At 34.7% G+C, this 57671-nt stretch carries 64 protein-coding genes and 2 riboswitches (1 of these 66 only partly in view); of the genes, 51 read left to right on the forward strand and 13 right to left on the reverse strand.

All coding sequences use genetic code 11. The annotated features are described in order from the left end of the window. The first annotated feature begins 120 nt into the window (after positions 1-120). The 6 genes from D2K60_RS05335 (at position 121) to D2K60_RS05360 (ending at position 5785) form a co-directional block, all read left to right on the forward strand. Positions 121-1581, forward strand: a complete 1461-nt coding sequence (locus tag D2K60_RS05335; protein WP_117168936.1) for a SulP family inorganic anion transporter — start codon at positions 121-123, stop codon at positions 1579-1581. A gap of 30 nt (positions 1582-1611) precedes the next feature. After that, the gene (locus tag D2K60_RS05340; protein ID WP_338048349.1) at positions 1612-2037 is read left to right on the forward strand and encodes a universal stress protein; all 426 of its coding nucleotides are present in this window, start codon (positions 1612-1614) and stop codon (positions 2035-2037) included. Positions 2038-2155: 118 nt separating this feature from the next. After that, positions 2156-3019, forward strand: coding sequence for a DMT family transporter (locus D2K60_RS05345; protein ID WP_338048356.1), 864 nt, complete (start codon positions 2156-2158; stop codon positions 3017-3019). Between the two features lie 83 nt (positions 3020-3102). Beyond that, positions 3103-3876, forward strand: a complete 774-nt coding sequence (gene aroD / locus D2K60_RS05350) for a type I 3-dehydroquinate dehydratase (RefSeq protein WP_117168939.1) — start codon at positions 3103-3105, stop codon at positions 3874-3876. Positions 3877-4117: 241 nt separating this feature from the next. Next, complete coding sequence (locus D2K60_RS05355) at positions 4118-5362, forward strand: coiled-coil domain-containing protein (RefSeq protein WP_117168940.1); 1245 nt, start codon at positions 4118-4120, stop codon at positions 5360-5362. 111 nt (positions 5363-5473) lie between these two features. Further along, complete coding sequence (locus tag D2K60_RS05360; protein ID WP_117168941.1) at positions 5474-5785, forward strand: hypothetical protein; 312 nt, start codon at positions 5474-5476, stop codon at positions 5783-5785. Positions 5786-5831: 46 nt separating this feature from the next. Here D2K60_RS05360 and D2K60_RS05365 read toward each other — a convergent pair whose 3' ends face one another. Next, on the reverse strand, positions 5832-6260 hold the full coding sequence (locus D2K60_RS05365) for a BrxA/BrxB family bacilliredoxin (protein WP_117168942.1): 429 nt from the start codon (positions 6258-6260) through the stop codon (positions 5832-5834). A gap of 201 nt (positions 6261-6461) precedes the next feature. On the opposite strand from D2K60_RS05365, the gene D2K60_RS05370 reads away from it, so the two are divergent. From D2K60_RS05370 to D2K60_RS05415, 10 genes are all read left to right on the forward strand, one after another. Then, positions 6462-7412, forward strand: coding sequence for an ABC transporter permease (locus tag D2K60_RS05370; RefSeq protein ID WP_117168943.1), 951 nt, complete (start codon positions 6462-6464; stop codon positions 7410-7412). Next, positions 7405-8352, forward strand: a complete 948-nt coding sequence (locus D2K60_RS05375; RefSeq protein WP_117168944.1) for an iron chelate uptake ABC transporter family permease subunit — start codon at positions 7405-7407, stop codon at positions 8350-8352. The genes D2K60_RS05370 and D2K60_RS05375 overlap by 8 nt, the downstream gene beginning before the upstream one ends. Beyond that, entirely contained in the window at positions 8346-9104 is a 759-nt protein-coding gene (locus D2K60_RS05380) for an iron ABC transporter ATP-binding protein (protein WP_117168945.1), read from the forward strand. The genes D2K60_RS05375 and D2K60_RS05380 overlap by 7 nt, the downstream gene beginning before the upstream one ends. A 193-nt stretch (positions 9105-9297) precedes the next feature. Beyond that, positions 9298-10275: a siderophore ABC transporter substrate-binding protein gene (locus tag D2K60_RS05385; RefSeq protein ID WP_117168946.1), complete on the forward strand. Its 978-nt coding sequence runs from the start codon at positions 9298-9300 to the stop codon at positions 10273-10275. A 184-nt stretch (positions 10276-10459) separates the two neighbouring features. Further along, the gene (locus D2K60_RS05390) at positions 10460-10924 is read left to right on the forward strand and encodes a chemotaxis protein CheX (RefSeq protein WP_117168947.1); all 465 of its coding nucleotides are present in this window, start codon (positions 10460-10462) and stop codon (positions 10922-10924) included. Between the two features lie 201 nt (positions 10925-11125). Next, a complete protein-coding gene (locus tag D2K60_RS05395; protein ID WP_117168948.1) occupies positions 11126-11593 on the forward strand; it encodes a chemotaxis protein CheW in 468 nt (155 codons plus the stop codon). A gap of 24 nt (positions 11594-11617) precedes the next feature. Further along, entirely contained in the window at positions 11618-11974 is a 357-nt protein-coding gene (locus tag D2K60_RS05400) for a response regulator (protein ID WP_117168949.1), read from the forward strand. Positions 11975-12109: 135 nt separating this feature from the next. Continuing rightward, a complete protein-coding gene (locus D2K60_RS05405) occupies positions 12110-13342 on the forward strand; it encodes a methyl-accepting chemotaxis protein (protein ID WP_117168950.1) in 1233 nt (410 codons plus the stop codon). A gap of 113 nt (positions 13343-13455) precedes the next feature. After that, positions 13456-14613, forward strand: coding sequence for an acyl-CoA dehydrogenase family protein (locus tag D2K60_RS05410; RefSeq protein WP_117168951.1), 1158 nt, complete (start codon positions 13456-13458; stop codon positions 14611-14613). Between the two features lie 98 nt (positions 14614-14711). Continuing rightward, positions 14712-15629: a M14 family metallopeptidase gene (locus tag D2K60_RS05415; RefSeq protein WP_117168952.1), complete on the forward strand. Its 918-nt coding sequence runs from the start codon at positions 14712-14714 to the stop codon at positions 15627-15629. Position 15630: 1 nt separating this feature from the next. Here the strand turns inward: D2K60_RS05415 and D2K60_RS05420 are convergent, their stop codons facing one another. Then, positions 15631-16776 carry a glycosyltransferase family 4 protein gene (locus D2K60_RS05420; RefSeq protein ID WP_117168953.1) on the reverse strand — a complete coding sequence of 382 codons (1146 nt, stop codon included), beginning with the start codon at positions 16774-16776 and terminating at the stop codon, positions 15631-15633. Between the two features lie 159 nt (positions 16777-16935). Next, positions 16936-16997: riboswitch (Fluoride riboswitch) on the forward strand. 62 nt (positions 16998-17059) lie between these two features. Between D2K60_RS05420 and D2K60_RS05425 the strand changes: the two genes are divergently transcribed. Both D2K60_RS05425 and D2K60_RS05430 read left to right on the forward strand, forming a co-directional pair. Next, on the forward strand, positions 17060-18334 hold the full coding sequence (locus tag D2K60_RS05425; protein ID WP_205418585.1) for a voltage-gated chloride channel family protein: 1275 nt from the start codon (positions 17060-17062) through the stop codon (positions 18332-18334). Between the two features lie 106 nt (positions 18335-18440). After that, positions 18441-18860: a universal stress protein gene (locus D2K60_RS05430; protein ID WP_117168955.1), complete on the forward strand. Its 420-nt coding sequence runs from the start codon at positions 18441-18443 to the stop codon at positions 18858-18860. A gap of 603 nt (positions 18861-19463) precedes the next feature. Here D2K60_RS05430 and D2K60_RS05435 read toward each other — a convergent pair. The 6 genes from D2K60_RS05435 to D2K60_RS05460 form a co-directional block, all read right to left on the reverse strand. Further along, complete coding sequence (locus D2K60_RS05435) at positions 19464-19913, reverse strand: GtrA family protein (RefSeq protein ID WP_117168956.1); 450 nt, start codon at positions 19911-19913, stop codon at positions 19464-19466. Positions 19914-20153: 240 nt separating this feature from the next. Continuing rightward, positions 20154-20561 carry a Fur family transcriptional regulator gene (locus D2K60_RS05440; protein WP_117168957.1) on the reverse strand — a complete coding sequence of 136 codons (408 nt, stop codon included), beginning with the start codon at positions 20559-20561 and terminating at the stop codon, positions 20154-20156. Beyond that, positions 20558-21412, reverse strand: coding sequence for a metal ABC transporter permease (locus D2K60_RS05445; RefSeq protein ID WP_117168958.1), 855 nt, complete (start codon positions 21410-21412; stop codon positions 20558-20560). The genes D2K60_RS05440 and D2K60_RS05445 overlap by 4 nt, the downstream gene beginning before the upstream one ends. 21 nt (positions 21413-21433) lie before the next feature. Further along, positions 21434-22189: a metal ABC transporter ATP-binding protein gene (locus D2K60_RS05450; RefSeq protein ID WP_205418576.1), complete on the reverse strand. Its 756-nt coding sequence runs from the start codon at positions 22187-22189 to the stop codon at positions 21434-21436. 167 nt (positions 22190-22356) lie between these two features. Then, the gene (locus D2K60_RS05455; protein ID WP_117168959.1) at positions 22357-22677 is read right to left on the reverse strand and encodes a spore coat protein; all 321 of its coding nucleotides are present in this window, start codon (positions 22675-22677) and stop codon (positions 22357-22359) included. 18 nt (positions 22678-22695) lie between these two features. After that, complete coding sequence (locus tag D2K60_RS05460; protein WP_420818804.1) at positions 22696-23004, reverse strand: hypothetical protein; 309 nt, start codon at positions 23002-23004, stop codon at positions 22696-22698. 162 nt (positions 23005-23166) lie between these two features. Here D2K60_RS05460 and D2K60_RS05465 point away from each other — a divergent pair, with 162 nt between their 5' ends. The 4 genes from D2K60_RS05465 (at position 23167) to D2K60_RS05480 (ending at position 24745) form a co-directional block, all read left to right on the forward strand. Then, the gene (locus tag D2K60_RS05465) at positions 23167-23523 is read left to right on the forward strand and encodes an arsenate reductase family protein (RefSeq protein ID WP_117168961.1); all 357 of its coding nucleotides are present in this window, start codon (positions 23167-23169) and stop codon (positions 23521-23523) included. Positions 23524-23558: 35 nt separating this feature from the next. Then, complete coding sequence (gene gcvH / locus D2K60_RS05470) at positions 23559-23945, forward strand: glycine cleavage system protein GcvH (RefSeq protein WP_117168962.1); 387 nt, start codon at positions 23559-23561, stop codon at positions 23943-23945. Between the two features lie 130 nt (positions 23946-24075). Continuing rightward, complete coding sequence (locus tag D2K60_RS05475) at positions 24076-24432, forward strand: toprim domain-containing protein (protein ID WP_117168963.1); 357 nt, start codon at positions 24076-24078, stop codon at positions 24430-24432. A 10-nt stretch (positions 24433-24442) separates the two neighbouring features. Then, positions 24443-24745 (forward strand): thioredoxin family protein, encoded by a 303-nt coding sequence (locus D2K60_RS05480; RefSeq protein ID WP_117168964.1) that lies wholly within the window; start codon positions 24443-24445, stop codon positions 24743-24745. A 5-nt stretch (positions 24746-24750) separates the two neighbouring features. Here the strand turns inward: D2K60_RS05480 and D2K60_RS05485 are convergent, their stop codons facing one another. Next, positions 24751-25170, reverse strand: a complete 420-nt coding sequence (locus D2K60_RS05485) for a TlpA family protein disulfide reductase (RefSeq protein WP_117168965.1) — start codon at positions 25168-25170, stop codon at positions 24751-24753. A gap of 123 nt (positions 25171-25293) precedes the next feature. Continuing rightward, a riboswitch (SAM riboswitch) is annotated at positions 25294-25407 on the forward strand. A gap of 91 nt (positions 25408-25498) precedes the next feature. On the opposite strand from D2K60_RS05485, the gene D2K60_RS05490 reads away from it, so the two are divergent. The 16 genes from D2K60_RS05490 (at position 25499) to D2K60_RS05565 (ending at position 42376) form a co-directional block, all read left to right on the forward strand. Then, on the forward strand, positions 25499-26527 hold the full coding sequence (locus D2K60_RS05490) for a methionine ABC transporter ATP-binding protein (RefSeq protein ID WP_117168966.1): 1029 nt from the start codon (positions 25499-25501) through the stop codon (positions 26525-26527). Next, entirely contained in the window at positions 26517-27185 is a 669-nt protein-coding gene (locus D2K60_RS05495) for a methionine ABC transporter permease (protein WP_117168967.1), read from the forward strand. The genes D2K60_RS05490 and D2K60_RS05495 overlap by 11 nt, the downstream gene beginning before the upstream one ends. Positions 27186-27247: 62 nt before the next feature. Then, a complete protein-coding gene (locus D2K60_RS05500; RefSeq protein WP_117168968.1) occupies positions 27248-28069 on the forward strand; it encodes a MetQ/NlpA family ABC transporter substrate-binding protein in 822 nt (273 codons plus the stop codon). A 185-nt stretch (positions 28070-28254) separates the two neighbouring features. Next, complete coding sequence (locus tag D2K60_RS05505; protein WP_117168969.1) at positions 28255-28440, forward strand: YuzK family famiily protein; 186 nt, start codon at positions 28255-28257, stop codon at positions 28438-28440. Between the two features lie 262 nt (positions 28441-28702). After that, a complete protein-coding gene (sufC, locus tag D2K60_RS05510; protein ID WP_117168970.1) occupies positions 28703-29488 on the forward strand; it encodes a Fe-S cluster assembly ATPase SufC in 786 nt (261 codons plus the stop codon). A gap of 17 nt (positions 29489-29505) precedes the next feature. Beyond that, positions 29506-30813 carry a Fe-S cluster assembly protein SufD gene (gene sufD, locus D2K60_RS05515; RefSeq protein WP_117168971.1) on the forward strand — a complete coding sequence of 436 codons (1308 nt, stop codon included), beginning with the start codon at positions 29506-29508 and terminating at the stop codon, positions 30811-30813. Next, entirely contained in the window at positions 30813-32033 is a 1221-nt protein-coding gene (locus D2K60_RS05520) for a cysteine desulfurase (RefSeq protein ID WP_117168972.1), read from the forward strand. Before sufD ends, D2K60_RS05520 begins: the two co-directional genes overlap by 1 nt. Beyond that, positions 32023-32466, forward strand: a complete 444-nt coding sequence (gene sufU, locus D2K60_RS05525) for a Fe-S cluster assembly sulfur transfer protein SufU (protein ID WP_117168973.1) — start codon at positions 32023-32025, stop codon at positions 32464-32466. The genes D2K60_RS05520 and sufU overlap by 11 nt, the downstream gene beginning before the upstream one ends. A 69-nt stretch (positions 32467-32535) precedes the next feature. Next, positions 32536-33933 (forward strand): Fe-S cluster assembly protein SufB, encoded by a 1398-nt coding sequence (gene sufB / locus D2K60_RS05530; protein WP_117168974.1) that lies wholly within the window; start codon positions 32536-32538, stop codon positions 33931-33933. 147 nt (positions 33934-34080) lie between these two features. Continuing rightward, a complete protein-coding gene (locus D2K60_RS05535; RefSeq protein ID WP_117168975.1) occupies positions 34081-34899 on the forward strand; it encodes a sulfite exporter TauE/SafE family protein in 819 nt (272 codons plus the stop codon). Positions 34900-34911: 12 nt separating this feature from the next. Continuing rightward, positions 34912-36303: a bifunctional metallophosphatase/5'-nucleotidase gene (locus tag D2K60_RS05540; protein ID WP_117168976.1), complete on the forward strand. Its 1392-nt coding sequence runs from the start codon at positions 34912-34914 to the stop codon at positions 36301-36303. A 96-nt stretch (positions 36304-36399) separates the two neighbouring features. Further along, on the forward strand, positions 36400-37479 hold the full coding sequence (locus tag D2K60_RS05545) for an HD-GYP domain-containing protein (protein WP_117168977.1): 1080 nt from the start codon (positions 36400-36402) through the stop codon (positions 37477-37479). A gap of 59 nt (positions 37480-37538) precedes the next feature. Continuing rightward, positions 37539-38321: a sporulation protein YunB gene (gene yunB / locus D2K60_RS05550; RefSeq protein WP_240335245.1), complete on the forward strand. Its 783-nt coding sequence runs from the start codon at positions 37539-37541 to the stop codon at positions 38319-38321. 202 nt (positions 38322-38523) lie between these two features. Then, on the forward strand, positions 38524-40080 hold the full coding sequence (locus D2K60_RS05555) for a Na+/H+ antiporter NhaC family protein (RefSeq protein ID WP_117168978.1): 1557 nt from the start codon (positions 38524-38526) through the stop codon (positions 40078-40080). A 695-nt stretch (positions 40081-40775) separates the two neighbouring features. After that, on the forward strand, positions 40776-42245 hold the full coding sequence (locus tag D2K60_RS05560; RefSeq protein WP_117168979.1) for a sodium-dependent transporter: 1470 nt from the start codon (positions 40776-40778) through the stop codon (positions 42243-42245). Positions 42246-42277: 32 nt separating this feature from the next. Next, positions 42278-42376, forward strand: a complete 99-nt coding sequence (locus D2K60_RS05565) for a methionine/alanine import family NSS transporter small subunit (protein ID WP_117168980.1) — start codon at positions 42278-42280, stop codon at positions 42374-42376. Positions 42377-42414: 38 nt separating this feature from the next. On the opposite strand, the gene D2K60_RS05570 is transcribed toward D2K60_RS05565, so the two are convergent. Next, positions 42415-43377: a M23 family metallopeptidase gene (locus D2K60_RS05570; protein ID WP_117168981.1), complete on the reverse strand. Its 963-nt coding sequence runs from the start codon at positions 43375-43377 to the stop codon at positions 42415-42417. Positions 43378-43604: 227 nt separating this feature from the next. Between D2K60_RS05570 and D2K60_RS05575 the strand changes: the two genes are divergently transcribed. The 8 genes from D2K60_RS05575 (at position 43605) to mobB (ending at position 49853) form a co-directional block, all read left to right on the forward strand. Beyond that, positions 43605-43880 carry a YutD family protein gene (locus tag D2K60_RS05575; protein ID WP_117168982.1) on the forward strand — a complete coding sequence of 92 codons (276 nt, stop codon included), beginning with the start codon at positions 43605-43607 and terminating at the stop codon, positions 43878-43880. Positions 43881-44000: 120 nt separating this feature from the next. Further along, positions 44001-45017: a GTP 3',8-cyclase MoaA gene (gene moaA / locus D2K60_RS05580; protein WP_117168983.1), complete on the forward strand. Its 1017-nt coding sequence runs from the start codon at positions 44001-44003 to the stop codon at positions 45015-45017. A gap of 34 nt (positions 45018-45051) precedes the next feature. Then, entirely contained in the window at positions 45052-46062 is a 1011-nt protein-coding gene (locus tag D2K60_RS05585; RefSeq protein ID WP_117168984.1) for a MoeB/ThiF family adenylyltransferase, read from the forward strand. 13 nt (positions 46063-46075) lie between these two features. Next, positions 46076-47362 (forward strand): molybdopterin molybdotransferase MoeA, encoded by a 1287-nt coding sequence (locus D2K60_RS05590; RefSeq protein WP_117168985.1) that lies wholly within the window; start codon positions 46076-46078, stop codon positions 47360-47362. Beyond that, positions 47359-47835: a molybdenum cofactor biosynthesis protein MoaE gene (locus tag D2K60_RS05595; RefSeq protein WP_117168986.1), complete on the forward strand. Its 477-nt coding sequence runs from the start codon at positions 47359-47361 to the stop codon at positions 47833-47835. Before D2K60_RS05590 ends, D2K60_RS05595 begins: the two co-directional genes overlap by 4 nt. Beyond that, positions 47832-48062 carry a MoaD/ThiS family protein gene (locus D2K60_RS05600; RefSeq protein WP_117168987.1) on the forward strand — a complete coding sequence of 77 codons (231 nt, stop codon included), beginning with the start codon at positions 47832-47834 and terminating at the stop codon, positions 48060-48062. Before D2K60_RS05595 ends, D2K60_RS05600 begins: the two co-directional genes overlap by 4 nt. A gap of 5 nt (positions 48063-48067) precedes the next feature. Beyond that, positions 48068-49336 carry a molybdopterin molybdotransferase MoeA gene (locus tag D2K60_RS05605; RefSeq protein ID WP_117168988.1) on the forward strand — a complete coding sequence of 423 codons (1269 nt, stop codon included), beginning with the start codon at positions 48068-48070 and terminating at the stop codon, positions 49334-49336. Between the two features lie 19 nt (positions 49337-49355). Then, on the forward strand, positions 49356-49853 hold the full coding sequence (gene mobB / locus D2K60_RS05610) for a molybdopterin-guanine dinucleotide biosynthesis protein B (protein WP_162880708.1): 498 nt from the start codon (positions 49356-49358) through the stop codon (positions 49851-49853). 8 nt (positions 49854-49861) lie between these two features. Here the strand turns inward: mobB and D2K60_RS05615 are convergent, their stop codons facing one another. Further along, the gene (locus D2K60_RS05615; RefSeq protein WP_117168990.1) at positions 49862-50563 is read right to left on the reverse strand and encodes a Crp/Fnr family transcriptional regulator; all 702 of its coding nucleotides are present in this window, start codon (positions 50561-50563) and stop codon (positions 49862-49864) included. Positions 50564-50691: 128 nt separating this feature from the next. Between D2K60_RS05615 and mobA the strand changes: the two genes are divergently transcribed. Then, on the forward strand, positions 50692-51288 hold the full coding sequence (gene mobA / locus D2K60_RS05620; RefSeq protein ID WP_117168991.1) for a molybdenum cofactor guanylyltransferase: 597 nt from the start codon (positions 50692-50694) through the stop codon (positions 51286-51288). A gap of 94 nt (positions 51289-51382) precedes the next feature. Here the strand turns inward: mobA and ilvB are convergent, their stop codons facing one another. After that, on the reverse strand, positions 51383-53083 hold the full coding sequence (gene ilvB, locus D2K60_RS05625) for a biosynthetic-type acetolactate synthase large subunit (RefSeq protein ID WP_117168992.1): 1701 nt from the start codon (positions 53081-53083) through the stop codon (positions 51383-51385). A 177-nt stretch (positions 53084-53260) separates the two neighbouring features. On the opposite strand from ilvB, the gene D2K60_RS05630 reads away from it, so the two are divergent. The 4 genes from D2K60_RS05630 to D2K60_RS05645 all read left to right on the forward strand — a co-directional run bounded on the left by D2K60_RS05630 (position 53261) and on the right by D2K60_RS05645 (position 57186). Next, positions 53261-54013: a class I SAM-dependent methyltransferase gene (locus D2K60_RS05630; protein WP_117168993.1), complete on the forward strand. Its 753-nt coding sequence runs from the start codon at positions 53261-53263 to the stop codon at positions 54011-54013. A gap of 133 nt (positions 54014-54146) precedes the next feature. Continuing rightward, positions 54147-54368, forward strand: coding sequence for a heavy-metal-associated domain-containing protein (locus tag D2K60_RS05635; protein WP_117168994.1), 222 nt, complete (start codon positions 54147-54149; stop codon positions 54366-54368). A gap of 201 nt (positions 54369-54569) precedes the next feature. After that, the gene (locus D2K60_RS05640; RefSeq protein WP_117168995.1) at positions 54570-56441 is read left to right on the forward strand and encodes a heavy metal translocating P-type ATPase; all 1872 of its coding nucleotides are present in this window, start codon (positions 54570-54572) and stop codon (positions 56439-56441) included. 55 nt (positions 56442-56496) lie between these two features. Further along, the gene (locus D2K60_RS05645) at positions 56497-57186 is read left to right on the forward strand and encodes a Crp/Fnr family transcriptional regulator (RefSeq protein ID WP_117168996.1); all 690 of its coding nucleotides are present in this window, start codon (positions 56497-56499) and stop codon (positions 57184-57186) included. 30 nt (positions 57187-57216) lie between these two features. Here the strand turns inward: D2K60_RS05645 and D2K60_RS05650 are convergent, their stop codons facing one another. After that, a protein-coding gene (locus D2K60_RS05650) for a phosphatidylglycerophosphatase A family protein (protein WP_117168997.1) crosses the window boundary here: on the reverse strand, positions 57217-57671 show its 3' portion. It continues 55 nt past the right edge of the window; the window shows 455 of its 510 coding nt (coding positions 56-510); its start codon lies off the right edge, out of view; its stop codon occupies positions 57217-57219.

Consider the following 57671-nt stretch of genomic DNA (forward strand, 5'->3'; position numbering starts at 1 on the left):
AATGTATGCGCTTTATTGTGGTTTTGATCATTTTAAAGAATATGATATGATTCATTTTGTTCAAAACGAATCGGATTTTTAAAGATCGGACAAAATATAAAAAATAAAAGAGGTGTAAAATTGAACATTCAAAAAATTAAACAAGAATGGTTTGGTAACATAAGAGGTGATGTGTTAGCAGGTATTGTTGTTGCGTTAGCACTTATACCAGAGGCAATCGCCTTCTCCATTATTGCTGGTGTGGATCCAATGGTTGGACTTTATGCTGCCTTTTGTATTTCAGTAATAATTGCATTTATTGGTGGACGCCCAGGAATGATTTCTGGTGCTACTGGTGCAATGGCATTACTAATGATTACACTAGTGGTTGATCACGGTTTACAATATTTATTTGCTGCTACAATTTTAACAGGGTTGTTACAAATTTTATTTGGTGTTTTCAAACTAGCACGTTTTATAAAGTTTGTGCCACGATCTGTTATGGTTGGGTTTGTTAATGCACTTGCTATTATGATTTTTACCGCGCAGTTTCAACATTTTGAAGGTGAAAGTTGGATTATGTACGCGCTTGTTGCAGTTACCTTAGCTATTATTTATTTATTCCCAAGAATTACAAGGGCAGTACCTTCAACGCTTGTGGCAATTATTGCTGTAACAGTATTTGTTGTCTTTACCAATGTTGATATTAGAGCAGTAGGTGATTTAGGAAATCTAACACGTCAATTACCAGTTTTCTTAATCCCAGATATCTCGCTTAATTTTGAAACGTTAATGATTATATTCCCTTATTCATTATCACTTGCAATTGTCGGGTTACTCGAGTCATTACTAACTGCTAATATCGTAGATGACATGACAGATACACCAAGTAATAAAAATAAAGAAAGTCGTGGACAAGGAATTGCTAATATCGTAACAGGATTTTTTGGTGGAATGGCAGGTTGTGCAATGATTGGACAGTCTGTTATTAATGTGAAATCAGGTGGAAGTGGTAGATTATCTTCCTTCGTTGCTGGCGTATTTTTAATGTTCTTGATTATTGTTTTAGGTGGAGTTGTTGTTCAAATCCCAATGGCAGCTTTAGCAGGTGTTATGATCATGGTCTCTATTAGCACATTTGATTGGTCTTCTTTAGGAAATATTCATAAAATACCGAGAACAGATGCTATAGTGATGATCGTAACGGTTGGTACAGTAGTATTTACACATGATTTATCTAAAGGTGTTTTGGCTGGAGTCGCTTTAAGTGCCATATTCTTTGCTGCAAAAATTTCTAAAGTAAAAGTCAAGAAAATTATTGAAGTAGAAGAATCGAAGCATGTGTATAAAATTTATGGACAAATCTTTTTTGCTTCTGTAAATGATCTAATCGAAAAGTTTGATTATACGGATAATATAGAAGAGGTAGAAATCGATTTATCTAACGCACACTTGTGGGATGACTCAGCAATAGGCGCTTTAGATAAGATTGAGACGAAATTTGAACAAAACCATATTAAAGTAATTTATTCAGGTTTGAACGAAGAAAGCCAATCACTGAAAAAGAAAATTGGTGGCTTATCAAAAGCTTCTGGACATTAAAAGATTATCTAACAAATTAAACGTGAAGAGGTGGCTATATTGTTTTCAAAACTATTACTTGCTACAGATGGTTCAGAGCATTCTATTCGTTCGGCTGATTGCGCGGTTGAACTTGCGCAAAAGTTTCATGCAAAAGTAGATGTTGTCTATGTAATTGATGAGAAAAAATCAAAATCAGATGTTCTCCAACATGTTGATAAGTTTGATTTAAAAATAGAAAGACAAGAGAAGATAAAGCCTGTATTAGCACTTTTAGATAAAGCGAATATTACGTATGAGGTTCATTTTACACATGGAGAACCAGCGCCATGTATCATCGATTTTGCTGAAAAAAATGAGTCTGATTGCGTCATCGTCGGAAGTAGAGGACGTAATAAAGTACAAACAATGATTCTAGGTAGTGTTAGCCATAAAGTCGCAAAGCATGCGGCTTGCCCAGTGTTAATCATTAAATAAAACAAGCTATTCTTTTTTAAACAAGCGAACAGCTTGTTTTTTTTTGTGAACTTGTTAGGCTTATTAAGGATGAAACAGAAAAATAGTCAGGAGGGGTTATATTTCTTATATATCACTTATTTTTGTGGTCATATTCTTTGCAGGTAATATTCTGATTGGCAAAGCAATTAATGATTTGGCACCGTTCACAATAGCATTTTTTCGGTTATTTGTAGCATTTTTAGTTGTTTTACCAGTTGGTTTTAAATCAGCTTGGAAAAACAGAGAACTTTTTTGGAAGTATAAAAAACCTTTCAGCATTATGAGTTTGACTGGTGTAACATTTTTTAATACATTTATTTATGCTTCGTTACAATTCACGACAGCGTCTAATGTGTCAGTTTTAGAGACTGTTATTCCAGTGGTCACGATTTTATTAAGTGCTTGGCTGTTAAAAGAAAGATTAAAAAAAATACAATGGTTTGGTGTAGTTTTATCTGTTTTTGGTGCGCTATGGGTTGTATTAAATGGAGAGATCATGCAACTAACTGCGATTAATTGGAACATTGGTGATTTCATTATGGTAGGCGCCATCATGTGTTGGGCTGTATATTCCATCTACGTAAAAAAATATATACATTTGTTTCCTACACTCGCAGGAATACTAGTGATGACAAGTATTTCTCTTATCGTGCTTTTTCCGATAGTTTTGCTTGAATGGTTTTTCTTAGGTATACCAGATATATTTCAAGGTGAGTATGTCATTAGTATATTATATTTAGGTGTATTCCCAAGTTTTATTGCCTTATTGTTATATAATGGTGCCGTACAAAAATTGGGTGCATCTAAAGCGTCTTTATTTCTAAATTTCTTACCAGTTGTTACAATAATCGGCGCCTCTATTTGGTTAGGCGAATCGGTTACAATGACACAAGTATATGGTGCATTACTCGTAATTTTAGGTGTTATTATTACCACACAACTAAAGCAGAGAACTAATTAATAGAAAAAAGAAGGACATAGCTTCTTTCAAACAAAAATTATTGCTATAATATGATTACTTTCATAAAAAGGGACGGGAAGCATTTGAAAAAAGAAATCTATCTTAAAGGTGTAACAATTGGTTCAGGGCGCCCAAAAATTTGTGTGTCTTTAGTAGGGAATTCAATGGAAAGATTGATTGAGGAAGCAAAAGGATTGCGCTCACTTGAAATAGATCTAGTAGAGTGGCGTGTTGATTTTTTTGAAGATAATAGTAATGTGAAACTAGTAAAAGAAGCACTTGAAGAAATCCGTCACATTCTTCCAGATATACCATTAATCTTTACTTTTCGTACAGAACGTGAAGGTGGAGAAAAGCAATTAAAAATAGTTGATTATTTTCAATTAAATAAAGAAATAATGGAAACAGATAATATAGATTTAATAGACATTGAGCTTTTTACAGATAAAGAAAAAAGAAAAACACTCATAGAATGTGCACATGCAAATCATTTAGCTGTAATTGTATCGAATCATGACTTTGATAAAACCCCTTCAAAGGATGAAATTATCTCACGCCTATGTCTTGCAGAAGAAATCAATGGGGATATAGCGAAGATTGCCGTAATGCCATGTAGTGCTAAAGATGTTATAACATTGTTAGATGCAACAGAAACAATGTATCGGACGTATGCAAAAGGACCAATCATTACGATGTCAATGGGAAGTATGGGTGTTGTTAGTCGTATAGCAGGGGAGATCTTTGGTTCAGCAGTCACATTTGCTGCCGCCAAGCAAGTGTCTGCTCCTGGCCAAATTGCTGTTACAGAATTAGACCAAATATTAAAAAGATTAAAGCAAACAAAAAAAGAGATCTAGTAGATCTCTTTTTTTGTTTCTATTAATTATGAATCTAGTAAAAATAACGCAAATTGAAATATAATTGTAATATTAATATAACATTCCTGTTATTTCTAAATGTTATACTGACGTTGCTGGAAAAATTACGAGGTCATTGAAAGTCATTAAAACTCTATATATACCTATAACCTACATAGAAGATTATTAAACATAAAAGTTACTAAAAATAAACTAAGAATAGAAAGAGAGTGTGAAATTAGTGAATAATAAAAAAGTCTTAGCTGGTATGACATTAACACTTGGATTAATAATTTCTTTTCCATTACAACAGGAAACGGTTTATGCTGAAACACAAGGTGAGATTGAAGACAATCGTGCGGAAATTCAATCTGAATTAGAAGAAAAGAAACAAGATTTAAAAGATGTGCAAGCGGAATTAATAGATTTAAATGAAGATATTGCTCGTGTTGATGGTGTAATAGTAGAAAATGAAATTAAAATTAAAGAAACAGAAGCTGAGTTAGAAGCAAAGCAAGAAGAGTTAGAGATAAAAGAACAAGAAGTGAAAAATTTAGAAGATGATATTGCAATACGTTTTGAAATTTTGAAAGATCGCGCATCATCTTTACAAAAGTCTGGTGGTTCTGTTGGTTATTTGGAAGTGATCTTTGGTTCAGAAAGTTTCACGGATTTTATTGATCGTGTTTCCTTAGTAAATAAAATCACAAAAGCAGATAGCAACTTAATCGATCAGTTCGAAGCGGATAAAGAAGAACTAGAGGTACAAAAAGTTCAAGTTGAAGAAGAGTTAGCAGAATTATCTGCTATGCAAGATGAATTGAAATTAATGCAAGCACAGATTTTAGAACAAAAAGAAGAAAATGAATCAAAAAAAGAAGCTTTAAAAGAAAAAGAGAATGCAAGCCAATCTATGATTAATGAATTAGAACTAGAAGATAGTGAACTAGCACGATTAGAGGAAGAAGCTAGAGTACAAGTAGAAGAAGCAAACAATGAAACAATTGAACAGTACGCAGCGACAACAAGTACTTCTGGTAATGCAAGTTCGTCTGAAGCGACAGCTAAAACGACTTCAAAAGCAACTATTAACCCTAGTGGAAATGCAAGTAGCATCATGTCTGCTGGTTATAAATACATTGGGAATTCTGCTTATAAATTTGGTGGAGGACGTAATTCTTCTGATATAGCAAATGGATTATTTGATTGTTCCGGATTTGTATCATGGGCATTTGGCCAAGGTGGAATAAGTGTACCAGCTAGTACAAGTGGATTAAGTGGTGTTGGCCAAAAAGTTTCAACGAGTGACATGCAACCTGGAGATCTTGTGTTTTTCAATACATACAAGACAAACGGACATGTTGGAATATATCTAGGCGGTAATAAATTCATCGGTTCACAGTCTTCTACAGGTGTTGCGGTTGCTAATATGGGCAGCGGATACTGGGCAGACACTTTTAGTGGACTTGTTCGTAGAGTTAACTAATACATGTATTAAAAGAGTTCGATGTAACGTTAATCACCTTACATCGAACTCTTTTTTCTTATCTTAGAGTTTAACATTATGCTAAGATAGATAAAAGAAAGGAGAACTAATTTGATAGAAAGTTCATTTGATACTACAACAATGAAAAATATAGAAGTGAAAAAAGCTGCAGAGTTTAGTGGGTTTCATGTTTATTTTACGATAGATGATCAATGTTTCCAATTGTTAATGGGGGCTGGTGATCGTTTGTTTATTATTAATATCAAACATGTATTTGAAGAAAAAGCAGTCTGTAAACTTTGTTCAAAGAAAATACTACCAATGCCGATTGGTCATCAGTGGTGTAAATTTTTACAAGAACGAAAAGAAGTTTTGCTTCCATTTTTTAAAAATGAGGTTGAACTTTACCAGAATTCAAAATAAAAAGCCATGAAGCACACAGCGTGCATTTCATGGCTTTTTTACGTTTTTAACGATGTGTCTGATAAGCTTTTGTTAGATTATTTGAAATCGATTCTAACTCAAAACCTTCAATTTCTTCCCTTGGAATAAAATGAGCAACTTTTCCATCCTTCATTAAAGCAATAGATGGAGAAGATGGTTGGATACCTTCAAAGTATTCACGCATTTTTTCTGTTGCTTCTTTATCTTGTCCTGCAAAAACGGTGACTAAATGGTCAGGTGTTACACCATTTGACAAGGCATCTATCACAGCAGGTCTAGCTAGTCCGGCGGCACAACCACAAACAGAGTTTACCACTACTAGACTAGTACCTTTTGCAGTTGTTACAAATGTATCTACTTCCTCTGGAGTGGCAAGTTCTGTAAAGCCGGCAGATGTTAATTCACTTCGCATCGGCTGCGTAATTTCTTTCATATATTCTTCATATGCATTCATCCTATGCACTCCTCATTAAAAATTTATGTGTCTTAGTTTCTATTTTAGCATATATAAAGGAAATCCAAAAATCAGAATAACAATTAAAGGATAAAAAGGTGAAAAAGTTATTGACAGAATAGTGTAACATGATAAGATAGTAAGTATCCTAATTGATAATGAATATCATTATTGTTTAACTCTTCTGTAAAGGAATTTTTTATGAAAAAAAGATATTTGATTATTCTACTAGTTATCTTATCTATTCTATCCGTATTTATTGGAGTAGTTGATTTGACTCCAACCGATTTGTTTCATTTAACAGAAAGTCAATCACAGATAATATGGATCAGTCGATTTCCCCGATTAATCAGTATTATTATTGCAGGAGTTAGCATGAGTATTTGTGGTCTAATCATGCAACAGTTAAGTCGGAATAAATTTGTTTCACCAACAACTGCAGGTACAATGGATTCCGCAAGATTTGGAATTTTAGTTGCTATGTTGTTATTTTCAACTGCGTCACCTATTCAAAAAATGCTTGTCGCGTTTGTTTTCGCATTAGCAGGAACATTTATATTTATGAAAATTTTAGATAAAGTGAAGTTTAAAGATCCGATATTTATTCCTTTAGTTGGATTGATGTTTGGTAGTGTGATAAGTTCAATCACGACATTTTTTGCTTATAAAAACGATTTAATCCAAAATATGTCTTCGTGGTTACAAGGGAATTTCGCGCTAATCATACAAGGAAGTTATGAAATGCTCTACATAAGTATCCCTTTGGTTATTCTCGCCTATTTGTATGCAAATCGTTTTACAATAGCAGGAATGGGTGAAGACTTTTCAACGAATCTAGGAATGAATCATAAGAAAATTGTGAATATCGGACTCGTAATTGTAGCATTAATGACATCCGTTGTTATTATAACGGTTGGAATGATTCCGTTTTTAGGTTTAATCGTACCGAATATTGTAACGATATACAAAGGTGACAATTTAAAGAATAGCTTACCACATACTGCTTTATTAGGAGCCATTTTTGTTTTAGCATGTGACATTATAGGAAGAACGCTTATTTTTCCATATGAAATTGCGATTGGTGTAACTGTGGGTGTTATTGGTAGTGGTCTATTTCTTTATCTGGTAATGAGGAGAAAGGTTTATGAGTAATAGAACTAAAATGATTCTTTTAGCTATAGGTGCAGTGCTGCTTGTGCTCATCTACATATTCATTGGTATAACAGGAAATTGGGATTATATTTTACCTAGAAGGGCAACTAGGGTTCTTGCTATTGTAATGACAGGTGCAGTGATTGCTTTGTCGACTATTATATTTCAAACGATCACAAATAACCGAATATTAACAACTAGTCTAATCGGTTTAGATTCGTTGTATCTGTTAATTCAAACCTTTATTATTTTTGTTTATGGATCGACTAGTATTACTGCTTTAGATAAGAATTTAAATTTCTTTATCGCAATTGGATTTATGATCGCCTTTGCCCTGTTTCTTTTTAATGTTCTATTTAAAAAGGGGCGTAATATTTACCTTCTACTATTAATAGGTTTAATATTTGGTACGTTTTTTCAAAGTTTATCATCATTTATGCAAGTATTAATTGATCCGAACGAATTCTTTATTGTGCAAAATAAAATGTTTGCAAGTTTTAATAATGTTGATACCGATTTATTATATTTATCGATTGGTATACTCTTTATTACGTGCCTTTATCTCGCTAAATATGTTAAATATCTAGACGTTTTATCTCTTGGCAAAGAACACGCGATTAATTTAGGTTTAGACTATGATCATATAGTCAAACGACTGATGATTGTGATTGCAATTCTAGTGTCAGTAGCAACCGCACTTGTCGGTCCAATTATGTTCTTAGGTATCTTAGTTGCGAATGTTGCGAAAGAAATGTTTAAAACATACCGACATACATACCTCATCCCGGCTTCAATTTTGATTAGCATTATTGCATTAGTTGGAGGGCAGTTAGTAGTTGATAGAATCTTTACATTCTCTACAACACTAAGTGTAATCATTAATTTTATAGGTGGAACCTATTTTCTATATCTTATATTAAAGGAGAATAAAACATGGTAGAAATAAAGGAAGTTGCAAAAAAGTATGGCGATTCGTTTGTTGTTGATCATGTTTCTATGAATATCCCTAAAGGGAAAATCACCTCCTTTATTGGTCCAAATGGGGCAGGGAAAAGTACACTCTTATCAATGATGAGCCGTCTAATTGCGAAAGATCATGGTGAAGTCTTAGTTGATGATGAAGAAATTTCGCTGACGAAAAATAATGAGTTAGCAAAAAAAATATCTATATTAAAACAATCTAATCATATAACTGTTCGCTTAACTGTCAGAGAACTAGTGAGCTTTGGCCGTTTTCCTTACTCACAGGGAAGATTGACGAAGGAAGATACAGTTATGATAGATGAATCAATCGCTTATATGGAATTAGAAACGATGGAAAATAAATTCATTGATGAATTAAGTGGTGGGCAGCAGCAACGTGCATACATTGCCATGATTATTGCCCAAGACACTGATTATATATTATTAGATGAACCTTTAAATAACCTTGATATGAAACATTCCGTTCAAATTATGAAGGTATTACGAAGATTAGCAGATGAATTAGGTAAAACCGTTATTATAGTCATACATGATGTTAATTTTGCTTCCGTTTACTCAGATTATATAGTTGCCTTAAAAGACGGAAAAGTCGTTAAACAAGGTGCTAAAAATGAAATTATTAACCAAAGTGTTTTAAAAGAGGTTTATGACATGGATATTCAAATCCAAGATATTGATCAATGTCGTATCTGCCTTTATTTTGCGTGAGTAGTGACGGCCACGCAATCTTAGCTAATATGTTTTAAATCATGGTGAATCTGCTTCTGTAAAACTGTGAATCTGGAATTCTATTAGGATGGCTGGGCCCATGTAATAAGCATATCTTAATAGGAAAACAATCACACATATTCAGACGGACTATCACCTGTTTAAATAAATTTTAGGATATAGGAGTGAAAAAATGAAAAAACTTGCATTGTTATTACTTATGTTGCTATTCGCAATAGTTGCAGTAGCTTGTGGTTCAGAGAGCGATGAAGCAGCAGCGACAGATGATATAGAAGAAGAACAAACAGACGAAGAGGTAGAAGAAGTTGAAGCGCCAACTGAAATAGAAGTAGAACATGAACTTGGTACGACAACTGTCCCTGTAAATCCAGAAAAAGTTGTTGTATTTGATTTTGGTACATTAGATAGTCTTGACAAGTTAGGTGTAGATGTCGCTGCAGTGGCACAAGAGAACTTGCCATCTTATCTATCGAGCTATGAAGATAGTGCTTATGAAAATGCTGGTACACTATTTGAACCAGATTTTGAGAAACTAGCTGAAATTGATCCAGATTTAATTATCATTTCTGGTCGTACAGCAGAAGCATATGATGATTTAACTGAATTAGCTCCAACGATTCACATGGGTGTAGATACTACGCGTTATATGGAGTCTTTTGAAGAGAATGTTACATTATTAGGTGAAATTTTCACAAAACAAGAAGAAGCAAGTACTGCATTAGAAGAAATTGAAACAACAATAGCAGATTTAAAGGAGTCAATTCCAACAGATAAGACAGGACTTATTGTTTTAACGAATGATGGAAGTCTTAGCGCATACGGACCTGGTTCACGTTTTGGATTAATTCATGATGTGTTTGGTATCACACCAGCGGATGAAGAAATTGAAAGTTCAACACATGGTCAAAATGTAAGTTTTGAGTATGTTTCTGAAACAAATCCTGATTATATCTTTGCTGTAGATCGAAACAAAGTAACTGGTGGAGATTACACCGCTGAAAGTTCACTAGACAATGAGTTAGTAAATGGAACAAATGCCGCGCAAGAAGATCACATTGTTCTTCTAAGCCCTGATTATTGGTATCTTTCAGGTGGCGGTCTAATCTCTGTAGCTGAAATGGTTAATGAAATTGCAGCAGGAGTAGAATAATAAATAAGTAGATTACTCGTAAAAGAGGTGGTTAATATAGCCACCTCTTTTATTTTTAAATTTTATAGGAAAAAGTACTTAATTATTTGGTGGTTTATGTCGAAAATAGAAGTAGTGCTAAAAAACTAAAGATATAAAAAGAATAAAAGCATTTTGTACAGTAAGAAAGAGGGAGGAAGATCTAGTGACAACAGAGAGTAAAAACATCAATGAAATGATTAAAGAGTTGTACAATGGTACGATTCATACGGTGAAAAAGGTTATACCAATGGAGCCTGGAATGGGTTCTCCACAATTGATAGCTCCACCATTAGTTGTGAAATTCGGTGTATTAATTGGCTTTACCGGAGATTTAAAAGGGGAATTATTATTACAAGCTAGCCAGGAATTGTTTAATGAGATTGGTGAAGCAATGTTTGGTATGTCATTATCTGAAGAGATGCTTGATTCATTTGTAGGAGAATTAGGAAATATGGTTGCAGGAAGTCTATCTACATACCTAGCAGAGATTCAAATTCAAACGGATATTACACATCCAACGGTATTAAATGGTAGCACGAAATTAACTGGTTTTAAACGCGCATTACTAGTTAAAGTAGACTATGGTCAAGGAAAAGAATTGGAGGCTATTATACTATTAAATCAGTAGTATGAAATAGCCCTCATTATATTTACAAAAGTAGCTTAACTAATATTGATTTAAATGTATAAAACAGGTATTCTGATATTATCTTTTATTTTGAAATTACAAGATGAAGTGTATTTATAGGATCATTCGTTACATTGGTTATCATACTATTATTATTTTATACTAGTGAATGACATATTTTGTATATAAAGGAGAAAGCAAATGAGTACTGAAAAGTATATTATCTTTCAATTAAACGGTCAAGAATATGGCGCTAGCATTCAACAGATTATTTCAATTGAGCGTCTGCAAGATGTTGTTGCACTTCCTCAGGTGTCAGATTTTATTGAGGGTATCACGAAAATGCGTGGAGAGGTTATTCCTGTCATTGATCTTAAGACGCGAATGAATATGGATAGAACAGATGAAACGGAACAATCAAGAATGTTAGTTTCCAAAGTTAATGAAGGTGGCGTCCATGTTGGTTTCGTAGTAGATGCCGCATCAGACGTAATAGACATTGATCAATCTATTATTGAAGATGCACCAACAACAATTAAAGGTGTAAATGCGAATTTTTTACATGGAGTGGCAAAATTGGATGATCGATTGTTATTGTTAATCGATTTAGAATACGTTCTAAATTATGAGGAAATAATTGAATTAAAACAAGTTGTTGAAGAGAAATAAGAATGAATGATGGGGGAAATCGGTATGGCTAGAATTTTAGTAACGGATGATGCTGCATTTATGCGCATGCAACTAAAAAATATATTCACTTCATTAGGACACGAAGTCGTAGGTGAAGCAGAGAACGGAAGAATGGCTATAGATCTTTATAATGAATTAAAGCCTGATCTTGTGTCAATGGACATTACAATGCCTGAAATGAATGGTGTTGAAGCACTTAAAGAAATTAAAAAGAACTACCCAGATGCTACAGTTGTTATGTGTTCTGCAATGGGACAACAGCAGATGGTGTTAGAAGCAATTCAATCAGGTGCAAAAGATTTTATTGTAAAACCATTTGATCAGGATCGTATTCAACAAGCCTTAGCTAAAATCTTTTAAAGAAATTTAAAAACGTAAAAGTAAATCTTTTACGTTTTTCTTTTTACATGTTAAGAAATAAATGTAATACTTTTTAAAATTGTGCCGATATATAAAAGGAAAGATTAAAATAATGGTAAGGGGTGTCATCCAATCATGAAAATTAGATTAAGTTTATTTGTGAGTTTTTTACTAGTTATTTTATTACATACTGCACTTTTCGGCTATAGCATATTTGCTTTAGTAAAAGTGGACGCGTTCTCATTTCCAATAATTGTTGCTTTTGCAGTTGTTGTGATCGTAAGTTTTGCAATTGCTCATTTTTCTAGCTTAAGAATTGTGAAACAATTGAAACAAACAAGAGAAAGATTAGAAATTTTGGCGAGCGATAAGGTAGAAGAGTTACCTGAAACAAATATGAAAAATGAAGAGTTTATTCAATTAAATGAGGAAATTGATCTTGTCATTGATAAGACAAAAAATGCAGTAAAATTTATTTCAACAATAACAGATCACTTGAATAAACAAAGTAGTACATTACATCAATATACAGATGATTTGGAAAAGGATAGTAGTTATATTACTACTACGATGCAAGAAATATCAAGCGGTGCGGAAGAACAAGCAAATTCTGCTTCATCTTTAACTGAAACGATGCAGAAATTCTCTAATACAATTATGAGTGTTGTGTTAAATGGAGAGAACATTAAAGAAGAGTCTAAATCTATGTTATCAATCACGGATGAGGGTAGCCAATTGATGCATCAATCGGTTGATAAAATGTCGGTTATTGATGATACGATTAAGCAATCATTAGATAAAGTAAGAGGCCTTGATGCAATGACATTAAAAATAACAAAAGTAGTAACCGTAATTAAAGAAGTTGCAGAACAAACGAATCTACTAGCGTTAAATGCAGCAATTGAAGCGGCACGTGCAGGTGAGCATGGAAAGGGATTCGCAGTTGTAGCAGATGAGGTAAGAAAACTTGCGGAACAAGTAAGTCTATCCGTTACAGATATTACAGAGACAACAAGTGGAATTCAATATGAGTCTAAAGAAGCTGTAGAAGCATTAGAGCGGGGGTATCAAGCTGTTAATGAAGGGTCATCACAAATTCAAACGACAGGCTCTACTTTCGATAAGTTAAATGTTATTATTACAAACATTGGTAAAGAGATTGAGGATGTTTCAAATAACTTATATGATGTACTTGATAATACCAAGGTAATTAATGACTCGATTACTAATATTGCAAGTGTATCAGAAGAATCAGCAGCAGGTATACAAGAAGCAGAATCAGCATCAGAACGTTTGAGTGGATCTGTCGAAAATATTCGTATCGGACAAGAAGAATTAGAAACAGGCATTAGAAAGTTGAATATTTAGTATGTAAAGAGGGGAGGAGGTAGCTGAATAAAAGCTAACCGCTCTTCTTTTTTTTGTAAAAAAGTAAAGGGTAGCATAAAATAATAGTATTAGCAGATATGGAGGAGATTAAAATGGATTTATTTAAAACGTTCATAAAGAATGAGAGACAAGAGGCGTTGGTAGAAAAAGCAGCTCAAATAGCTGAAAAGGTTGAAAAAAGAGTTGAAATTGCTGAAGAAACGGCATCAATGCCAATTGAAAATGTCGCAGATTTAAGAGCGGCGAATTATTTGTCCCTTACATTACCTAAAAGCTATGGTGGAAAGGCGTTATCATTATATGAATTCTTATTAATTCAAGAAAGATTAGCTGCTGGAGATGGTGCTACTGCTTTATCGGTTGGATGGCATTTAGGGATTGTCAAAGAATTAAGTGAGGATCATTTATGGCCTGATGCTATCTATCAACCATTTGCAAAGGAACTTGCTGAAAAGCAATTGTTAGTAAATCGTTTAGCAACAGAACCAGCAACAGGAAGTCCAACACGTGGAGGAATTCCGGAAACGCGAGCAAAACGATCAAATAATTCCTACTTATTAAATGGAAGAAAAACGTTTGCATCAATGGCTAGTGTATTAGACTATTATATTATCACTGCATATGTTGAGGATAAAGAGGCAGTCGGTTCATTTCTTATTGCAAAAGACACGCCAGGAATTAGTATAGAACATACTTGGGATACACTTGGCATGCGAGGAACAGGTAGTGATGATGTTATTTTAAAAGATGTTTCTGTTACAGATAATATGCTTGTTGAATTAAATCAAAAAGGTGAAAAACGTACACCAAAGGGGTGGCTCTTACATATTCCGGCATGTTATCTAGGTATCGCAATTGCTGCGCGTAACGATGCAATTGCATTTGCTAAGAATTTTCAACCAAATAGCTTAAAAACACCGATTTCAGAAGTGCCTCATATTCAACAAAAGATTGGTGAAATGGATCTGAAACTTATGCAAGCACGCTACTTTATGTATAGTATTGCAGAGCGATGGGATAACAATCCTGATGAAAGAGGACAATTGGGTGCGGAACTAGCAGCTGTGAAGACAGTTGCAACAAATAGCGCAAATGAAGTAGTAGATCTAGCGATGCGGATAGTCGGAGGTCGCGGACTATCTAAAGAGAATCGATTTGAACAATATTATCGAGATGTTCGAGCGGGACTCCATAATCCACCAATGGACGATATGGTAATAAGTATACTTGCTAAACGTGCAATTAATTGAAGTGTTGCGCGTTCTGATTGACTCTTATGAAAGATGATACATTTTGCTGTTATAATCCTTCCTTTTTATCATATCCATAATAGGAAGGAGTGAACGCGATGACTCGAATAATAAATCCAAAAAAGGTTTATACCTATCACCAGTTATCTGTTGATATAGATCGATTAAATGAAACATATCCTGATCTACTGGCCGTTGATGTTATTGGTAAGTCTGTGGCTGAGCGATCTGTTTTTTCGTTAAAGCTTGGAAGTGGCAAACAGGAAATACTTGTAAATGGTGCGCATCATGCAAGAGAATGGCTAACAACAACGCTACTCATGGATATGGTTGAAACGTATTGTTTAGCTGCTTCAACAAACCAGTGTATTGGCAGCTATCCAGTAAAAGATATACTAAAACAGGTAACGATCTACTTTATCCCAATGGTCAACCCGGATGGTGTAACACTTGTCCAGCAAGGGCCAGAATTATTTTTAAACAGTTGCAAGTTACGTGAATGGAACAATAATAAAGATGACTTTATGGACTGGAAAGCAAATATCCGCGGAGTAGACTTAAATCGACAGTATCCAGTTGACTGGGAACAAATTCATCATGATCCAGGCCGACCAGCGCCAATGAATTTTAAAGGTTACGCAGCCCTAAGTGAACCAGAAGTGAAAGCAGTTTACAATTTTGTTAGTGGACACGATTTTAAGCTAGCTGTGGCCTATCATTCCTCTGGAGAAGAGATCTTTTGGAAGTATAAAAGCACAGGAGAACAAGAAAAATATGCAAAAAAAATCGCGAATATAACTAGCAATAAAACAGGTTATCAGCTAATTTATCCGACTGATAACCCGAGTGGTGGTGGCTTTACTGATTGGTTTATAAGCCATTTTAAACGACCAAGTCTCACGATTGAAATAGCCCCTTTGGTTGGACCTAGACCTGTTCCATTAAGCTATTATGATAAAATATGGAATGAAAATAAAGAAGTGCCATTAGAACTTGCGAACCAATTAATTATATGATTTATGCTTGTTTCGTTTGATCATCACGATCCTGTAATACGTCAGTGTAATCATCTAAAAGTTGGTCAAATATCTTTTGCCAACTTTTTGATTTGGCAAAAATTCTAGCGGAGTTTCCCATTTGATGTCTTTTTAAGGGATTTGTTAATAGGTCTGTGATTGCTTTAACAAATTGATCAGGTTTATTTGGATCACAGGTTATACCATGAGCGTGTGGCTGATTTTCTAATAGATATTTTACACCCCCTGTGTTGGAACCTATAACGGGAGTTCCAGATGCTAGTGACTCCAAAACAACATTTCCAAATGTTTCAGTAGCAGATGGAAAGACAAATAAATCAGAGTTAGCATAGATGTCGGTTAGATCTTGACCGTGTAGGTAACCAGTAAAGGTTATATTAGGGTTGTTCAATTCCATTAAGCGTTGTCTTTCAGGACCATCTCCAACAATTAGCCAATGTATTTTATTTGAAAAAGAATACTGTAAGGAGTTAATAATTTGCATGAGAGCATCTATATTTTTTTCTGGAGATAGGCGACCGACGTAACTTAGTGTGAATGGAGTAGTAATGTTATAATTTTTTCGGAATGTCTTGTTGTGAGCACTTGGCCTGAAAGTGTTTGTATCTACGCCACGTTGCCATAATCGTAAATTGGTAAATCCTTTTCGCTTTAATTGCTGTAGTGTATCAGTAGATGGAACGAAAATTCTTTCCATTGGTTCATGAACACGGTGTAAATATTTCCAAAGGGCTTGCGATAAAAAACGTAAATGGTAGTAGTTTAAATATTGATCAAAATTAGTATGATACGAGCCAACTAAGGGGATTTGATTCTTCAATGCATATCTTATTCCATATAAACCAATTGAAAAGGGTGTTACAACATGAATAATATCCGGTTTGAATGCTTTTAATGATTGCTTTATTTGTGCGTAGTTAGGAAGATGGATTTGATATTCCGGATACAAGAAAAAACGCATACTTAAAAGAGGATGGGTGTATAGGGGTTGATCATGATCAGTACTAGGTTTAAAGATATGATATTCGTGTTCGCTTTGATCTAAATAGGTAATATAGTTGGCTAGTGTTGTTGCAACCCCGTTTACATCTGGAAAAAAGGTGTCAGTAAAAATAGCAATACGCATATTTTCCCTCCTTCTAGCTTAATTAGATCTACTGTAAAGATATACAATTCCACTGCGAAATACGATGAATTTCTTGTAAAATTGAAGTAAAATATTCATCATGAATAGCTAGTAAAGCTATTTGACCAATATATACTCCTGTTATATAATAAGTGAAATATTAAAATAGGTGATGGAGTTCACCAAATAAACTGCGAATTGCTTTTGACTCCTATCGGTATAAGTTATCTACTGGTAGGAGTCTGTTTATTTGAGGAGGAAAATGTAAGTGGGAAAACGCATACTGACTTATTTAGAACGATTTAAAAATAGCTATTATCTTCTTTCATTATTTTATTTGATAAAATGGCTATGCTTAGCTGGTATAGTTGGAACACTAGCTGGGGCTGCATCTGCATTTTTTCTAGTCAGCTTGGATTGGGCGGCAACGACACGTGAATCATTTACGTATCTATTGTTTCTCTTACCTTTTGCTGGTGCTTTTGTTAGTTTTTTATATATGAAATTTGGTGGTAGTGCAATTAAAGGGAATAATTTGATACTAGAAGAGATAAGAGACCGTAAAGAAGGCATTCCACTTCGTATGGCGCCACTTGTGTTATTTGGCACAATAATGACACACCTTTTTGGTGGTTCAGCAGGTCGAGAGGGTACAGCTGTACAAATGGGGGGTACCTTTGCTGATTTTACAGGAAAAATATTTCGCCTAGACAGAATTGATCGTAAAATTATTTTAATAGCTGGAATAAGTGCGGGATTTAGTTCTTTATTCGGGACACCATTAGCTGGTACGGTCTTTGGAATAGAAGTGCTTGCCTTGGGTTTAGTCAGCTATCAAGCATTAATACCTGCCTTTTTCGCTAGTATCATTGGAGATCAAGTTACTAGAGGATTTGATGTTCCACATGCGCATTATGTCATTGATATCATACCAGCCTTTTCAATATTATTAGTATTGAAAGTCATTATTGCTTCTATTCTATTTGGTTTAGCTGCATTGTTATTTAGTCAATTGACAGGATTTTTTAAGAAAATATTTAGTCATACATTTAAGAATCCGATTTTGAAAAGTTTTGTAGGTGGATCGATCATTGTATTACTTGTATACATAATGGACACACGAGATTATCTTGGTTTAGGTCTGCCTTTAATTGAAGAATCTTTTAGTAACGAAGTAAACCCACTCGCTTTTTTATGGAAAACTATCTATACATCTATTACACTAGGTGCCGGATTTCAAGGTGGTGAGGTAACGCCTTTGTTTACAATTGGTGCAACACTTGGCAATATGTTAGCAGGTATATTGAATCTCCCTTTAGGCTTTTTAGCAGCTTTAGGACTTATTGCAGTTTTTAGTGGAGCAACGAATACTCCCTTAGCTTGTTTTATCATGGGCATTGAGTTATTTGGAGCAGATGCAGCAATATATTTGTTTCTAGCATGTATCATTAGCTACCTTTTTTCAGGACATACGGGCATTTATTCTGCACAACAAATTGGTACATCAAAAAGTCGGCAGCTTGTTAAAGATGAGAAGCGAATCCTTTCTGATTTATAACGAAATTAGTAAAAAAGTATAGAATAACTTCGAATGAAAACGTATACAAATAAAGCTAATAATTGGTATAATGTAGAGAAGAAAATAATCAATGAGGAGAAATGCTATGTTTAATCAAATCTTATTAGCTTCAGATGGATCTGAACATGCAATTAGAGCTTGTGAAAAGGCAATTATTTTAGCAGAGAATAATCCACAAGCAAAGATAATTATAGCGTATGTTGTAGATGGTACCACTTCAAAATCAGATGTGTTACATCAGTGGAACTCCGTTGATTTGGATCAAAGCCGAAAAGCTAAATTAATAATTTCAGAGAGAAAAATTAAAGATAAAGGTATTGATTATGAAATTAAAATTTTACACGGTGACCCTGGTCCATCTATTGTGAAATATGCAAATGCGCAACAGGTTGACATATGTGTAATAGGTAGTAGGGGATTAAATGGTTTACAAGAGATGGTGCTCGGTGGTGTGAGTCACAAAGTAGCTAAAAGAGCAGAATGCCCGGTATTAATAGTTAAATAATAGCGCGTCATACAACAACAAAGTTTAATCATAATAATTATACGCAATCATCAGGGTAAGCCCTCATCTTAGAAAAAACCAAAAAAATTACCCGCTATGTCAGCAAATGGGCTCCCTTTCTGTGGGCACAGCCTCAGCTAACTTTGTAAAGAAAAACACTTTACAAAGTGGATCTTCGGCTTGTGCTGTTCCCACTAGAGTGTCACCCATTTGCTTCCTTCGCTTATTAGAGCAACTAATTTCAAAAACGTTGTAACATTAATTACATAAATTAGTATTAGGCGCTAAAAATTGATGTGTTTTCAGTTACTAATATAGTTGCTGACGTTTTAATTCAGTATGCAATTGGACACGTTTTATTTATAGACAAAACTAGCGGAGCAAGTGAAATGAGTGAGACTCCTGTGGGAACAGCGCGGGCTGAAGATCCACTCGGAAAGCGACTTTTGCTTATCCGAGTTAGCTGAAGCCGTGCCCACGGAAAGCGAGCTCATTTTCACTTGTGAAGCGGGTAAAAGTCTTCTGGTAAGTCGCATTTTCTATCAATTTCGACATTGAAATTGAACATTTTTTGATTACTTATAAAAAGAGTCGGATGCATGTTTAGTGTGCATCTGACTCTTCTTCTTTTTTGAAAACAAGGTATCGCATCAGAAAAAAGCTTGCGGTCGAAGATAGAAACATCGCCATGCCCTTGGCTATATTTCGTGCAAGAAATGAAGGGATATTAATAACAGTTTGAACTGCAAATATGTCCATTAATCCAATAAACGTTCCATTATTAATTAGTAATGCAATAAAAGCTTGAATAATAAACCAGCCTAGTTCCTTTTTGTTAAAGTAAGCACGATGACTGAAGGTGTACTTTGTGTTCCAAATGTAGCTATTAATAATTGCACATGTGTATGCAAAGGTATTAAAAATAAGAAGAAACTGTGAGTCTGTCGTAGGCCATATCCATAGTAATATATTTAATAAAGAAATATCCACAACGGCGTTACTGATTCCTATTGTACTAAATTGCAGTGCTTGCCATTTAATTTTTTTTGCCATCTCAACAATCGCCTTTCTCGATACTTTTTTTCTATATACGTTTAATAACTTTGTCATTAGGATACAGATAAATAAGCATAATTTCAAATCTAACAGAGGAGAATTCATGCAAATGCATCAATTTTGGATGAAGTAGCTAAGAATAATAACTAAAAAAAGATATACCTGGTTGGATACATGCAAAAAGAAAGAGCTTCTCTACAGATTAATTGTGAGAGAAGCTCTTTTTTCGTGATTCAGTTACTGACATTCTGGACATCTTCCATATATTTCGAACTTATGATCATCAATCATAAAGTTACTTAATTCTTCTTGAATATCATCCATGGGACAACAAAGAATTTCCTTTGTAACCCCACATTCTTTGCAGATAAAATGATGATGATGATGTTGATCACATTTCATTCGAAAGAGTTTTTCACCATCAAGTTCTGTAGACTCAAGAATACCAAGCTGGTCAAATAAATGTAAGTTGCGATATATCGTGTCGAAACTGATACCTACATAACTAGGTTCCATATGTTGTAATAGATCTTTCGCAGTACGGTATCGATCTTCAATGGAAAAGTACTCTAATATAACTTCACGTTTATCGGTATATTTATAGCCTTTTTCTTTTAACACAGATAATGCTTCTTGTACTTTCATATGATCGCCTTCCTTCTAGTGAAATGATCCCATACTTTTTTTAGAGTGATTGTAACAAGCAAAATGAAAATAGAAGTCATAACAATCGTACCACCAGGTGGAATTTCAAAGTAATAACCACTTATTAATCCTATAATAACAGATAATTCGCCAAAAATGACAGAATAAAATATTGTTTGTTTAAACCCTTTTGAAATTCTAATACTTGCAGCAACTGGTAATGTCATCAAAGCTGAAACAAGTAAAACACCTACAATTCGAATGGATGCAGAAATGACAAGTGCAACTAACACGATAAAAATGAAATGTATCCGTTTCGCATGAATTCCTGATACAACCGCATGTTCTTCATCAAAAGATAGCATAAAGAGCTCTTTGTAGAATAATATTATTACGAAGAGAACAATAAGTGTAATCGCGAGAATACTCCATAAGTCATTACGGCTAACTGCTGATACAGATCCAAATAAATAGCTATATAAATCTGTGTTAAAGCCGTCTGCAAGTGAGATGAAAATGACACTTAAACCAACACCACCAGATAAAATGATAGGTATTGCTAATTCCTGATAAGCTTTGTAAACACTTCGCAAGCGTTCAACAAACATCGAGCCTATCACAGAAAAAAACATGCCTGAATAAAATGGTGTAATAAATGCTAATCCATACTTCTTTTCCATTAATAAACCGAAGGCAATACCACCTAATGTCACATGAGATAATGCATCAGCAATTAACGATAAGCGCCGAACAACAACAAATGTCCCTAATAATGGCGCAATGAATCCAATTAGTAGTCCTGTATAAAATGTGTTTTGTAAAAATTCATACGTAAAAAATTGTGTGAGCATGAGTACACTTCCTTAACTGATTTAATGCTGGTGTGTGACAAGATTTAAATCGTGACCATAAAAATGTGATAATTCTCTATCAGTCAAATTTGAAAATGATGTCGTGTCTCCGTGAAAATGCAAGGATTTATTTAAACAAGCAATACCATCTGCGTGTTTAGTCATTGTCCCGATGTCATGTGAGACTAATAATAGTGTAATATTACTTTCTTCGTTTAAGCGATGCAGTAAGCCATAAAATTTTTGAACGTTTTCAGTATCAATCCCTACTGTTGGCTCATCAAGAATCAATAGTGCAGGATCACTCACTAGAGAACGTGCAATAAATATACGTTGTTGCTGTCCACCTGAGAGATCACCAATGTTTTGATTGATGTAATCATGCATCCCAACCATCTCGACGGCATGCTCAACTTTTTGTTTATCAACTTTTTTTAAAAAGTGAAAATAGCCTAATTTGGCAGTGATTCCAGTTGAGACAACTTCTCTTACTGTAGCGGGAAAACCTCGATTAAAGCTATTTGCTTTTTGTGATACAAAACCAATCTTGCTCCATTGATTAAAGTCAGTAATATTTTTATCGAAAAGCCGTATTATTCCTTTTTGTGGCTTTTCTAGTCCAAGCAATAATTTTATAAGTGTCGTTTTTCCACCACCATTTGGCCCAACAAGACCTAAAAAATCACCAGTATTAATTTCTAGATTAATATCTTTTAATGCGTGTTTATTATCATATGCAAAGCTAACATGCTCCATTGTTATAAGTGGATTGGTCAATTTTTGAACCCCCGTTTTTCTACATAAAATTCGCTATAGCCTATTGTATCGTAATGATTGCGTATTGTAAATAAGAATAGTTCCGTTTTAATAATGTTATGAAATAAGAATAATTTTAATATAAAAAATGCGCTTCTCCTTTAGGAAAAGCGCGTTGCTTGTTAGAATTAATGAACTGGGAACTGATTGGTGTAGCCGCTATATTGTTGATTTGCTTGCTGGATTTGTTGTTGTTCTGCCTTATCCAAGCTATACCAACCATTTTTAAACATTAAATTATACAAATTTCGCTGACAATCCTGCGTTTCATTAAAGATTGCTAGTAAATCCTGATAAAATGTTTGATTACTGGCTTCGTTTAATGCAACACTGTATGATTGTGTCATATATTTTTCAGTAGATAACATGTCGTTAATAAAGTCACGATCATTCATTTCTGGTGTTTTATTAACTTGCGTCTCAGGGTTTTGAACCTTTTGTTGATTCATAATCTATGTTCCTCCTTTTTATTGCATCATCGTATTTGGTTGTTGATTTGTATGTTGTAAAATCTTTTGATAATGTTTTTGATGCATCTGACAGGTTTGTTCCAAAGCAGTTTTAAGTTCAGGGATTGTGCATTGCGAAGCAAAAAAATGTGCCTTTTTTGTTGCATTTAAATTCCATGACATCATATCAGTTAAATATAATAAGTCTTTTGTCGTCACTACATTAGGTGGTTGTTGCATAATTTGACCAGCTTGATTAGGGTTGATATTTGTTGCTTGTTGCTGTTGTTGCTGCATAGTGGATTGTCCTCCTTTTAATTTGTGCATTTGTAATGTCTCCATTAGCACTGAAATTATACAGGTGCTATTTAAAGGCGAAGTACTAGTCAGGGATGCTCTTTTCTTATATACTTGTAGTGAATAATTTAACTGGTTTACAACAATGAATAATGGTTATTATGATAAAATAAGTGTAAAGGGGTGATTTCAGTGGCTATTACGTTTTATGCATATCCGAAATGTGGTACGTGTCAAAAAGCAAAAAAATGGCTTGAACAGGAAGAAGTTGAATATACTGAAATACATATAGTTGAAAACCCACCAACGAAAGAACAATTACGTTCGATTATATCTAAAAGTGGTCTGCCAATTAAAAAGTTCTTTAACACAAGTGGTCTGAAGTATCGCGAACTTGGTTTAAAAGATAAATTACTTGAAGCAACGGATGATGAGAAATTAGACTGGCTAGCATCTGATGGTATGTTAATAAAACGACCATTAACAACTGGTGAAGAAAAGGTTACACTAGGATTTAAACCAGAACAATTTGAACAGAATTGGAAATAAGTTAATTTAAAATATATTTTATGGAGGTAGTTAGAATGAGTTTGCCAAAAGATTTGCGTTATTCAGAAGAACATGAGTGGGTTAAAGTTGAAGGAGATAAAGTTCGAATTGGTATAACAAACCATGCGCAAGATGAATTAGGTGATATTGTATTTGTCGAGTTACCTGAGGAAGGTGACGATATAGAAGCGGATGAACCTTTCGGTAGTGTAGAATCAGTAAAAACTGTTTCTGAGTTATATGCTCCGATTAGCGGAAAAGTAGTGGAAGTAAACGAGGAACTTGATGATAGTCCTGAATTTGTTAATGAATCTCCATATGAGAAAGCATGGATGGTTGTAGTAAAACCAAATGATACATCGCAGATTGAGGCATTAATGACTCCTGAAGAATACCAAGCAATGATTGAAGATGATGAATAATTAATTATTGCATGATTTTTTTCCTTTTTCATACAATATTACAGATAGTATAAGTTATAATCCCTTGTTACAAATGTAGTAACAAGGGATTACTTGTAAATAACGTTAATTAGTAAAGTAGGTGAAGCTCATGACTTCAGATGATGCTAATAAGATTATTATTGTTGAAGGACGGACAGACAAAAAACAAATCGAAAAATTAATTGACGAAATAGTTACGATAATTTGTACAAATGGAACGCTGGGTGTTGAAAAGATGGAAGAGTTAATAATAGATTATGACTTAGATAATAGAGAAGTTTATATCTTGGTTGACGAAGATCATTCGGGTATTAAATTACGGAAGCAATTATCATTAGAATTACCACACGCAACACATATTTATATTGACAAAACTTTTAGAGAAGTAGCAGCGACTCCAGAATTAGAGTTAGCGACGGCGCTTCTAAGTAGGGGGATAACAGTAAACCCCATTTATCTCATGTAAGGTGGAAAATATGATACCAATAACACGTGAAACAATACAATTACTAGACCAGTCAGACAAAATGATTTTTATTTATACGCCTTTTTGTGGAACGTGCCATTTAGCGAGAAAGATATTAGAAGAAATTGAAGTAGCATCAAAAGGCAATGTAACATTCTATGAACTAAATGCCGGGTTGTTTCCTGAGGTTATGCAACAAAAAAGAATAGAAAGTGTTCCATGTCTGCTGATTACCACTAACGATGAGCCTAGTAAAATATACTCGTTTGAATCGTTAGGTGAATTAAACAGTCTATTACATTCAAATCGATAAACCTATTATTTAGGGATGATATCGCCTACTGTTGTAACGATATCCAGAAAATCGGCTTTATCACTAAATTGTTTGTAAATATGTCCGGTTGAATCAATTAATACAGTAGTTGGAACACCATGACAGTGAAACAAGTTATATACTTCTGTTCCGTTATCCATTAAAGTTGGCTGCTTCAAAAATTCTTTAGTAAAACCTACTGCTGCTGATTGGCTACGTTCTCTACCAGTAACATTAATCGTTAGCATTTTCACTTTTGAATTGTTTAATGATCGATATAATTGCTCTTTTTTAGGTAAATCAATGCTACAATCTAGACACCATGAAGCCCAAAAAGTAAGTATTACAATACTGCCAATATCATCTTTTAATTGATAATTCCCTTTTTTATTTAGAAAAGGTAGTACAAAGTTTGGTGCTAGCATGTAAATCATCCTTTTGATTCATTATTGTTGTTATTTTAACATACCTTAGGCTGATAAAATATGTTGACAATGATTATTTAGCTATGTTAAAATCACATTTAATTAAATAATTACATACATTATCTCTTATCAAGAGAGGTGGAGGGACTGGCCCGATGAAACCCGGCAACCGTTAAGCAAAATTTTTGTTTAAAAAGGTGCCAATTCCTGCAGAGCAATTGTTTTGGCAGATGAGAGAACAGGAAAGTTATAATCGCAATCAAAAGCGCGTCTTTCTGTTCTCTGGAACAGAAGGGCGTTTTTTAATTTTTTAGAAAGAAGGAATAGTATGATTTCAATTCAACACTTATCAAAAGTTTACCAAACAAAATCCTCAACTATTCAAGCAGTAGATGATTTAAGTTTAAATATAGATAAAGGCGAAATATTTGGTGTTATTGGATACAGTGGAGCTGGTAAAAGCACCTTTATCCGTTTGATTAATCGGTTGGAAGAACCATCAACAGGTGATATAGTTATCGACAATCAAAAAATAACGACATTGTCCAAAAAACAATTAAGGCTTTCACGTCAAGAAATTGGGATGATTTTTCAACATTTTAATTTGTTGTGGTCCAGAACAGTTCGAGATAATATTGCCTTACCATTAGAAATAGCTGGTCTATCAAAGCAAGAGCGCAACAAGCGTGTTGACGAGTTAATAGGACTTGTTGGTTTAACCGGTAGAGAAGACGCATTCCCATCGCAATTGAGTGGTGGACAAAAGCAACGAGTTGGAATTGCAAGAGCTCTAGCAAACAAACCAAAAGTGCTTTTATGTGATGAAGCAACCTCAGCACTTGATCCAGAAACAACAGACTCAATTCTTTCCTTATTAGTAGACATCAATCAAAAACTTGGTTTGACTATTATACTAATCACACATGAAATGCATGTTATTCAAAAGGTTTGTCATCGTGTTGCGGTAATGGAAGAAGGAAGAATTGTCGAACAAGGGGAAGTAGTCGAGGTTTTCTCACATCCAAAACAGCCTGTAACAAAGAAATTTGTCGAACAGGTAATGGGTAAGCCGGATGATGAGATTACGGAAGAGACATTAATACAATCTGTTACAAAAGGTAAGGTTTTACGTTTACACTTTGTTGGTGAAACAGCAAATCAAGCAGTAATTAGTCAAGTTGCTAAAAGGTTTGATGTAGAAGTTAACATCTTACATGGTAACGTTAAGCAAACACAGGCAGGTGCTTATGGCACGTTATTTGTTAATATAATAGGTGAGGAATCTGTAATAGATGAAGCGATAGGCTTTATTACTTCTACATCTGTTGAAGTGGAGGTGAAAACCAATGCTAACTAATCTCTTTCCAAACGTTGACTGGATGGATTTATTATATGCAATGGGTGAGACATTTTATATGACACTAATTGCTTTAATAGGAACAATGATTTTCGGTATTATTTTAGGCTTATTATTATATCTAACAGCGACTGGTGGCATTTGGGATAATAAAATAATAAATTCAATTGTATCGTCTCTCGTTAATGTATTTCGTGCAATACCGTTTGTTATTTTGATATTATTGCTAATTCCATTTACTGATTTCCTTATTGGAACAATACGAGGTCCAAATGCGGCTTTGCCTGCTTTAATTATTGGTTCAGCCCCATTTTATGCTCGGTTGGTTGAAATAGGATTAAGAGAAGTGGACAAAGGAGTAGTAGAGGCAGCTAAATCAATGGGTGCAAAGACATCAACAATTATTTATAAAGTGTTACTAAAGGAATCTATTCCAGCACTCGTTTCAGGTTTAACAGTTACGGCAATAGCTTTAATCGGTTATACAGCAGTAGCAGGAGTTATAGGTGCTGGTGGTTTAGGCGACTTTGCTTATTTCCACGGATTTATGCGACGAGATTTTGATGTTGTTTTTGTTTGTACGTTCTTAATTGTAATAATTGTATTCATCTTTCAAATTATCGGTGATACGATCACAAATAGATTAGATAAAAGATAATCGTTAATAATACCCGTTAAGTCGGGAATTATATATATAACAAAAAAGGGGAGCAATACAAAATGAAAAAACTTGTAACATTACTATTATTCGTATCTGTTGGGATTATTTTAGCTGCATGTGGAAATCAAGATTCAGAGGAAAATATCATTAAAGTTGGTGCAACAAGTGTACCGCATGCTGAAGTGTTAGAAGAAGCTAAACCATTATTAGAAGAAGAAGGTATTACATTAGAAATCGAACAATACACTGATTATAGCTTGCCAAACCAAGATTTATCAGATGGAACAATTGATGCTAACTATTTCCAACACGTACCGTTTTTAGAAACTGAAATTGAAGAAAAAGGCTATGATATTGTGAATTTAGGTGGCGTTCATTTAGAACCTATGGGTGTTTATTCTCAAAATATCACAAGTATTGATGCTATTGAAGAAGGCACGGAAGTTGTTATTAGTCGAAATGTACCAGACCATGGTCGTATCCTTTCTTTATTTGAATCAAATGGTTTGATTACATTAGCTGAGGACGTTAAAAAATCAGAGGCTACTGTTGATGATATCATTGAAAATCCATTAAATTTAACTTTTTCAGCGGATGTAAACCCTGAATTTCTTATCGAAACGTATCAAAGTGAAGAAGATGTATTAGTTGCGATTAATACAAATTATGCAATTGAGGCTGAACTATCACCTGTAGATGATGCTTTGTTTATTGAAAGTGATGATTCTTTATATGTAAATATTGTTGTAGCAAATACAGCAGATGAAGATGATGAAAACTTAAATAAATTAGTAGAGGTTTTACAATCAGAGGAAATTCAAAATTTCATTACAGAAAATTATAATGGTGAAGTAATTGCTGTTGGTGGATCAGAAGAATAATTCGAGGATTTTAAATGAAATTAGCGGAATTTTGATGTACTTTAACTATTTTCATACTCAATTATGGAGATAAATCAAAAAGGTTGTGTATAAGTCCAAATGATTTGTTAGCTCTTTTGTTACGTCTTTCTACAAATGATATAATTAATTTGTTCAAATATAGAAAGGATGGGTTTTAACAAACCATGGATAATCTAGCTTTAACTTATACAGGTGAGATGGAAAAGGCAATGCAACTAAATCACGGTTTAGGATTTGCTGAATACGAAAGAAAACTAAACCAACGTTTAGAAATTGAAAGAGAACGCGAGAAAAGTCACCGAAATGGCTTGAAGGTAGTAACAGAAATGAATCGAAAAGTGCATCGATAATAAATGGAAAAAATATTAATATCCCTTGCGAATACATTTGCAAGGGGTATTTGCGTTATAATAAAATAGAAACATGTAGGTGAGTTGCACCATTTCACACTATTAATAAGAAAAAGTTTGAAAACAAGCTGGAATAATGAATGAAAATCTTGATTATAGATTCGAAATAGTATAAGATTGTAATGAGAATAAACTGAGAATGAATAGTAAATATAGTGTTCATTCCACAAATATAAATAATAATTCTTTTGGGGGTATCGAAATGGCAGGTTCTATTCTAGAAATTAAAGATCTTCATGTTCAAATCGAAGATCAAGAAATATTAAAAGGTGTTAACTTAACGATTAAAGGTGGCGAATTCCACGCGGTAATGGGACCAAACGGTACTGGTAAATCAACTTTGGCGTCTGCAATCATGGGACATCCTAATTATGAGGTAACTAGTGGTAGTATACATTTAGATGGAGAAGATGTATTAGAAATGGCAGTTGATGAACGAGCAAAAGCTGGTTTATTTTTAGCAATGCAATATCCAAGTGAGATTACTGGGGTTACAACTTCAGATTTCCTACGTTCTTCTATGAATGCACATCGAGCAGAGGGAGACGAAATTCCTTTAATGAAATTTATTAAAGAAATGGATAGTTCAATGGATTATTTAGAAATGGATAAAAATATGTCGCAACGTTATTTAAACACCGGTTTTTCTGGTGGAGAGAAGAAACGTAATGAAATTCTTCAATTAATGATGTTGAAACCTGCAATTGGTATTTTAGACGAGATTGATTCTGGACTAGATATCGATGCATTGAAAGTTGTATCAAAAGGGATTAATAAATTACGCAATGAAAACTTCGGTTGCTTAATTATTACACACTATCAACGTCTTTTAGATTATGTTACACCTGATTATGTTCACGTAATGATGCAAGGACGTATCGTTAAGTCTGGTGGACCAGAATTAGTTAAACGCTTAGAGGCTGAAGGTTATGACTGGATTAAAAAAGAACTAGGTATTGAAGAAGAAACCGTTGGTAACAACGCGTAATAGTAAGGAGGGATCACGTGACTACTGAAACGAAGCAACCATATGAAAAAGAATATATAGAACAATTTTCTGAAAAACAAAATGAACCAGACTGGATGAAGGCATTTCGTACGCAAGCCTTAGAAGTTTCTGAGAATTTAGAAATGCCAAGACCAGATAAAACGAATATATCTAAATGGAATTTCACGAAATTTAGTTTAGAAGCAGAAAAAAATAAACTTAATTCGTTGAAAGACTTACCGGAAGATATCAAAGTATTCGTAGATACAGATAAGGATGATCATAATTTAGTTATCCTTCGTAACCAGCATAATGCTTATGAAATGATTTCAGATAAATTAGCAGATCAAGGCGTTATTTTAACGGATATTTTCACTGCATTACAGAAACACCCTGAATTAGTGCAACGATACTATATGAAGGACGCTGTAGCTTTTGATGAAAATCGCCTAACTGCTCTACATGCAGCATTAATGAACGGTGGTATTTTTGTTTATGTACCTAAAAATGTTGTGGTTGAAGAACCATTACAAGCAATTTTTTGGCAAGAAGATAAGGAATTTGCTTTATTTAATCACGTTATTGTTGTTGCAGAAGAAAATAGCTCAGTAACATACGTGGAGAATTACATTTCTTTCAACAAAGAAGAAGAAACTGTCGCAAATGTTGTAGCAGAGGTAATTGCACATGATAATGCTTCAATTTCGTTTGGTTCTGTTGATAACTTTGCACACGGAACTACTGTTTATATGAATCGACGTGGAATTGCTTATCGCGACGCGAAGATTGAATGGGCATTAGGTCAAATGAATGACGGTAACACAGTCTCAGAAAATATAACGCACTTAATTGGAGACAACTCCTTTTCATATGCCAAGGCTGTTTCGGTTGGACGAGGAGATCAAATACAAAACTTCACTGCAAAGATTATCAATTACGGCAAACGTTCGGAAGGGCTTATCTTACAGCACGGTGTAATGAAAGATAGTGCATCCGCCATCTTTAATGGTATCGGAAAAATTGAACATGGTGGGACAAAAGCTAACGCTGAACAAGAATCCCGTGTATTGATGCTTAGCAAAGATGCACGAGGCGATGCAAACCCTATTCTATTAATTGATGAAGATGATGTAACAGCAGGTCATGCTGCATCAGTAGGTCGTGTTGACCCGATTCAATTATATTACCTTATGAGTAGGGGTATCTCGCAAAGAGAAGCAGAACGCTTAGTAATTCATGGTTTCTTAGCTCCTGTAGTTAGAGCAATTCCGATAGCAGCAGTTAGAGAACAATTAACAGAAGTTATTGAGAGGAAAGTATACTGATGGATGTAAAAGCTGTCCGTTCACAATTTCCAATCTTAGATCAAAACGTAAACGGAAGTCCTTTAGTATATCTCGATTCCGCTGCAACATCGCAAAAACCATTGCAGGTAATTGAAGCCATTAATGCGTATTATCGTTTAGATAATTCAAATGTACATCGGGGTGTTCACACTCTGGGCACGCGGGCAACTGATAAATATGAAGGTGCGCGTGAAAAGGTAAGAGGATTTATTGATGCAAAAACAACGGAAGAAATAATCTTTACAAGAGGAACAACGACAGCAATTAACACGGTTGCCAACAGTTATGGTCGTGCTAATCTTTCAGAAGGTGATGAAATTGTAATCACCTACATGGAACATCATAGTAATATCATTCCATGGCAGCAATTGGCTAAATCTACGGGTGCTACGTTAAAATATATACCACTTCAGTCTGATGGAACAATCACATTAGATGATGTAAGAGAAACAGTAACAAGTCATACTAAAATAGTTGCTGTAATGCATGTATCAAATGTCTTAGGAACTGTTAATCCAGTTAAAGAAATTGCTGCAATTGCACATGAGAATGGTGCAGTTATACTTGTTGATGGTGCACAAGCTGTCCCGCATATGAAAGTTAGCGTTACGGATATAAATTGTGATTTTTACGCCTTTTCTGGTCATAAAATGTGTGGTCCAACAGGTATAGGTGTACTATATGGTAAGAAAGCGTTACTCGAAAAAATGGAACCAGTAGAATTTGGTGGAGAGATGATTGATTTTGTTAATCTCTACGATTCAACTTGGAAGGATTTACCGTGGAAGTTCGAGGGTGGTACGCCAATCATTGCAGGTGCAATTGGTTTAGGTGCAGCAATTGATTTCTTGGAAGATATCGGTTTAGATGAAATTACAGCACATGAAAATAAAATTGTTACGTATGCAATGGCACAATTACGAACAATAGATGGTTTAACAACATATGGTCCAAAAGACCGTGCAGGATTAATTACGTTTAATCTTGATGATGTCCATCCACATGATACATCAACAGTATTAGACGCGGAAGGTATTGCAGTACGTGCAGGGCATCATTGTGCACAACCGCTAATGAAATGGTTAGAGGTCACAGCTACTGCTCGTGCAAGCTTTTATTTGTATAATACAACAGATGACGTGGATCGTTTAGTTACTGGATTAAACAAAGCGAAGGAGTTTTTTGGTGATGTCTTTTGATAATCTGGAAACATTATATCGTCAGGTAATTATGGATCATTATAAAAATCCGCGTAATCGTGGTTCGTTTGAAGAAGAGTCATTAACAATTAATATGAATAACCCTACATGCGGTGATCGCATTCAATTACATCTTTTAGTAGAAGATAATCAGGTGAAAGATGCTAAATTTGATGGAGAAGGTTGTTCTATTAGCTTATCATCTGCATCAATGATGACCCAAGCAGTTAAAGGACGAACAGTTAACGAAGCGTTAGAAATGTCACAAATGTTCTCTGACATGATGTTAGGAAAAGATGTAGATACAGAAAAACATGAATTTGGTGATATAGAGGCACTACAAGGTGTTGCGAAGTTTCCTGCACGAATTAAATGCGCAACATTAGCTTGGAAGGCAATGGAAAAAGGTATCAAAGAACAAGAGCAAGCATAACGTTGAAATTAGCAAATGCTTATTTCTATTTTAGTTAAGCAAACTACTTGAACAGGAGGGGTTTTAAAAATGGCTAAAAACGCACCGGAAGTCGGAGAATATAAATATGGGTTTCATGACCGTGATATTTCAATTTTTCGTACGGAAAAAGGTTTGACTCAAAAAGTTGTGGAAGAGATTTCAAATATGAAAGAAGAACCCCAGTGGATGTTAGACTACCGTTTGAAAGCTTTAAAGCAATTTTATAAAATGCCTATGCCGCAGTGGGGTGGAGATCTAGCTGAATTGAATTTTGATGAAATTACGTATTACGTGAAACCATCAGAACGTTCTGAGAGATCATGGGATGAAGTACCTGAAGAGATTAAAAATACTTTTGACAAATTAGGAATTCCTGAAGCGGAACAAAAGTACCTTTCTGGTGTTTCTGCGCAATATGAATCAGAAGTGGTTTATCACAGTTTGAAACAAGATTTAACTGACAAAGGTATTGTTTTTAAAGATACGGATTCTGCATTGAAAGAAAACGAAGAACTGTTTAAACAATATTTTGGTAAAGTTATTCCTTCAGCAGATAATAAATTCTCAGCATTGAATTCTGCTGTATGGTCTGGTGGATCATTCATATATGTACCGAAAGGTGTTAAGGTGGATACACCATTACAAGCATATTTCCGTATTAACTCGGAAAATATGGGGCAATTCGAGCGTACACTTATTATTGTAGATGAAGGTGCCTCGGTACACTATGTTGAAGGTTGTACTGCACCAACATATACAACTAATTCATTACACAGTGCTGTTGTTGAAATATTCATTAAAAAAGATGCATATTGCCGTTATACAACGATTCAAAACTGGGCAAATAATGTTTATAATCTTGTAACAAAACGTGCAATTTGTGATGAAAATGCAACGATGGAATGGGTAGATGGTAACATTGGATCTAAATTAACAATGAAGTACCCAGCTGTTATTTTAAAAGGTGAAGGTTCTCGTGGTATGACTCTTTCAATTGCTATAGCAGGAAAAGGTCAACACCAAGATGCTGGAGCAAAAATGCATCACTTAGCACCAAATACGTCATCAACAATTGTTTCGAAATCTATTTCAAAACAAGGTGGTAAAGTGACTTATCGTGGGATCGTTCATTTTGGACGTAAAGCACATGGTGCACGTTCGAATATCGAGTGTGATACGCTAATCATGGATAATAAGTCAACATCTGATACCATTCCTTATAATGAAATTCTTAATGAGAATATTTCATTAGAGCATGAGGCGAAAGTTTCTAAAGTATCAGAAGAGCAACTTTTCTATCTTATGAGTCGTGGTATTTCAGAAGTTGAAGCAACTGAAATGATCGTAATGGGATTCATTGAACCATTTACGAAAGAATTACCTATGGAATATGCCGTAGAAATGAATCGTCTAATTAGCTTTGAAATGGAAGGCTCAATTGGTTAAATAGTAAAAGCTAAAGAGTCCGTTAATCCGGGCTCTTTTTTCTTTCCATACTTTCAGATATAATGAATTAAGGTAAGCATTCTTTATTATTTATAAATCGCGTTAAAATAAGAAAATGATTATATAAAATAGAACGGTTGTGAATGAATGTTTTTTCTTATTTGCATATTAATTGGCTTCATGGCTGCATTTGTAGGTAGTATTGTAGGTCTTGGTGGCGGTGTGATTTTAGTGCCAATTTTACTAATATTAAATGAATTTTTGCCAAGCTTTGATTGGGCTAGTCCACAACAAATTGTAGGTATATCAGTAATCGTTATGATTTTTACGGGGTTATCATCAAGTTATGCATATTATAAAAAAGATCGAATTGATTTTAAAAGTGGACTTATTTTTATTATTGCTAGTGTACCAGGAGGGATTATTGGATCATGGACGAATCAATTCTTTGATCCCGATCGATTTTCAATATTTTTAGGAATACTTATGCTATGTATGTTTCTTTTATTTTTTTTTAGAAGAACATCAGAACCAGTTTTAACAGAGAAACGTTGGCAAGTAAATCGGACTGCAAAAATTCATCAGAAAACATATACTTATCAATTTTCAATTTTTGCTGGCTTTTCTGTTGCTTTTGTAGTTGGGATGCTTTCTGGTATGTTTGGAATTGGTGGGGGATCTCTAATGGTGCCAATCATGGTACTTGTCTTTCGTTTTCCTGCTCATATGGCAACAGCAACATCAATGTTTATGATACTTTTCACAAGTATTTCAAGTTCTGTTACACATATCATATTAGGACATGTAATGTGGGAATATGTTTGGTTGTTTATACCTGGTGCCTGGTTTGGTGGTATACTTGGTGCAAAAGTAAATCAACAAATGAAGGGTAGCACAGTCGAATTCCTGTTACGAGCTTTATTATTAATTATAAGCATTCGATTGATCTGGCAAGGGATAGAATAGAGGGGTTTATAAATGAATGAAGATATTTTTTTCTACTATACAAGTGATTTACATAGCCATTTTGAAAATTGGCCCAAAATAACACAGTTTTTAAATAATAAAAAATTAGAAAGAATGCGTGAAAAGCAATCCTATTGGATATTCGATAATGGAGATCATATGGATCGCGTTCATCCCATATCCGAAGCTCTACTCGGACAAGGAAATGTTGCACTCCTAAATCAAGCAAAGTATGATTTTGTAACACTAGGTAATAATGAAGGAATTACATTGGAACATCATGATTTGTTTCAACTATATGATGCTGCTGCATTTTCTGTTGTTTGTGCAAATTTGACTAGTTTGGATGGTGTCAATCCTGATTGGCTTAAGACTTCTGATCAATTCGAAACACAGTCTGGGATAAAAATCGGGATTATCGGACTGACTGCTCCATTCCATGCTTTTTATGATCCACTTGGCTGGAAAGTAGAAGATCCTTATATTGGATTAGAACGTGAGTTAATTAAATTAAAGGATAAAACAGACATTATTATACTTTTATCTCATTTAGGTATTAATGATGATGAGTGGATTGCTGACCATTATCCAGCTGTGGATGTGATAATTGGGGGGCATACACATCATTTATTTCGAGATGGATACAAGCGTAACGAATCGATCTTAACTGCTGCTGGAAAGTATGGTCACTATGTTGGAGAGATAATTCTTACATGGGATCATGAATTGCAGCAGTTGATTAATAAACAAGCTTATGCTACGCAAATTGATCATATTGAAGAAGATAGTGAGACAAAGCAACTTATTGATAAACAGTCAGAAATTGCGAATATAAAGTTAGAACAGCCAATCACTATGCTAACAAAACCATTAGTCGTAAGTTGGAATGAAGAAACAGAATTAATTAAAGATTTAACGAAAACTTTATTAGATTGGACAAAAGCTGATATCGCTATGCTAAATACTGGCTTATTATTAGAATCATTACCTGAGGGACTCGTGACCTATGCTGATATTCATCGCATTTGTCCTCATCCAATCAATCCGTGTGTTGTGACATTAAAAGGTCAAGAACTAATCGAAGTAATCCGTGCGAGTTTAACTAAATTTTTTACGGAATTAGAAGTACAGGGGTTTGGGTTTCGCGGAAAAGTATTAGGTAAAATGGTTTATGCAGGTTTAGAGATAAAAACAGAGATAGATCAGGATGGGGAGGAAAGATTAATTGAAGCAAGTTGGAGTAGTAATCCAATTGATCCGAAACAAACGTATACTGTGGCTACTGCAGATATGTTTACTTTTGGTCATCTTTCTCCACAAATAGCGCGTTCAAAGTCAAAAAGATTTTTTATGCCTGAGTTCATCCGTGATTTGCTTGTAGAAACACTAAAGAATGGACGATAAGATAAAATATTTATCACATTATGTAGATAAATGTTGGGAAGTCTGCTATCATTTGATTAAATGACGAAAGATTTCGTATTGAGTAAGGAGATCGTAATGAAACTAGTCGCGACAAGATCAATTCAAGAGGGTAACGAACTTGCCAAACCAATTTATAGTGGTAAAAGCCAAATCCTAATTCAAAAAAATGTGAAGCTAACGTACTCTATGATTCAACGTTTACAGCAATTAGGAATTACATACGTATATATCAAGGATTCCCTTACTGAAGATATAATGATCAACTCGCCGATTCCAGATGAATTACGATTGGAAGCCATCCAAACCGTGAAAGAATCTTTTGCAAGTTATCAAAACCAGGGATATGGTAAGAAGGCATTTCTGCTTGAGAATACAAGTGCAAAAATGGATAATATGGTTAACTCAATGGTGAATCAAATACAGAACAATGATGAAGTATTATCAATTATGTCAGATATATTTATTAGTGACGATTATGTTTTTTCACATTCTGTTAATGTAACAATTTATTCTTTAGCACTTGCTAATGAATTGAAAATGAATAATCAAAAGATAAAAAGTCTTGGTCTCGGAGCTATGCTTCATGATGTCGGTAAAGTATTTATTCCAGAAAAAGTTTTAAATAAGACTGGTAGGTTAACGGAAGAGGAATTTGCGATTATTCAAGCACATCCAGAAATGGGCTTTGAATTCTTACGCCAATCTTCTTCGGTACCATTATTGGTTGCTCACTGCGCTTTTCAACACCATGAGCGATTAGATGGGTCAGGTTACCCACGTGGATTAAAAGGCAATCAAATTCATCAGTTCGGAAAAATTCTAGGAGTAGCAGACGTCTTTGATGCTGTAACGAGTAATAGAGTATATCGCGATGCGATGTTACCACAAGAAGGTTTAGAGATATTATATGCTGGTAGCGGCACGCTATTTGATCAAGAGATGGTTCGAACTTTTCGTGAAACAATTGCTATTTATCCTAACGGCGTTACGGTGGAATTAAGTGACAATCGGATAGCAGTAGTTGTTAAGCAAAATACACCTTTACAAGAACGACCAATTGTTAGGATTCTAAAAGAAAATAGCATAGAAGTAACACCATACGACCTTGATTTATCCGTTACATTGGATGTAACGATTATTAAATATAACATTTAAATACATTTTGAATTCTATCCTCCTAGTAAACAGCATATTGTTTTCTAGGGGGGATTTTTGTGCGAAAAACAACAAACCATAAAAGATTACGAATATCGCCTTCTATTAGACATCTTTTTTTTATTACGACTATTTTATTTGTAATAGCAACGTTGGTCAGTGTTGTAGTTGTAAATCGGGGTATTAAACCGGTTTTATTAGAAATTGCTGAAACACGTAATGAGCAATACGCGAATATGGCAATGGGGATAGCAGTAAATAAAAAGTTAAATGAGGATTTAGAAGTAGAAAACCTCATTGAGTTTCAATATGACGAAAGTGGCCAAGTCGTAAGTTATCAAATAAATGCTGCTATGGAGAATCGCGTACAAAGAAATATTCAATATAGGGTGGAGAATTTTATTCATCAGCTTGAAAAAGGTATTGTTCCAGACACAAGTGCGCCTTTAGATGTAAATATTGATGCAGAAGAGCAAACTACAATTGAAGCAGTAAGAGGTAAGTCAAATTTAATTGAAATTCCACTTGGTCAAGTTTTAGGGTTACCATTGTTAGCTAATTTAGGTCCTAAAATACCAGTTAATCTAGAATTAATTGGTTACGTGAACACGGAAGTCGAAACAAAGGTAACTGATGTACAAATTAATAGTGTCCATATTGAACCTGTTGTACATATTGAAGTAGAGATTCGTACGATTATTCCATTCGGTTCAAAGACCGCTAGAATAGAGCAAGAAATTCCGATTGGCAGTGGTGGATATAATGGTGACGTACCGCAATATTATAGTCCGAATAAAGATGATAACACTAATTTATCTGTTCCTATAGACCCCTTGCAATAAAGTAAGTTGCTTGGTAGAATATTATAGGATAGAATTTAAAAAGTAACTTATTTAGATGAATCAAATAGAATTGCAATCATATGAGACAACAATATGTTGCCTAGAATCAGTAATAGTTAATGTTTCTATTGCTGATTTTTTTTGTTCACTTTAAAGAGTCTAAAAATTGTTATTTTAATTAAATATAATTGGAGGTTGAAAAATGGAAGGAGAATTTTATTCATTAATTCCAGCAATATTAATGTTAGTGCTCGTATTATTAACTAGAAAAGTCTTGCTATCATTAGGTGCAGGAATTATTGTCGGAGCACTAATGCTTCATAATTTTAATATACTTGAAACGATGAAAGAAGTTGGTATAGCATTTCAAAACATTTTCTATCATGTAGAGGATGGTTTTCAAGTAGGGAATTTATACTTATTATTATTCTTACTATTATTGGGGATTATTACAGCCTTTATGACAGCGTCTGGTGGAAGTAAAGCGTTTGGCGATTGGGCAATTAAAAAGGTTAAATCTCGACGAGGTGCACAATTGATGCCTTCATTTTTAGGTATACTAATATTTATTGATGACTATTTTAATAGCCTAGCTGTTGGTCAAGTTGCGCGACCCGTTACAGACCGTCATAAGGTATCACGTGCTAAATTAGCATATTTTATTGATTCTACTTCTGCACCTATAACAGTTATTACACCTATTTCAAGTTGGGGCGCTTATATTATTGGCACATTAGGTGCAATTTTTATTGCAAATGATGTTACGACATATCAACCTTTAGAGGCATTTGTGAAAATGATTCCAATGAATATGTACGCTTTTGCTGCAATCTTGCTTGTCTTTTTAGTAGCAATATTTAATATCAATGTAGGACCTATGAAAAAGCATGAAACGAGAGCTATTAAAACTGGTGAATTGTATGATGAAGCTAAAGGGAACATTGCAGGTGATCTAAAAACCACTATAAGCGTACATGAACACGGTAAAATTATGCACCTTATTATACCTATTGGTGTTCTAGTAGCCGGAACGATCATTGCAATGCTATGGACTGGTTATTTAGGTACAGAGGGACAAGCTACGATTCTTAGCCTATTTGAAAATACGAATGTAAACTTATCGCTTTTCACTGGTGGTTTATTAGCAGTAATTGTTGCCTCAATTCTTTACGGCTTTCAAAAACGTCCAAAAACAAATTTCTTTTCTATCTATAAAGAAGGAATACGTTCGATGCTTCCAGCAATTTATATTTTAATTTTAGCATGGATGATCGGTACAATAATTGATCGCTTAGAAACAGGGGTTTTCTTAGCTGAACTTGTGGAAAAAGCTGCTATAAGTCCAAACTATCTAGCACTATTATTATTTATAGTCGCAGGATTTATGGCGTTAGCAACAGGTACATCTTGGGGTACATTTGGTATTATGCTCCCAATAGCTGCACAGATTGCTGTGGTATCTGATGTGAGTTTGATATTGCCGGCAATGGCTGCTGTACTAGCTGGCTCAGTCTTTGGAGATCATTGCTCTCCGATTTCTGATACATCGATTTTGTCATCGACTGGAGCTGGATCAAATCATATTGATCACGTTATAACACAACTTCCTTATGCTTTTATTAGTGCATTTGCGGCTGGTGTTGGCTACCTTGTTTTAGGTTTAACAGGTCTGGTAAGCATAGGACTCGTAGCTACATTAGCAACTATTATTCTAATTGCTTTCTTACTTGTTATTTCTAACAATAAGAAAACTGCATAATTAAGTCTATTGAAAAATCGGAACGAATCATTTCATTAGAAGTGATTCGTTTCTCTTTTTGAATTATATCTCAACTTCAGTAGTGTAAAACAGGCACTTAAGTCATGGTATAACAAGGAAGTCCTACAATCCAAAATAGAAGTTAACTTCACGCTATTTTCAAAATCATCTGGATATCACCTGGCGTACTTGAGAAAAACGCTGTCGTAGAATTCCTTGTCCTGCAGGAACAGCACGGGCTGAAGATCCACTCGGAAAGCGATCTTTGCTTATCCGAGTTAGCTGAAGCCGTGCCTGCGGAAAGGGAGTCGATTTCATTTGAGGAGCGGGTTTGGAAATTCTTAGTTCCGACATAGTCTATGTTAATTCTGTCATTGACAACAAACTTTTAGAAAATAGACCTTTATAAAGACTGTAAAGCAATATTACAGATTTGCGCCAAACTTAAAACACTCAACGATTCGTAATAATTTTTTTGGTTAGAAAATTTTTATAAATTAATTCAATAAAAGTTCATAAATCTTCCTTTGACAGGAGCGAGTAGTCTCGTTATAATCAGTAAATATCAGAAAAAAATAAAAATTTGAAACATTCCATTTAAAGACATACATATTTAAAAAGTATGTATTATTTTAATGCAATTTTTATACTATTCTATTGTTATTGGATGTATTCATTTTGAGAGGAGAATTATTATGGACAACCGTTCACAGTGGGGGACTCGTTTAGGATTCCTACTTGCGGCGATGGGATCTGCAATTGGTTTAGGCAACATTTGGCGATTCCCTGCAACAGCATATGAAAATGGAGGAGGGGCCTTTTTCATACCGTATTTATTCGCCTTATTAACAGCCGGTATTCCAATGTTAATTATGGAGTACACAATTGGCCATAAATATCGTAGTTCATCTCCACGATCGTTTAAACGAATCAGTAAAGGATTCGAATGGATTGGTTGGTGGCAAATTGCTATTTCATTCATTATATCAACGTATTATCCTATTATTGTTGCATGGGCAATCATGTATGCATATTTCTCAATTGGACAAAGTTGGGGAGATGATCCTACAGGTTTCTTCGTGGGAGATTTCTTACAAGTATCAGAGGCAGGTACTTTTGGTTCAATGGTACCAGCAGTTCTGTTTCCATTAATTGCAGTTTGGGCAATTGTTTTCCTTATTCTTGGTAAAGGTGTTAAAAAGGGAATTGAAGTTGCAAATAAAATTTTCATTCCGTTATTAGCAGTTACTTTCATCATTATAGTTATTCGTGCTGTTACACTACCAGGCGCTTTAGTTGGTCTTGAGGCATTCTTCGCTCCAGATTGGTCAATGATTACCGATGGATCAGTGTGGGTAGCGGCATATGGACAAATCTTCTTTAGTTTATCAATTGCATTTGCAATTATGATCACGTATGCTTCCTATTTACCGAAAAAGGCAGATATTACAAATAACGCATTTATTACTGGTTTTGCTAACTCATCATTTGAATTGTTAGCTGGTATTGGTGTTTTTGCGGCATTAGGTTTTATGGCAAACGAGACAGGTCAATTGGTTTCAGACGTTGCAACAGGTGGTGTTGGTCTTGCTTTTATGGTCTTTCCAGAAATCATTAGTCAAATGCCAGCATCCGGATTTTTCGGGATTTTATTCTTCGGTTCGCTAGTGTTAGCGGGATTATCATCGCTTGTTTCTATTTCGGAAACATATATTGCGGGGGTTCAAGAAAAATTCAATATCTCACGTGGCTTAGCTGTAACAATTGGTGGGGGACTTGCAGCAATTATTTCTTTACTCTACGCTAATCAAGGTGGTTTAAATCTACTTGATACTGTTGATTATTTTATTAATAATTATGGAGTTGCATTAGCAGGATTATTTGAAGTTGTAGCAATTGCTTGGTTTGCTCGTTCACTGAAAGATTTACAATCATATGCAAATGATGTATCTGATATACGACTGGGGGCATGGTGGAGATTTTGTCTAAGTGTCATTACTCCAGCTGTACTTGGTTTTATGATGTTACAAAATTTACGAACGGATATCGCAGAAAATTATAGCGGGTATCCAATCGAATTTTTATTTAGTTTTGGTTGGGTAGTTGCAATTGGTGCCATGTTCTTTGGTGCGTTAATGACAACCAAAAAATGGCCGAAAGAATAGTAAAATAATGAAAGGAAAGGAGTGAAGGACATATGTCTGGAGCTGCTATTACAATGTTAGTTATAGGTGTAGTCATTATTTGGGGAGGTTTAGCAGCAAGTATTGTACATGCTGTTAGAGCTTCGAAATAAAAAAGAAGTAAATCCTCACACAGTCGTGAGGATTTACTTTATTTTTTTGCTTCTCTTTCCCATCTGCTTAAGTATGGATAGGGATCAAAAGACCATTCGCTATAACCATTATCTTTGTACATGCCGTAGTGAAGGTGTGGCGGAAATTTACCCGAAGTTCCTGGTGGTCCATACCCGGTTGCACCAACAGAAGCGATCACATCTCCTGGTTTAACAACATCTCCTACTTTTAAATCTTCTTGAAAACCATTCAAATGAGCGTAATAATGGTAGTTATTATAAATATCGCGGATACCAACACGCCAACCACCAAATTTATTCCAACCCATTATTTCAATAACACCATACCTTGTTGCTTTGACTGGCGTTCCATAATTCGCAAAGATATCTGTTCCTTCATGTATCCGTCTGCCACCAAACCCTCGTGCATCTCCCCATGTATTTCGGTAACTGTAATTGTATTGTAGTGGAATAGGAAAATCACTATCATTTAAACTGATCGTTTCAAATGTTTTATAAACGTTTGCTATTTGCATAATCGATTGAACAGTTAATGCGCGTTGATAATAATTCCATAAAGCAATTTTGATATCTTGTTTTGTATTACCTTCTTTTGCAAGTAAGCTTGCCATGGAATAAATAACGTCTTCATCATTTAATGGATCCGCTTGATTATCGCCATTTCCATCTTTACCTATACCCTCAAATAGACTAATAAGGCTAGCATTGGTGTCTTTACTTGGATTTGAGATGCCGAACCATCTATCCTCTGTGAATTTGATTTTAATTCGCACCTTTGGATCCGATTCTTTTTCAATATTTTTTTCATATTGATTTATTGCTGCAAGGTAATACCAAGGTATCTGTGTGAGTGCTTCAGTCTTTTTAAATAATGCCATCTTCTCGTTATCCTCTTCTTGATCAGTTGCATCTGTTGCAAATAAATGTGGGATCGAAAAAGATAGAAGTAGAAAAGTGGCAACTAATACGCGTTTAAACATGTCGTTCAACTCCTGTAAATGAATGGATACAAGTAACTATAGTTTGTACCAACTTGTGTAAAAGATAAGATGAAAAACTAACCAATTATCAAGTTATTAGGAAAAGTTTGTTTTTTTAGTGAGGAGCGTCTAGTGTTTGGAAGGAAGAATATGATAAACTAGAAAGAAGCTATTTAAGAGTTTACTGAATTTTTTTAGGAAAGATGACAGAGGGAGAATGAACAGACATGATTGAAGTACTAGGACAACAATATGAAATTATAGAGGATGTAAAAGAAGGCTTTCAGCAAGCTGCTTTTGAAGAACGCTACAGTGAAATTTTAACGAAATATGATTTTATTGTAGGCGATTGGGGTTATGAACAACTTCGGTTAAAAGGATTTTATGATGATCAAAACCCAAAAGCAGCATTTGATACGAAAATAAGTACAATTGATGATTATTTATATGAGTATTGTAATTTTGGTTGTGCTTATTTTATTGCGAAACGCATTGTTCAGTAATGTTAAACTGAATAATGTGTTTTTTACCTTATAATTATAACCAAATTGAGATTGTATTACTTCAATAAATGATCAGTTATTGTTATAATTAAAGTTAAAATCTTAAGGAGTGATTGTTTAATGGAAATCAAGAGACTTGAAGATAAATTTGGACGACCTCTGCAAGATTTGAGGATTTCAGTAACGGATCGCTGTAATTTCCGTTGTAGCTATTGTATGCCAAGAGAAATATTTGGAAAAGATTATGTCTTTATGCCTAAAGATCAACTTTTAAATTTTGAAGAAATAGAACGAATAGCACGCATTTTTGTTCAATTAGGAGTTAAAAAAATACGATTAACAGGTGGAGAACCTTTATTAAGACGTGATCTGCCAGAATTAATTGGAAAGTTAAACGCTATTGATGGTTTAGAGGACATTGGTTTAACTACAAACGCTGTTCTTTTAGGAAAGATGGCAAAAGACCTAAAAGCGGCTGGATTAAAGCGTGTGAATGTTAGTTTAGATGCCTTAAACGATGAGGTTTTTCATTCTATTAATGATACGGCTGTTCCAACAAAGGTAGTATTAAAAGGTATTGATAAAGCCATTGAAGCAGGTTTAGGTGTAAAAGTGAATATGGTTGTTAAAAAAGGAATGAATGATCAAGAAATTGTTCCGATGGCAAAGTATTTCAAAGACAAAGGGATCACTTTGCGCTATATTGAATTTATGGACGTTGGTCAATCGAATGGTTGGGATTTCAGTCAAGTTATTACCAAGAAAGAAATACATAATGAATTATCGAAATATTTTGAATTATCTCCTGTTGATCCTGACTACTTAGGTGAAGTGGCTAAGCGTTATAACTATGCCGGAACAAAAAGTGAAGTAGGATTTATTACTTCTGTTTCAGAATCATTTTGTTCGACATGTACCAGAGCAAGACTTTCTGCTGATGGAAAGTTTTTTACCTGTTTATTTGCTGTTGAAGGATTAGATTTAAAAGAAATTATTCGTTCAAGTGTAACAGATAAAGAGCTAACAGAAGCAATCGTTCCCACATGGGAAAAAAGAACTGATCGCTACTCAGATGAACGAACAGAAGAAACAGTTAAGAATCGTAAGAAAATAGAAATGTCCTATATAGGTGGTTAATATTAATAAGTTCAAATAGAGGAGACAACTAATAATGGATGATAGATATTCCAGACAAGTCCTATTTCGTCCTATTGGTAATCAAGGTCAAGACAAAATTTGCAGGAAGCACGTTTTAATAGTGGGTTGTGGTGCACTAGGTTCTGCAAATGCTGAGGCTTTAGTGCGTGCTGGAATAGGATATCTAACAATTGTTGATCGAGATTATGTTGAATTTAGTAATTTACAACGTCAACAGTTATTTACAGAAGAAGATGCACGTTTAAGCTTGCCAAAGGCAATAGCTGCCAAAGATAAATTAAAACAAATCAATTCAACCGTTCAGATAGATGCCCATGTAATGGATGCGACCAGTAATACATTACGGCCGTTATTGGACCAAGTTGATATTGTTATTGATGCGACTGATAACTTTGATATTCGGTTTATTTTAAATGATTTATTACAAAAATTACGAATACCGTGGATTTTCGGAGCGTGCGTTGGTAGTACTGGTATGAGCTTTACTGTTATACCTGAGGAAACGCCTTGTTTAACCTGTTTATTACCTGCGATTCCACTTGTTGGTGCGACCTGTGATTCGGTTGGAATAATTGGTCCTACTGTTCAAATGGTTGTGGCACACCAAACAACAGAAGTCTTGAAATTACTTGTCGAGGATAAAGACGCACTTCGATCTAATCTTGTCACATTTGATTTATGGCATAATCAATTCCAAACAATCAAAATGGATCGAGCAAAAGATCTGGATTGTCCTACTTGTGGGAGTAACCCAAGTTATCCATATTTACAATATGACAAGCAAACGAAAACTGAAATATTATGTGGTCGTGATACCGTTCAAATACGAAATAATCGGGAAGTATCGCTAGAAGATTTAGCAGAGCATCTTGGAAAGATTGGAACTGTTCAACAAAATGACTTTCTGTTGGTTTTACACTATCAATCGTATCGTCTTGTCTTTTTTAAAGATGGTAGAACATTTATTCATGGTACAAATTCAATCGAGTTAGCAAAAAAACTGTATTATCAGCTAGTTGGTTAAAGGGGCGATTACATTGGAAAGCAGAAATCCGATAGAAGTATCCATTGCTTTAAATCGAATCATGTCATTTGTGAAAAAACAAGGCGTTATCAAACATGTTCCAATTGAGCAAAGCTATCAGCGTTTTGTAGCAGAAGATATTGTAGCAGACCATGATGTACCGCCATTTAATCGGTCTCCGTATGATGGCTATGCAATCCATGCGTCCGATACGGTAGATGCATCGATAGAAGAACCTATTGAAATAAAGGTCATTGGTGAAATTGGTGCAGGTTCTGTTTTTAATCAATCTGTTGAAGCAGGTCAAGCAATTAGAATTATGACTGGTGCAGCTATACCAGGAGACTGTGATGCAATTATTATGTTAGAACAGGTTAAAAGGAATGAAACAAAAGACACAATTTTTATAAGTCAAAAGGTAAATAAAAAAGAGAACGTCTCTTTTCAAGGTGAAGATACCAAAAAAGGAGAAACACTTGTCAAAAAAGGTACCTATATTACGCCAGGCATTATCGCTTTATTAGCTACTTTTGGTTATAAAACAGTTCCAGTAATTATTCAGCCAAAGGTTGGTATTATCGCAACAGGCAGTGAATTATTAGAGATAGATCAACCAATGGAACCAGGGAAAATTCGTAACAGTAATACGACTATGTTAGAAGCACAAATAAAAAGAGCAGGCGGTGAGCCGTTCAATCTAGGCCAGTTTAGTGATGATCTAGCGCTTTGTTTTGAACAAGTTAAAGGTGCGCTTGGCAAAGTAGATTTCTTATTGACAACAGGTGGTGTTTCGGTTGGTGACTATGATTATCTACCGGAAATCTACAAGATGCTCGGTGCGGAGGTGCTATTTAATAAAGTTAGTATGCGTCCTGGCAGTGTTACAACAGTTGCAGAAGTTGGTGGGAAATTATTGTTTGGTCTATCAGGTAATCCATCGTCTTGCTTTGTTGGATTTGAAATTTTCACAAAACCAGTAATCCGTCATTATTTACTTGCTGATAAAGTGTATCCAAAGAGTGTTGCTGTTTATTTAGGGCAAGATTTTGCTATCCCAAATAAATTTGATCGTTTTATTCGTAGTAAAGTAATATATAACCAGGGTTCGATCTCTGTCGTTCCTTCAGGTTTAGACAAATCAAATGCAGTGACGTCTCTAGCAAAGGCTGACGCACTTACAGTCTTACCTGGTAATGAAGTAGGATATAAAGCTGGTGCATTAGTTAATGCCTTACTATTAGATGATCAAGAAGGTACAGGTGACTTTTTAAACGATGATGAAGGAGTTGATTGCCAATGACAACAGAACTTTATGTGATAACGGATCAAGCCATTCAGTTAGAAGACGTTGTTAATAAAGTAGAAAGAAGAGAAGCTGGGGCAATTACTACATTTATTGGGACGGTAAGAGAATGGACAAAAGGAAAACAAACACTTTATCTAGAGTATCAAGCATATGTTCCGATGGCTATTAAGAAGATGGAGGAAATTTCTAACGAAGCATTAGAAAAATGGCCAGACAGTAAAATAGCTGTAACACATCGGATTGGTAGGTTAGAAATATCTGACGTAGCAATTGTGATTGCTGTATCTTCTCCGCATCGTGAAGCGGCATACAGGGCTAACCAATATGTGATTGAGCGAATGAAGCAGGTTGTACCTATTTGGAAGAAAGAACATTGGGAAGACGGTGAAACATGGATTGGCGATCAGTCAGGAAATGTTTCCTATCCAGAAGGAGCCCCAACTAAAAAGGATGTGTTTAATGGATGAAAGTTTTGTTGTTTTCTCATTTACAGGAATCAGTCGGAAAAGCAGAAGTAGAATTAGATTGGGAACCCCAGTCTGTTCAAGCATTCAAGCTTAAATTTAGAGATACGTATAATGTAACTGGGTTAGATCAAGTTATGGTTGCAATAAATGAATCGTACGCAGTGGATACAGATGTTATTGAATCAGAGGATATTGTTGCGTTGATTCCACCAGTAAGTGGTGGATAATTTATATGGTCAATAAAAGAGACTTAATACGAGTATCAGAAGCAATTAAAAAAATGTTGGGATATAGCTATCAAGGTAAGAAGGAATATGTCGCAATTGAAGATAGCTACCGACGTTATTTAGCAGAAGATATAATTGCTGATCATGATGTTCCACGATTTGATCGTTCTCCTTTTGATGGTTTTGCTATCCGCTCCTGCGATACGAAAGAAGCATCTAGAGATAATCCAGTCACATTATCTGTTGTTGGAGAAATTGGTGCTGGCAGTATTTTTAAGCAACATGTGCAACATAATCAAGCGGTAAGGATTATGACAGGTGCGCAGATTCCAACTGGATGTGATGCTGTGATCATGTTAGAGCTAGTTAAAGAACAGCGAACTGAAGCTATAATTAGGATCAAACGAAAAATAAAACCAAATGAAAACATTTCATTTCAAGCGGAAGATACCAGAAAAGGGACAGTTATTGCAAAAAAAGGCACTGCTATAAATCCTGGTATGGTTGCTTTATTAGCTACATTTGGCTATAAAAATGTTCCAGTAAGTGTGCAACCAAAAGTTGGTGTTATTGCAACAGGTAGTGAATTATTAACAGTTGATGAACCGCTCGTCCCTGGGAAAATACGGAATAGTAATTCGTATATGATTCAAGCACAATTAAAGCGGGTTGGAGCAAAGGCTGTTTATTTTGGAAAGTTTAGTGATGATATTGAGGTATGTTTTAAACAAGTGAAAGAGGCAATGAACCAAGTTGACTTTTTGATTACAACGGGTGGCGTATCTGTCGGAGATTACGATTATTTACCAGCTATTTATCGTAAATTAGAAGCAACTGTTTTATTTAACAAAGTTGGGATGCGGCCTGGAAGTGTTACTACCGTGGCTGAAGTAGAAGGGAAATTACTTTTTGGTTTATCTGGAAACCCGTCAGCATGTTTTGTTGGATTTGAACTGTTTGTTCGACCAGTTATTCGCACTTTTTTATCAGACCCAAAGCCATTTCCAAAGGCAGTGAAAGCAGTTCTAGGCGCAGATTTCTTAAAACCGAACCCATTCGATCGATACGTGCGTGCTAGCACAACATATCAAGATACACAATTAGTTGCCACACCAGTCGGTTTGGATAAATCTAACGTTGTTTCGTCTCTTGGAAGTGCGACTGTTTTGATTGTTCTTCCAGGTGGAACAAAAGGATATCAAACAGGAGCAAAAGTCTGGATATTATTATTAGATGATCCTGATGGAGACACTTCCTATCAAAATCCACGTTAATATAGAAGGGGGCGTAAAATTGCCGTTTTACTTACAGGTAGTTGGTTATAAAAATAGTGGAAAAACAACGATGATGCTGCGGTTGATTAATTACTTTTGTGAAAAAGGTAAACAGGTTGCTACTTTAAAACATCATGGTCATGGTGGCATGCCTGTCGGATGGGAAAAGACAGATAGCGTTCGACAACAACATGCTGGCGCAATGCTTTCTGGTGTTCAAGGTGAGAATGTCTTTCAAATTTTAGGTGATGAGGCTTGGAGTTTAGAGAAAATGCTTACCTTTTATGCAACGCTCCCAATAGATATTGTTCTTATTGAAGGTTATAAAAAGGAGAAGAAAGATAAAATAGTAATGATTTCTAAAAAGGAAGAGATTGCTCTACTTGATCAGCTAACGCATATAAAGGCAGTAATAACTACACTGCCAATAAAAGAAAAAAAATATCCCTTCCCAATTTATCATCCAGATGATTGGTTACTATTAGCCAGAAAGCTAAATGAAGAATGGTTCAGCTAGTCGATATTTCAAATTTCAATTGGACAATATTCACAACCAATTGTTTCTCGAAGAAATGCAATATCGTGAATGGTAATTTTGGCATTAGCATCAATTGAGATCACGTTTTTTTGGCGAAGCTCATTTAACATACGATTAACACTTTCTTTAGTTGTGGCACAAAAATCACCTAACTCTTGGTTCGTTATTACTAAATTGATTAAAATCTCATTATTTGTTTCTATCCCATAACTATTAGAAAATCGGATTAGTGTAGAATAGAGCGCACCCTTTTTCCCGTTTAATAATAAATCACGGAATTTAGATTGAAATTTCCGCATGTGAGCACTTTCCCAACGTATGAATTCAAGAGTTAGTGTACTATTAGACAATAATTCTTTTTCAAGTAGATCCTTCTTAATGCCAATTACCTCCCCATCGGTGAATACGTTACAACTTAATAAAAACCTCGGGTCACCTGCAAATGAAGTTAAAGCACCAACAATGTCATGTTTTTTGCAAACGCGAAACAATAGTTGTTTTCCTCCATATGTTAGTTTGCTAATTTGTACAATACCAGATTGAAGAAGGTAGATTTCATTTGCTTCTTTTCCTTCTCTAAATAGAAAGTCATTTTTATAGATCTTCTTTTTAGTCCCAATGGACAGTAATAAATTTCTTAATTCAGGTGAAATTAAATCACATGATTTTGTATTAGTAGGTATTTGCATCAAAAAAGTCTCCTTTTAAATGTTGCATTTCTTACAGTTTATCATGATACCTTAATCAATTTCGGTATATTTAATTACGATATTATGACTTTTTTAATTAATAAGTATTAAAACTTGAGGTGAATACGATGGATAAAAAAATTATTGGTGTTTTGTTAGCTGGCGGACAATCAAAACGATTTGGTTCACCCAAAATGTTTGCCGAAAGAAATGGTATTGCTTTTTTTAAACATAGTTTACAAGCTTTAGCCCCATTTGTTTCGAAAACGTGTATTGTAACACTACCTTCCGAATGCAAAGCGTTTCTCCATTTAGATCAGAACGTTAAGATAATAACAGATTTAGAAGCATTTCAATCCCAAGGCCCTTTGGCGGGCATATTATCAGCGATGGTGTCTGAACCAGCTGACTGGTATTTGGTTGTTCCAACTGACACACCGTTTATTGAAAAATCGATAATTAAAGAGCTATTGGACAAAAGAGAAAATGGTAAGCAGGCCATTATTCCTAACGTCAACGAGCATTTGCAACCGCTTGTTGGTTTGTACCATCATTCCATTCAAAAAGTCATATTACAATTATTAGTAAATGATCAGCGTTCTGTTTTTAACCTTCTTAACCAAATTACTGTAAAAGAATGCAAATTTGATGATGAACGTCCCTTTCTAAATATTAATCATCGCAGTGATTATCACAACTATATTAAGAACGAAGAAAACACGTAATACTGCATATGGTATTACGTGTTTTCTTTGAATTTGTTATCGATATATGCCAATATAGTGTCAAATAAATCAGACCATGTTGGGAAGATAAGTGCTAATCATTGGTTGTATCTGTCGAAACACTCGTCTCTTCCTCTAATGCATCTGTATTATTTCCACCAGGTGGAACAATTGGATAAACATTTCGTTCGTCTTCAATCGTAAATTCCATTAAAACAGGACCATCTATTTGAAATGCTTCTTCGATAATAGCTTTAGCCTCTGTAATCGTTCCTGCATGAAAGCCCTTTATCCCAAAACTTTCCGCTAACATAACGTAATCTGGTGAAGTTATTTTAACTTGTGAATAGTTCCGTTCATAAAATAGTTGCTGCCACTGCCTTACCATTCCTAGGTATCCATTTTTCAAGATAGCTATTTTTATATTTAACTGATAGCGAACCGCTGTAATTAATTCTTGAATATTCATTTGAATACTCCCATCACCACTAATACAAATTACTTGCTGATTTGGAGCAACAGTTGCCGCACCAATCGCTGCAGGCAAACCATAACCCATTGTTCCAAATCCACCAGAGGTTAGGAACTTTCTTGGTTGTTGAAAGGGATAGTGGTGCGCTGTCCACATTTGATGTTGTCCAACGTCCGTAGATACAATAGCATTGTTTGCTGCTTTATTACTTATTAGTTGAATGATTCTACTTGGATCTATTAAGTTATCTTTAGCATCGTGAAAACGTGCGGAAGTTTTATGCCAACCACAAACCTTGTCTGTCCAATCTTGTTCAGTGCGTGGCAGTTTCTCTTTATTTATGTTTTCTAAAACATTATTAATATCACCGAGAACTGGATAGTCAATTAGCACACGCTTATTTATTTCGGCAGGATCAATTTCAATTTGTATTTTTTTTGAGTTTGGTGAAAATCCTGTTGTATTTCCAGTGATACGATCACTAAAGCGCACTCCTAAGCAAAGAAGTAAATCAGCTTGATATATCGCTTTATTTGCTGCAAATGTACCGTGCATGCCTACCATTCCTAAATGTAGTGGGTGATCTACTGCAGCTGCACCTAAACCCATCAACGTACTTGCGAATGGAATCTCTGTATCTTTTAAAAATGTATCAAGTGCAGCATTAGCACCTGAGATAACGGTACCACCACCAACAAGTAAGACAGGCTTCTTTGCTTGAGTGATCATTTTAATTAATTCTCTAATTGTTGTTTCGGGTACATCTTTGATAGGTTCCATTGCTACAGTGTGATGATCTAATAGTTTTAAAGCAACAGAACTTTCTACTATCTCAAGCAAAATAGAAGCGGGATAGTCAATTACCACTACACCTTTGCGGCCACTAGTTGCAATTTGGATCCCCCGTTTTGTTTTATCTATTAGATCTTCCAATGAATTAATTGAATAATTATATTTAACACTAGTTTTTGAAAGACCTTCTACATCTAATTGTTGGTCGATTACATCTGTTTGATGTTCAATGAAAACAACCATTGGAACAGAATCAAGGTGTGCTGTTCCAATGCCTGTAATTGCATTTGTTAGACCATATTCAGAAGTTATCCAAGCAATACCGACATTTCCAGTCGCTCTGCTATAACCATCAGCTGCATGAATTGTTGCTTGTTCATGAACTAATTGAATTTGCTTTATCGACTTTTCTAAATCAAACAAGATCTTATGACGGTGAACTTGAAATATAACGGAAATATTTTGCTGCTTAAAGGTTTGATAAAATAAGTCGTTTCCCGTTCGATTAACTAGCTGTAATTGTTTAGCCATTTTCCCAACTCCCTTTTTTTATTATTTTAATTTTTCAGATAATAATTTGTTGTGATTTAAATCACTTTTGTCATATGGTTAACATGATATATTGAAAATGATAATCATTATCAATATAATGCAATTAAATTAACAAGGTATTCAAAACAAGTGGATTAAAGTAGAGGAGTGTTATTTATGTCAAAGAAAGAAGTTGGTCATACGTTTTTAGCTCGTCTAGGAAAAAAAAGATTACGTCCAGGTGGAAAAAATGCTACGGAGTGGTTAATTAAAGAAGCGAATCTATCATCTGACAGCAATGTCCTTGAAGTTGCATGTAATATGGGGACTACGATGATTGATATTGTAAAAAGATTTAACTGTCATGTAATTGGTATTGATTTGGACAAAGCAGCTTTAGAAAAAGCTACTATAAATATCGCAAAACATGGTTTGGAAAGTCATATTACTGTTTCACAAGGTAATGCAATGAAACTACCATTTCCTGATAACCATTTTGATGTAGTTATAAATGAAGCGATGTTAACGATGTTACAAAACAGTGCGAAGGAAAAAGCTATTGCAGAATATTATCGGGTCTTGAAGCCTGGTGGTTGTTTATTAACGCATGACGTTATGTTAACGAAACAAGATGACACCGTAGTGGAGCAATTACGTAAAGTGATAAATGTAAATGTTCAACCACTAACAAACAAAGAGTGGAAGGATACGTTTGAAAAGTATTTTAACACGACGAAGAATATCTCCGGTCCAATGACGCTGCTTTCACCAAAAGGAATGATTAAGGATGAAGGTTTTGCAGGTACTATTAAAATTTTCCGAAATGCAATGAAAAAAGAGAACAGGCCAATGTTTTTTCAAATGTTTGATACATTTAAAACTAAAAAAGACACGCTACATTTTATTGCTGTTTGTAGTAGGAAACACTAACTTTTCAAAACACCCTATATTAGAATAAGGTGTTTTTTTTCTGTGTGATTTTAAAACTTGATATAGGTCAATTTATTTAATCACAAAGCCGCTTACAATAAAGGTATACCAAATGACAAGGAGGAAGAAAGAAATGAAAAAAGCAGTATTTCAATTAGAAGTTTTAACATGTCCATCATGTATTAAAAAAATCGAATCAACATTAAATAAGACAACAGGTGTAGATACAGCAAAAGTATTATTTAATGTAAGTAAGGTGAAAGCAGAATATGATGAAACGCAAATAGACGCAGATCAATTAGAAGAAACAATTAGTAAATTAGGTTATCCAGTATTAGCAGCTAAAGTATCTTAAATTTACTTCATATATGGATTTTATGGATTCAAGATAGTTAGAATATTTAGCAAATGTGACGTTTGAAAATAAAGTTTTATTAATATGAAAGACATAGAGATTTCAATTGATTCTCTATGTCTTTTTATAACATAAGACGGTTATGACTCAGTGAAAAGCAATATTTTATTTTCAGATAATAGTCTATCAGGAGGAATTAAGATGATTCAACATATTAATAAACATAAGAATCATATTACGGCTTTATCAGCACTGTTAATTGTATTTGGATTTATTGTAGATTTATTAGGCAGTAGTTCTTTGAAAGATGGTGCGCTGATAGCGGCAACGGTTATCGCTAGTGTACCGATTTTCATTAAAGCGTATCAAGCATTACGAATGAAGGCATTTAGTATTGAACTATTAGTTTCAATTGCAGTAATTGGTGCATTGTATATTGGCGAGTACGTAGAATCTGCAGTTGTTACATTCTTATTTCTATTTGGGGCTTATCTTGAAGCGCGTACGTTAGAAAAAACGCGGTCATCTTTAAAGAATTTAGTAGATATGACACCACAGGAAGCAACGGTTATTCGAGAAGGTAATCAGGTTGTCATGAAAGTAGAAGATGTTGTTAAAGGGGACCATGTTGTTATTCGTTCTGGTGAAAAGGTACCTGTCGATGGAAGGATTGTTTCTGGTCAAGCATCCTTAAATGAAGCAACGATTACTGGTGAAAGTACACCAGCAGATAAGAAACAAGATGATCAAATATTTAGTGGAACAATTCTGGATAGTGGTTATGTAGAGATTGTTACGGAAAAAGTAGGGGATGATACAACATTCGCTAAAATCATTGAACTTGTAGAGGAAGCACAAGAATCAAAATCAAAAGCAGAGAAGTTTTTAGATAAGTTTGCGAATGTTTATACACCGGCCGTTGTGGTATTGTCGATCATCGTTTATCTGATTACAAGAGATCTTCATTTAGCTATCACATTTTTAGTTGTTGCTTGTCCTGGTGCGTTAGTAATTGGAGCTCCCGTATCAAATGTCGCAGGAATTGGAAATGGTGCGAAAAATGGTGTACTCGTTAAAGGTGGAGAAGTGATGGAGAAATTCTCTAAAGTTGATACCATTGTCTTTGATAAAACGGGTACATTAACGAAAGGAAAACCAGAAGTAACAGATATTAAGACATTTGGCAATCATGATAGAAAAGGTTTACTGAAAATGGTTGCACAGGCGGAAACTATCTCAGAACATCATCTTGGTAAAACGATTGTAAAGAAGGCACAAACAGAAGGTATTGTACTAACTAATGAAGTAGAAGAAGCTGAAATTATAAAAGGAAATGGGATTCGTGCTCGTATTGCTGGACATCATTTAATTGTCGGAAATCGAAAATTATTAAAGACAAATAAAATAACAATGCCGGTAGAGGTTAGTGACTATGCGACAGACCGAGAAAAGGTAGGGAATACTGCGATTTTTGCAGCTGTGGATGGTGAGATTACTGGTATCCTTTCGATTGCAGACCAAATTCGCGAAGATGCACCACAAGCATTAGCAGAGATGAGGAAAAATGGTATCAAAAAAATAGTGATGTTAACTGGTGATAATAAATATACAGCTGAGTTAGTTGCTACTCAACTTGGTTTAGATGAATTTCATGCCGAATTATTGCCTGAAAATAAAGTGGAGTTTGTGAAGAAATTGAAAGAAACGGGCCATGTTGTTGCAATGGCAGGTGATGGCATCAATGATGCACCGGCAATAGCAACAGCCGATATTGGATTAGCAATGGGTGAGGGTGGTACAGATATTTCGATGGAAACAGCAGATGTGGTCTTAATGGCAGATAAACTCATGCAATTCTCCCATGCCTATTCTCTTTCGAAGGCTACCATTTTAAACATGAAACAAAATACCTTCTTCGCGGTAGGGATCGTATTTATCTTATTAACTGGCGTACTATTCGGTTCCATTCAATTAGCATCAGGCATGTTTATTCATGAAGCAAGTGTATTAATTGTAATTCTTAATGCAATGAGATTAATGAGATTTAACAAAAGGAATAGAAATAAAGCATAAATACATTTCAGAGTATGGTAGTGTATTAGTAATAGATTATATTGAGAGGTGTAAAATGGCAATAGAAAAAACAGATGTCCATTCACATAAAGGCTGTGTAGCATCCGTTCCTATTTTTAATCATTTAGAAGAGCAGCAACTCGATGAAATTATGGTAACCGTTAGGTCTATAGCATATAGAAAAGGGGAGCTGATTTACCGTGCAGGTGATGAATCAGATTCGCTTTATATAGTTAACAAAGGAAAAATACGAATTTATCGTTTATCAGAATCAGGAAAAGAACAACTAGTAAGAATCTTGAATCCAGGTGAATTTACTGGAGAACTTGCATTATTTAAAGAAGCGAAACATGAAGCGTATGCCGAGGCGATGCAGGAAACTGGAATATGTATGATCAAACGTACTGATTTACAAGCATTCTTGATGAAATATCCATCCATTTCATTAAAAATATTAAGCGAATTCTCTAATAGGCTAGACGAGTCTGAAAAATTAACGACACGTATTGTAACAGAGAACGTGGAAACAAGACTTGCTGTTTATTTAGCAGAGTGCATTAGTGATATAAGTAGTTCCAAAGTGTTTACTTTACCTACAAGTAAAAAAGATTTAGCAGCATATTTAGGCACAACTCCTGAAACAATTAGTCGTAAACTAACGATCTTAGAAGAGCAAGGTTATATTAAACAAATGGAACATAAAAAGATTGAAATAGTAGATATAGATGGACTTTTACTTCTATAAAAAAAATCACTCATTAGAGTGATTTTTTTGTTAATCCAAATCTTCATCGTTTGCTACTGAATGTGCTAGTCTACTTGATGCTGCGGCTGCAATTGCACCTACAATATCATCTAAAAAGGTATGACATTCACCTGTTGACTTATCATTTAATTTTTCTAGTATGCCTGGTTTTTGCTTATCTATATACCCATAATTCGTAAACCCGATTGATCCATAGACGTTTACTATTGAAAGAGCTATAACCTCATCTATACCGTACAAGCTTTCGTCCACTTCAATTGTTTCTTGTAGAGGTGAAACTAATTTTTTCTGTTCTGCTAAAACATCAAGTTGAATACCAGTTAAAATTGCATTTTGGACTTCGCGTTTTCCAAGTACCTTTTCTACGTTGTATGTACAGTCCTCCATTGACAAGTTATCATGATATTTTTCTTGCAAATAATAAACGAGCTCAGCGATATCTTTGATCGTTACGCCCCTTTCTA

Source organism: Paraliobacillus sediminis (assembly GCF_003426055.1).

What these genes read in the sequence shown, in the direction of transcription:
- D2K60_RS05365 (WP_117168942.1), bottom strand. Translation starts at nt 6,260, where the DNA reads ATGAATGCATATGAAGAATATATGAAAGAAATTACGCAGCCGATGCGA.
- D2K60_RS05370 (WP_117168943.1), top strand. Translation starts at nt 6,462, where the DNA reads ATGAAAAAAAGATATTTGATTATTCTACTAGTTATCTTATCTATTCTA.
- D2K60_RS05375 (WP_117168944.1), top strand. Translation starts at nt 7,405, where the DNA reads ATGAGTAATAGAACTAAAATGATTCTTTTAGCTATAGGTGCAGTGCTG.
- D2K60_RS05380 (WP_117168945.1), top strand. Translation starts at nt 8,346, where the DNA reads ATGGTAGAAATAAAGGAAGTTGCAAAAAAGTATGGCGATTCGTTTGTT.
- D2K60_RS05385 (WP_117168946.1), top strand. Translation starts at nt 9,298, where the DNA reads ATGAAAAAACTTGCATTGTTATTACTTATGTTGCTATTCGCAATAGTT.
- D2K60_RS05395 (WP_117168948.1), top strand. Translation starts at nt 11,126, where the DNA reads ATGAGTACTGAAAAGTATATTATCTTTCAATTAAACGGTCAAGAATAT.
- D2K60_RS05400 (WP_117168949.1), top strand. Translation starts at nt 11,618, where the DNA reads ATGGCTAGAATTTTAGTAACGGATGATGCTGCATTTATGCGCATGCAA.
- D2K60_RS05405 (WP_117168950.1), top strand. Translation starts at nt 12,110, where the DNA reads ATGAAAATTAGATTAAGTTTATTTGTGAGTTTTTTACTAGTTATTTTA.
- D2K60_RS05410 (WP_117168951.1), top strand. Translation starts at nt 13,456, where the DNA reads ATGGATTTATTTAAAACGTTCATAAAGAATGAGAGACAAGAGGCGTTG.
- D2K60_RS05415 (WP_117168952.1), top strand. Translation starts at nt 14,712, where the DNA reads ATGACTCGAATAATAAATCCAAAAAAGGTTTATACCTATCACCAGTTA.
- D2K60_RS05420 (WP_117168953.1), bottom strand. Translation starts at nt 16,776, where the DNA reads ATGCGTATTGCTATTTTTACTGACACCTTTTTTCCAGATGTAAACGGG.
- D2K60_RS05430 (WP_117168955.1), top strand. Translation starts at nt 18,441, where the DNA reads ATGTTTAATCAAATCTTATTAGCTTCAGATGGATCTGAACATGCAATT.
- D2K60_RS05435 (WP_117168956.1), bottom strand. Translation starts at nt 19,913, where the DNA reads ATGGCAAAAAAAATTAAATGGCAAGCACTGCAATTTAGTACAATAGGA.
- D2K60_RS05440 (WP_117168957.1), bottom strand. Translation starts at nt 20,561, where the DNA reads ATGAAAGTACAAGAAGCATTATCTGTGTTAAAAGAAAAAGGCTATAAA.
- D2K60_RS05445 (WP_117168958.1), bottom strand. Translation starts at nt 21,412, where the DNA reads ATGCTCACACAATTTTTTACGTATGAATTTTTACAAAACACATTTTAT.
- D2K60_RS05455 (WP_117168959.1), bottom strand. Translation starts at nt 22,677, where the DNA reads ATGAATCAACAAAAGGTTCAAAACCCTGAGACGCAAGTTAATAAAACA.
- D2K60_RS05460 (WP_420818804.1), bottom strand. Translation starts at nt 23,004, where the DNA reads ATGCACAAATTAAAAGGAGGACAATCCACTATGCAGCAACAACAGCAA.
- gcvH (WP_117168962.1), top strand. Translation starts at nt 23,559, where the DNA reads ATGAGTTTGCCAAAAGATTTGCGTTATTCAGAAGAACATGAGTGGGTT.
- D2K60_RS05475 (WP_117168963.1), top strand. Translation starts at nt 24,076, where the DNA reads ATGACTTCAGATGATGCTAATAAGATTATTATTGTTGAAGGACGGACA.
- D2K60_RS05480 (WP_117168964.1), top strand. Translation starts at nt 24,443, where the DNA reads ATGATACCAATAACACGTGAAACAATACAATTACTAGACCAGTCAGAC.
- D2K60_RS05485 (WP_117168965.1), bottom strand. Translation starts at nt 25,170, where the DNA reads ATGCTAGCACCAAACTTTGTACTACCTTTTCTAAATAAAAAAGGGAAT.
- D2K60_RS05490 (WP_117168966.1), top strand. Translation starts at nt 25,499, where the DNA reads ATGATTTCAATTCAACACTTATCAAAAGTTTACCAAACAAAATCCTCA.
- D2K60_RS05495 (WP_117168967.1), top strand. Translation starts at nt 26,517, where the DNA reads ATGCTAACTAATCTCTTTCCAAACGTTGACTGGATGGATTTATTATAT.
- D2K60_RS05500 (WP_117168968.1), top strand. Translation starts at nt 27,248, where the DNA reads ATGAAAAAACTTGTAACATTACTATTATTCGTATCTGTTGGGATTATT.
- D2K60_RS05505 (WP_117168969.1), top strand. Translation starts at nt 28,255, where the DNA reads ATGGATAATCTAGCTTTAACTTATACAGGTGAGATGGAAAAGGCAATG.
- sufC (WP_117168970.1), top strand. Translation starts at nt 28,703, where the DNA reads ATGGCAGGTTCTATTCTAGAAATTAAAGATCTTCATGTTCAAATCGAA.
- D2K60_RS05520 (WP_117168972.1), top strand. Translation starts at nt 30,813, where the DNA reads ATGGATGTAAAAGCTGTCCGTTCACAATTTCCAATCTTAGATCAAAAC.
- sufU (WP_117168973.1), top strand. Translation starts at nt 32,023, where the DNA reads ATGTCTTTTGATAATCTGGAAACATTATATCGTCAGGTAATTATGGAT.
- sufB (WP_117168974.1), top strand. Translation starts at nt 32,536, where the DNA reads ATGGCTAAAAACGCACCGGAAGTCGGAGAATATAAATATGGGTTTCAT.
- D2K60_RS05535 (WP_117168975.1), top strand. Translation starts at nt 34,081, where the DNA reads ATGTTTTTTCTTATTTGCATATTAATTGGCTTCATGGCTGCATTTGTA.
- D2K60_RS05540 (WP_117168976.1), top strand. Translation starts at nt 34,912, where the DNA reads ATGAATGAAGATATTTTTTTCTACTATACAAGTGATTTACATAGCCAT.
- D2K60_RS05545 (WP_117168977.1), top strand. Translation starts at nt 36,400, where the DNA reads ATGAAACTAGTCGCGACAAGATCAATTCAAGAGGGTAACGAACTTGCC.
- D2K60_RS05555 (WP_117168978.1), top strand. Translation starts at nt 38,524, where the DNA reads ATGGAAGGAGAATTTTATTCATTAATTCCAGCAATATTAATGTTAGTG.
- D2K60_RS05560 (WP_117168979.1), top strand. Translation starts at nt 40,776, where the DNA reads ATGGACAACCGTTCACAGTGGGGGACTCGTTTAGGATTCCTACTTGCG.
- D2K60_RS05565 (WP_117168980.1), top strand. Translation starts at nt 42,278, where the DNA reads ATGTCTGGAGCTGCTATTACAATGTTAGTTATAGGTGTAGTCATTATT.
- D2K60_RS05570 (WP_117168981.1), bottom strand. Translation starts at nt 43,377, where the DNA reads ATGTTTAAACGCGTATTAGTTGCCACTTTTCTACTTCTATCTTTTTCG.
- D2K60_RS05575 (WP_117168982.1), top strand. Translation starts at nt 43,605, where the DNA reads ATGATTGAAGTACTAGGACAACAATATGAAATTATAGAGGATGTAAAA.
- moaA (WP_117168983.1), top strand. Translation starts at nt 44,001, where the DNA reads ATGGAAATCAAGAGACTTGAAGATAAATTTGGACGACCTCTGCAAGAT.
- D2K60_RS05585 (WP_117168984.1), top strand. Translation starts at nt 45,052, where the DNA reads ATGGATGATAGATATTCCAGACAAGTCCTATTTCGTCCTATTGGTAAT.
- D2K60_RS05595 (WP_117168986.1), top strand. Translation starts at nt 47,359, where the DNA reads ATGACAACAGAACTTTATGTGATAACGGATCAAGCCATTCAGTTAGAA.
- D2K60_RS05600 (WP_117168987.1), top strand. Translation starts at nt 47,832, where the DNA reads ATGAAAGTTTTGTTGTTTTCTCATTTACAGGAATCAGTCGGAAAAGCA.
- D2K60_RS05605 (WP_117168988.1), top strand. Translation starts at nt 48,068, where the DNA reads ATGGTCAATAAAAGAGACTTAATACGAGTATCAGAAGCAATTAAAAAA.
- D2K60_RS05615 (WP_117168990.1), bottom strand. Translation starts at nt 50,563, where the DNA reads ATGCAAATACCTACTAATACAAAATCATGTGATTTAATTTCACCTGAA.
- mobA (WP_117168991.1), top strand. Translation starts at nt 50,692, where the DNA reads ATGGATAAAAAAATTATTGGTGTTTTGTTAGCTGGCGGACAATCAAAA.
- ilvB (WP_117168992.1), bottom strand. Translation starts at nt 53,083, where the DNA reads ATGGCTAAACAATTACAGCTAGTTAATCGAACGGGAAACGACTTATTT.
- D2K60_RS05630 (WP_117168993.1), top strand. Translation starts at nt 53,261, where the DNA reads ATGTCAAAGAAAGAAGTTGGTCATACGTTTTTAGCTCGTCTAGGAAAA.
- D2K60_RS05635 (WP_117168994.1), top strand. Translation starts at nt 54,147, where the DNA reads ATGAAAAAAGCAGTATTTCAATTAGAAGTTTTAACATGTCCATCATGT.
- D2K60_RS05640 (WP_117168995.1), top strand. Translation starts at nt 54,570, where the DNA reads ATGATTCAACATATTAATAAACATAAGAATCATATTACGGCTTTATCA.
- D2K60_RS05645 (WP_117168996.1), top strand. Translation starts at nt 56,497, where the DNA reads ATGGCAATAGAAAAAACAGATGTCCATTCACATAAAGGCTGTGTAGCA.